Source organism: Myxococcus sp. CA056 (assembly GCF_013336715.1).
GTDB lineage: Bacteria > Myxococcota > Myxococcia > Myxococcales > Myxococcaceae > Myxococcus > Myxococcus llanfairpwllgwyngyllgogerychwyrndrobwllllantysiliogogogochensis.
Genome location: NZ_JABUMT010000008.1, coordinates 1 through 57,671, shown reverse-complemented (window position 1 = coordinate 57,671; position 57,671 = coordinate 1). Strand labels below are relative to the sequence as shown.

Below are 57,671 nucleotides of genomic sequence, written 5' to 3'. Positions count from 1 at the left end.
AGCCTGTCCGAAGCACCGGTCATCGCCCTGGCTCCCGAGTATGACGGACGCTATGCGCTCACCTCGGAGGCGTTGAAGCAGGTGCGCCTGGAGGGCTCGCCGGTGGTGCTGCTGGGCGCGTGCAGCGCGGCGCGGCTGCCGCCCTTCCTTCACCAGACGTCCTCGCTGCCCCAGGCATTCGTGGGCGCGGGGGCTCGCGCGGTGTTCGCGGCGACGGTGGACATTCCGGACTCAGCGGGCCGGTTCTTCCAGGGCGTGCGCGAGCGCATCCACGCGGGTGCGACGCCCGCGGTGGCGCTGCGCGCGGAGAGGCTGCGCTGGTTGCGCGACGTGAAGGGCGCGCCGTGGGTGACGCGCGTGTTGTTGTATGAATAGGCCCACCGGAGGCCCGTGGGGGCGTCTCCGGAAGGCGTGAAGCAGTGACCGTGCCCCTCCGGCACGGACAAGGGGGGGGTGGACATGCACGACGCGGAACCGCTGGCCATCTACAGCCTGCACTTCGACCGGGGAGACGCGGAGTGCGGCGCGGTTGCATTGTGGAGTCCCGTCACGGACACCCGCCTGGGCGAACAGCCCGAGTGGATTCGAGGCCACCGCGCGGAGCCCGTGGCCTACGTCCGAGGGACACGTCCCTCCGTCCGAATCGCGCTGCTGGCGAACCACTTCGTCCCCGCCTCGTTCGAACTGAGCGCCTTCGGCCCTTCGCTGTCCTCTGCGAATGGTCTGGAAACGCCCGTCCGCTGGCTCGGGCCACATCCGGTGAGCCTGGAGCGCACGGCGGGCTGGAGCACGCTCGCGGAGCCCGTGTCCTTCAATCGGTCGCTGCCCAATCACATCGGCACGCACGCGCTGGAGCTCCAGTGGGTCGCCGAGTGGACGGACGCGGACGGAAGTACGCGCAAGCTCTTCCTCGGCAACAGCAGACATGAGTTCTTCACCACGGGCGCGCCCATGCGCCACGGCGAGCAGGGCGCGCCCCCGTCCGGAGCCTACGTGCCCCTGGTGCGCTGGTCCTCGCGCTGGTGTGCGGGGCTGGAGTCGCGCAAGGACATCTGCGACGCGCTGCTGCGGGGACTGCCGGAGACGGGCCTGCGCTACGGCGTGCCCGCCTGGACGGTGCGCCACATGCTGGCCGTCGGCGGCGGCATGTGTGGCGGCTGGTATCAACTCTTCCAACAGCTCGCCAACTGTCAGGGCGTGACGCTGGAAGGGCGCACGCTGCACCTGGTGCCCAAGGACGACCCACGCACGGACGAGACACGCTGGGAGGCAATGGTGGCGGTGGCGCCGGGCATCAACCAGCTCGAGCCCAGTCGCATGACGCGTCTGTATGGACGCTTCCTCGACTGCGCGCGCTATCCCTTCGCGCCGGACGAGCCGGTGGAGCTGCTGGGCCACGTCGCGTCCCGGTATGTCTTCATGGCCGGCTGGGATGACGGCCACTGCCTCAACTTCCTGGAGGACTCGGGGCGGCTGTATCTCTACGACGCCTGCTTCCGGACAGAGGCGGTGGAGCTGGACATGCCGCTGCCCCCGGCCGATGGCCGGCCCGTCAGACTGGGCCAGGAGTCGTCGTTCCGGCGTCGATACCTGCACCCGACGCTGCCCTTCCTCATGGGGACGCTGCGCGCGAACGGAAGACTCTGGGAGGTGGACCTGGGGCGCAATGAGCTCGGCATCACCGTCGGGACGGCGCAAGTCCCGGAGATAGACATCATGTGGACACGCTAGGAGTTGTCATGCCGACGACACGCGAACAGCTCAGGCGGATGGTGGCGGAGCGAAAACCCCCGCACCGCGGCTTCGCCTGGAGCGAACTGATGGACGCCCTGGAGCAGATGGAAGCCGCCACCAGGGACTCGGCCGTCAGCACGCTGGAGGATGAGGACGTGGGTGTGCTGGTGGACCTGCTTGCGCAGCGAGGCCGTGTCCCCTTGCGAGGACAACCTCCCGTCCCCCACTCCATGCCTCCCGAGGAGCTGGTGCAGTTGCGAGCGCTGAAGATCCTCGCGCAGGCAGGACGACTCGCCACCATCCGTGACTCGCTGGAGCGATTGGACCGCGAGCCCTCGGCTCCCGCGCTGCGAGATTTCGCCCGACAGCTCCTCAGTCGACTCGAGAGCGAGGAGGAGGCGTAGGCTCGCGGGACTCCGGCCGGGGCGTCCACGACACGTTGGGCTCGGGCGCGGCGAAGGACTCGAAGACGATGGCGGCGCCGCCCTCCGGTGAGCGATGCGCGAACCACCACCCCACGGGCAACAGCAGCAGCTCCCCGGGCGACAGCTCCACTTCCATTCGCGGTACACCCTCGGGCACCGAGGCCGAGCCCAGGACGCGATGCAGCGCGTACGCGGGCACCAGTTGGAGCAGCCTGCGCCCGTGCACCTGCCCCAGCAGCATGTTGCGGCGCGAGGGAGCCAAGGGAACGTCCGCGCCCGGCTCCTCCCACCACAGGCCCACGGGCGCACTCTCCAGCACCAGCCCCTGGGGCGCACGCACCGGCAGGCTCGACGTCACGTTCGCGCTCGCGGGCACGACGAAGGCGCCGGGCGACACGCTCGTGGCCTCGGCGACGCGCGCCAGTGCGCCCAGCTGCCCCAGCGTGTCCTTCGAGCCCGCGTCCGCGAGCACCGTGGCGCGCGCCACCACAGGGAGGTTCTGGAAGTAGTAGCGCTCGAAGAAGTCCTCGGGCGTCAGGGCGTCGTGCCGGGGGACATGAGTGTGGCCCGGCGACTGGCGATGGAGGTCGCCGTAGAGGTCGAGCAGTCCCTCCAGCTTGCGCTGCATGGCCACGGCTCGCGCCGCGCCCTGGTAGCAGGGGTCTTCCGCCTCGGCATGCACCGCCGCGCGCGCGAGCGCCGAGTCAACTCCCGAGCGCTCCAGCACGGACACCAGGTCGTCGACCTCCGCGCCGCGCAGCAGGTTCTCCACCACCCAGCGCCGCCACTCCTGCGCCAGCGTGTTCGTCCCGCGCGCCGCGGGAACGTGCTTGTCCGCATCCGTCATCGCTGGACCTTCTCTGGCCTGGGGCCAATCCAATAGTCGCGCCACTCCACGTTGCGCTCCGGCCTGTCGAAGCTGACGAACGTCACCGACACGCTCAAGTCGAGCGCCTGCACCGCGTGCCACCACCCCACCGGAATCAGGAGCGCGTCACCGGGCCCCACCACGCACGAGTGCAGTGTGGCCCGCGCGAAGTCCGGGAAGCGGCTCACGTCCGGCGCCAGGATGTCCACCGCGCTGTAGAGGCCCCGGTCGTTGTAGAGCCGAGGCGTCTCGCAGGACGGAGACAGCCAGAAGCGCTTGCGCCCCAGCACCTGGCAGAAGAGGACGTTGAGGTGGTCGTGGTGCAGTTTCGACAAGGTCCCCGCGGGGCCGAACCACAGGTGCACGCTGTCCGGAGCGCTCAGGTCTGGATGGATGTAGCCCCGGGGCGGACGCAGGTCGTCGAGCAACGGGCGGAACGCGGCGCGCAGCAGCAGGCTGTTGCGGGCCACGAGGTACACATCGTCCGAGGCACGGGTGTCACGAAAGCGCGCCACCAGCTCGCGCAGCGGTAGCGTCCGGCGCAGGCGCTCCGCATGGAAGTCCGGGTCCGGCTCCGCGTCGCGGCCCGCCATGACCTCCACCTCCTCGTCGCCGAAGCGCTCGGCCATCCACTCCGGAGACCAGCGTGTCAGCGCCGGCCAGTCGTCCAGCAGTCCCTCGATGACGACGGGGCGGTTGGGAATGTAGTAGCGCTCGAAGAACGCATCGGGGGCCAGGTGGCGCAGTCGTTCCACGGCCACGGGCGACGGGCCCGGGTGACACTGGGCATGGAGCGCGGCCCGGACTTCGAGCAGCGACTCCAGCTCCCGGCGCCGGGAGACGGCCTGCTGACCGTGACGCACCGCGGGGTGGGCCGAGACGACGTCCACCGCCTCCCGGGCCCGCGCTTCGGACAGACCCTGGGCCTGGAGGGCCTGGACGAGCCGGGACGGGTCCACGCCCGAGGTCAAGTTCTCAGCGAGCCAGGAACGCACCGGGGGCGGCAGGCTCTCGCGCTCGTCAGGAGTCATGGTTCGCGGGGTGCGATATACCACCCGGGTAGGCAACCACGTTGCATTGGGGACCGCATGACCACGTCAAAGGATCCTGCTCCAACCATCGTCCCGAACCCGCCGCCCAACCCGGCCACGCGCCAGGCGCCGCGAATCGTCCCCAATCCGGGAGGTCATTCCGCGCCTCCGCAGGAGCGCACGCGCCCCACCGAGCCCCCCACCACACCGCCACTGGAGAAGTAGCGGCACGGCGGAAGCGGTTCATCCCAGCTTCCACCACGTATTGCCGTCCGGGACGTCGAACTCCTGGAAGGTGACGGACACGCTGACGTCCAGCGCGTGTACCCAGTGCCACCACCCCGCGGGAATCAGCAGCATGTCGCCGGGCTCGACGACGACTTCGAGGACGTCGGCCTCGCGATATGAGGGGAAGCGCGTGAGGTCGGGGCGGTCCGCGTCGACCTGACTCCACACCTCGAGGTGGCTGTAGACGTGGTGCGTGTGGAACGAGGGAATGAGGCGGAAGCGCTTGCGGCCGAAGACCTGGCCGAAGAGGACGGTGCCCAGGTCGTGGTGCAGCTCCGTCCGAGTGCCCGAGGGCCCCACCCAGAGCTTCACCGCACCGGCCCGCGCTGACTCGCGCAGCAGGCCCGGCGGATAGCGCACGTCGTCGAGCAACCCGCGCAGCTCCTCTCGCTCCAGGGCGAAGTTGCGAGCCGTGAGGTAGAGGTCGTTGCTGGGGCCGCCCTCCTCCAGCCTGCGGAGGAACTCGCCCAGGCGCATCACCGCGCGACAGGCATCCGGCTCCACGTCGTGGTCCGCGCGCGCCTCACGGCCGGCCATGACCTCCACCTCCACATGGCCATGGCGCCGGGAGAGCGCCTCCGGCCGCCAGTTCGCCATCAGGGGCCAGTCGCGCATGAAGCCCGCGAGGAGCACGGGTTCGTGCGCCAGGTAGTAGCGCGCCATCAGTTCGTGCACCGACACGTCCGTGCGCCGCTCCAGGCGTTGGTGCCGTCCGGAGTGACGGTGCAACGCGACGCGGGTGTCGAGCAGGCAGAGCACGTCCTCGTGAGGGGCCATGCGTCGCAGACCCGCCGCCACGGCCGGATGCGCACGCGTGGCTTCGATTTCCGCGCAAGCCCTCGCGAGCGGCACGCCCGCCGACACCAGCGTGTCGACGAGTCGCTCCGAGGCCACGCCTCGCACCACGTTCTCCGCCAGCCACGCCCGCCACTCCGAGCCCAGGCTGGATGCCACGTCGGCCATGCCGCCTCCGCTGACAATCGCGGTGGGCACTGTACAAGGCGCTCGGTCCTCCAGGGCAAGCCCACCAGGCAGGCGTCCCCGCCTCGGGCCCGGGCTTTCTTCCCCGAGTCCTGGGGGCGCGGGGGCCCGGGTGGCGCCCCATCGCTCGCCCCGTCGGGGGCCAGCCTCATGCCTCGCCTGCTCATCCCTCGCGGAGTGCTCCCTAGATTCTCGGCACGAGGCCCGCGATGAAATCAGACAGCCCCAGGTTCCGGTCCTTTCTGCGGCACACCAGCTCGGGAGGGTTGGGCGTGGTGCTCCTGCTCGTGGCCCCGGCAAGTGGGCTCGCGCAAGATGATGACGACGATGGGGAGGCGGTCGCTCCTCAGGTCTCCTGCTACACGGCCGCGAGCCAGGGCGGGCTCACCGATGACTACGCGGCCACGCAGCTCTGTCGCGGCGCGCGCTCCAACGCTCCCGCGAAATGCTTCCTGCGTGTCCAGGACGAGGGCTCGCTGACGCAGGCGCAGGCCCTCCAGCTCTGCCAGTTCGCCACAAGCGATGATGACCCGGCCTCCTGCTATCTCCAGGCGCGCGGCAAGAGCTTCGGTGCCGACTCCCGCATCCTCCAGCTCTGCCAGCCTCCGGTGACGGAGTTCCTGCGCTACTGCCCCGTCTACGTGCAGTGAGCCGCGGCCCCACCTCTCGTCCGGAAGCGGGCTAGGGTGCGGCCATGACGGAGCAGCCGCCCCCCGAGGAAGACCTCCCCACGGCGCGTGAGCTGGAGCTGGGCGAGGCCGGTGCTTCCCCCGCGCCGCGCCTGTTGGTGCCACCGGGTAACGAGCCCCTGGCGATGCTGGCGCGCCGTGGATTCCAGGCCACCGTCGCACCACTGGACCTGCCCTTCCCCGCCGACGTGAGCGGCGCGCGGGCGGAGCGACTCGTGGAGCGCCTGGGCCACTACGCCTTCCGACTGTTCCTGCGCGGCGCCATTCTGCGGCACGGGAGCTTCACGCCGATGGAGGCCACGCGCTACCTGGAGGAAGCCGGCGCCACGGCCTTCGCCGAGGACCTGGTGGCACTGGACCTGGCCACGCGCGAGGCCGACGGGCGTTACCTGCTGCGCCACCCCACCGCCAGCTTCGGAGGCACGCTGGAGTGGTACGTCGCGCACGAGCTGCGAGGCCGCTTCGGCTTCGACGTGGCCGCGGGCGTGAAGTTCCATGCGCCCGACGTCGGCGGAGACCTGGACGTCGTGGGCGCGGCGGAAGGACGACTCGTCTATCTGGAGATGAAGTCCTCGCCGCCCAAGCACCTGGCAGCGGACGAGGTGGGCGCCTTCTTCCGGCGCGTGCGCGCGCTGCGTCCGCACGTGTCCGTCTTCGTCATGGACACCGCGCTGCGGCTGTCCGACAAGGTGCTGCCCCTGCTCCAGGCGGAGCTGAGCACCCAGCCCGCCCCGCCTCCCCGTCGCATCGTCCGCGAGGTCTGGGCGCTCACGCCCCACCTCTACGTGGTCAACGCGCGGCAGGACTTGATGGGCAACATCGGTCTCGCGCTCGCGGAGGGTTTCCGGGCGCTCGCCCCACCCGCTCCGTGAGCCCGCGACGCGCCCCTACAATCACCTGCGCGTCGGCGGCTCCAGCAGGTAGAAAGCACGGACATGACACAGACCACTCGACTCGGCTGCGCGTGCGGACAGGTCCATCTCGAGGTGGAGGGCGCGCCCATCGTCAGCACCGAATGCTGCTGCAATAGCTGCCGTGCCGCCGGCGCCCGGATACAGACCCTTCCCTCGGCCCCGCGCATCCTGGGACCAATCGGCGCGACGCGCTTCGTTCTCTACCGCAAGGACCGCGTCCGCTTCCTCGCGGGCACCGACCACTTCGAGGAGTTCCGCCTCACGCCCGAGGCGAAGACCCGGCGGGTCGTCGCCACCTGTTGCAACACGCCCGTCTTCCTCGAGTTCCAGGGCGGCCACTGGCTCAGCCTCTATGGCTGTCTTTGGCCCGCGGGAACGCTGCCCCCGCTCCAGCTGCGAACGATGACCGAGGACCTTCCGCCCGGCACGACGCTTCCCGACGATATCCCGAACGGGAAGCGGCAATCGGTCTCATTCTTCGCCAAGCTCCTGGGCGCATGGATCGCGATGGGGTTCCGCAGCCCGAAGATCACCTGCGTCAACGGCAAGCTGCAGCTCTGACACCCTCCCTGGCCTGACGGTGCGTGAAGCGCTCCGCGGGCTCGCGGTGGGGATGCGCGGTCCATTCCACGCCGCGCATCCCTGACTCCACCGTGACCTCAGTATGAGTAGCACTGCCTCGTGACGCCCACGGGGAACGAGGGCGAGGGCAGCGACGTCGGGTCGGCGCAGTAGTTCGCCGAGTACGCGACGTTGCACGCCGTGCCACCCACGACATCGCTTCCCGAGAACACGTTGGGGTAGCTGGCCCAGTTGGGGCAGCCCGGCGCATCACAGACCACGTGGTTGCCGTTGTAGCAGGAGCCCAGCGTCGACTGATGGCCCGGCGACCCGCGGAACTCGAGGCTGGTGCTGAAGTCTCGGATGGTGTTTCCGTAAACCCAGCTGTTGAGCGTGTTGTCGACGAGGACGCCGACCTGCCCCTTCACGCCGGTGAGCTGGGAGTCGATGGTGTTGAAGCCGACGAAGCCCCAGTTGACCCGGTAGAAGGTGAGGCCAATCGGGTTCTTGTAGAAGCGGTTGTCGCGCACATACACATGGTCGATGAAGCCGCGCATCGGTTCGGTCAACGCGTAGTACTTCTGCGCGTCATCGAGCAGGTGCTGCTGCAGCTCGAGCACGTGGTTGTAGTCGCCGAAGTCCCCGACATCAAAGCCGGTCAACTGGCGAAACGCGCACGGGGGCGCGACGGTGTACTGGCTGCCATCGGTGAGGAAGCCCAGCGAGAAACCCGAGACGAAGTTTTCGGTGTGGGTCGTCGAGCTGGTGTACGGCATGTGCCCGTCGGTGCTCAGGCCGAAGTTGCTGGTGAGGGGCACGTTGTGGGGCGCCCGCAGGACGACGTTCTTGGAGACGTCGACGTTACCGCCCACGATGTTGATGCCCACATTCACATCACAGATGGAGTTGTGGTGGACCTGGGAGCGGGCATTGGCGTTGCCTCGGAACTCGAAGGGCTGGTTCGTGCAATACCGCCGCGTTCCGAACTCCGTGGTGGGGTCGACTCGCATGCAGTACATCGTGTTCGGCACGGTCTCACCCTCGCCAAGCGGGGGCAGCGCCGGGCACTGTCCAGAGGGGATGCTGCCGTCCGCGTTGCAGGATGTGGGGCGGCACTCGGCGGTGCCGGGCCGGCGGCTCAGCGCCTTGAGATCCCACCCGCTGGGGCAGGTATAGGTCACGGGGTTGGTGGGCCCGTTCCACGTCGCGCTGGCGGGCTGGATGGAGATCTTGATTCCGGGCGTGGTCTCGCACGTGGGGTTCTCCTTCACGTGGGCCGTGTTCCAGCCATACGCGATACCCGCCCCGAGGTGGACGATGCGCAGGTGGTGGACGTTCACCGCCGGGCCGTTCATGGCCTCGGCGTGGTTGACCTGGACTCCGACGGTCCACCGGCGCGGCATCGTCCCCGTGTTGAAGACCGTGGCGTCGGGTGAGGGCGGCTCGTGGCCATCCAGCTCCAGGATGGAGTTGAGTGAGTGGGCGCGCGCCGGGCACTCCTGTCCCTGGCTGTAGCCAACGTTCGTGGTGCCCACCAGGGTCAGGTTGGAGACGCTGGCGTCGTTGAGCAGGCCCTCCTCGGTGCCCGTGCCCGCGACGATGATCAACCCGTTGAGCTTCGTGGTGTCGTGGTCGACGTTGATGATGGTGGGCGGGGACAGCGACGTGCCCTCCAGGTGGATTCCCGTCGGGACGTGGAGGCCAAAGCCATTGCCCCAGGGCCAGCTCCACGCGAGCTTCGTGGCTTCGGAGATGGTGATGGTGCCTGGATCCAACACCACCCTCGAGTGACCGTTGGCCTTCGCCCAGTCGATGGCGGCCTGATACCAGCGCGGATGGAGGGTGCTGCCATCATCGGTGCAGGTCCGGGTGACGTCGCCGACGCAGGTGGCGCCGACATTGCCGGCCGCGCAGAAAGCGCGCTGGAAGCCAGCGGTCCCATGGACGCGGGCGCACATGGTTGGAAGCAGGGACGCCAGGCTCGAGGGACTTGAGCGGGACACGGCCTGAGAACTGGCGGCGTGCGCCAGCCCCCCACCCAGGACCACGAGCAGGGACAGGGCACGAATCCAGGGACTTGTACGGAGCTTCACCGCCGGAGAGCGGAACAAGGGGGCTGCTTGCATGGATATACGTCCCATCAAGGGATGAATCGATGATCCATCCCGTGGCTGCGGCCCCTGCGGCTGGAACAGTTACCCTGGATTCGCGGATTCGCCAAGCCTGTTGTTCGCGGCCGCGTATCCACTCCCTTTCCGCCCATGGACTGACATGTGTGCGGCTTTGGACCCCTGGCACTGACGGGTCCGCGCTGCCTCTTTCGTCAATGTCTGACATTCCTGACGGAATGCCTCTCCCGACCGGGAGGAATCATTGACGGCTCGCTTGAAGCGGGCGTCTGTCCGTATGGCGTTGAGTCCGTGAATCGTGGAGAGCCGACAACGGGCGCGCGGCTTCCGTTCCACGCTTCGCGAGGCACTGACAGGGGAACACGCCCCTGTCAGCGGCCCCAATGCTCAGTGCCGGGCTGCGCGGGCGTCGCGGCCCCGGGCGCGCGCGGCCTTGGAGAGCGCGTTGGCGCCCTGCTCGTCGCCGCGCATCCACTCCTTCATCGCCGGCACCACCTGCTTGCTCCAGGTCTTCCCCACGCGAATCTTGAGGAAGTCCCCCACCAGCGCGTCGATCATCGCGGACAGTTGCTCGGTGAGGAACAACCGCTCGTTGAGCTGGTCATCCTCTTCCTCGCTCATCAGCGCGGGCAGCTTCGCGGCGCGAACGTCGAGGAACTCCGAGTCGAGCGTGGCCTCATACTCCTTCTCGCCATGCGTGAAGCGGATGCGCGCCTGGGCCACCAGCAGGCCCTTGTCCAGCGCGTGCTTCACCTGCTCCGAGTACGGCGCCAGCGTGCCCTTCGCGCTCAGCTCCGTGACGTCGCCCGCCACGCCGCGCAGGGTGATGCGGCCCATGAAGAGCACGTTGACGCCCGTGCCCTCCAGCTCCACCAGCGCGTCCCCCGTCTCCGAGCGCCACAGCATCCACGTCAGCAGCTCGCGGCCCAGGTAGGCCCGGCCCCGCAGGAGCTGCTCTCGCGCCTGACCACGCTCCACCTCGGCGACGTCCTTCGTCTCCTCGGTGGCGGCGCCGTCGACGCCAACATCTCCTCGCGCGAAGGCGGCTTCCGCCCGCGCCTGCTCACGCTTCGCCATGTGCCACCTCCGCCGACGTCGCCGGCAGGTCCATGCCAATCAGCTCCGCCGTGGGCCCGAGCGCGTTCTCGTCGATTCCCGACGTCTGGGCGATGGCGGCCGGCGTCAGCCCCACGAGCTTCAGGCCCAGCGCGTTCTCCAGCGCGATGATGATCTCCTCCACCACCTTGCGGGACGCGGCCCAGATCTGCAGCTGCTGCGTCTTCTGGTTCCAGCTCACGTCCAGCACGTTGGTGCGCGGCGTGGCGCGGGTGCGGAGCATCTGCTTGACCTGCGCCTTCGCCTGCGTCTTCTCGCCACGGCTGGGCGGACGGTCATTCTCCGCCTCGAAGTTGGCGGACCACTTCGCCATCTCCTCCTTCATCGCGGACGCGGGGACCTTCAACGAGTCGATGCGGAAGGAGAAGAGGACGTACTCTCCGTAAAAGACGCGGCCGACGGAGAACTCGACGGCGTCCGCGTTCTCCAGTTCGACGAAGCCGGCCGCGCGGTCATCCTCGGAGCGACGGTCGATGGGCTCGAACGCGTGCGCCTTGAGACCGCGGGTCAGCCAGCGCTTGATGTCGGAAGGCGCTTCCTTGGCGGGTTCGACCCGGAAGCGCGAGAAGGTGACGGCACCACGAAGGACAGGCATGGGGCGCGGCAGGATGGGGGGCGCGAGCTACGACGTCAAGGCACTCTTGGTGCTGTCCCTGGCTCGAGGCGATGGAAATCACAGGGCCCAGGGCCCCTGTTGCCTCCGGGGATAATTTCGCAGGAGCCCACTCGCCACCACCTCCTGGGAATCCTTCGGGAAGCCGAGCAAGCGTTCACCGCCGCACTCCAACCGGAGCGAGTCTATCAGGGGCATCGGTCGTCCCCCCACGTACTCCTGCTCGAGGCGGACCACCTCCGCGCGGCCCCAGTGCCTGCTGGCGGTGGCGGCCAGCACGCGGGCCAGGGCTGAATCGAACTCCACCTCTGGCAGCCACCGCAGGAGATCCATCAGTCGGTCGACATCGAATGCGGGAAGGGACACCGCTCCGCCGGTTATCGCCCCCAGCGCCTGGGGCCCCTGACCAGCGGAGATGAAGGACAGTTGCTCGAAGCCGAGGACACAGTGTCCCGGCACACCCTCGAGCCTCGCGGGAAAGAGGGCTCTTGCCTCCAGTCTCCTGCCAGAACGGAGCGCGTCGCGCAGGCGAGGCCAGCGCACCAGCTCCACCAGCGCCGCCAGGCTCACGGAGTCGACGCTCCGCCGGGCGATGACTCCCCAATCCCCGCCCGCACGAGCCTCCCGAGTGTTCGCGTCGAGTCGGAGCCCCTCCTCGGGAAGCGCATCCAACCGCACGCTTCGAGGTTCATCGAACGCGGAGCGCCAGATCAACCGCTCATTGGAGAGCCGCAGCTGTCCCGAGCCCGGCACCCACCCGCGCCAGGATGCGTGCGGCCCGAACAGGGTCGCCATGCGGCCCGAGTCCTTCCGCGTGACGCCCAGGTCGCGACTCCAGCGTGCGTCCGTCTCGAATACGAGCACCTCTCGCGAATCCAGCTCCCAGCTCGCGGACTGACGCGCCAGCATCTCCAGTCTCGTCAACGTCGCTTCGAGAGACCCATCACCCGGCGACACACCCAGCGCCTCCAGCCTGCGCCGCGCGAGGGCCAGAAGCCGCTCGCGCCGCGCCGACAACTCCCGCGCCATTCGCAGCGCGGGAATCGTCGCGGGCCATGCGTCCAGTTCCGCTCGGCGATGGACCCGCTCCAGCGCCTCCGTCAGCGCAGCCGCCCCTTCCACGAGCGCAGGCACCGACTCAGGGCTTCGTGTCAGCGCGCGCCGCCATCCCCAGCCCGACAGCAGCTTCTCCAGCGCCGCGTGGGAACGCCGGGCGGCTGCGAGAACCTCTGCGCGGCCCTCCAACTGGCGCTCGGCATCGGACGCCTGGAGGGCATTGGCCGTAACATGGGTGCGCGCGGGCTCGGACATCTCCGTGGGAAGAATAAGCCAGGGCTCGCGATTCACGCGCGGGTTGGAGCGCAATCGTTCCTACTGCGTCAAGGCACTCTTGGTGCTGTCCTCTCCCGAGTGGGACACCGGTGCGCTGGTGCCTACCCCTCTGATTGAGGAAGGTACCGTCCATGAAGCTCGCCGCCGTGTCGCCCCTGCTCGCCGTGCTCCTGTTGGGTGCCGTCCTCCCCCGGGAAGTCCTCGCGCAACAGGAGGACGTTCAGGCGCCCACGACTCAGGGTGAGTCGGTCCAGGCCCCGCCGTTGATCGCCGCGCCCGATAACGTGGAGCCCGCGCCCTTCGTCCCTCCGAGAAGCCCCGGGGCCGAAGCTCCTCTGCCCCCAGTGAAGGCGGGGATGCCCGCTGTGCCACGCGTCATCATCGAAGCGACGGCGGGCGGGCTGGGCATGGTGGCAGGCGGGTTGCTGGCATTCTCCGGGGGAGCCCTCACAGGCAACTGTTCGCTCCTCGAGGATGACTGCGTCCTCCCTATCATCGCGGGCTTCACGGGCATGGCCCTGGGCGCGGCGATGGGCACCTATGCGGCGGGAAGCGTGATGAAGGGCCGGGGCTCGCTCGTGGCGACCCTGGTGGGCGGACTGGCGGGCACGGGCGCGGGCGTGCTGGGGTTCTTCGCCCGGGATGGGGCCGACCTCTTCGGAATCATCACGATCTTCGCCCTTCCTCCCATCGGCGCCATGCTGGGTTATGAGCTCTCCCGCTCAGAGCCGCCCGCGGTGTCTCGCTTTTCCCAGACACGCAACCAGGGTGCGCCGCTGCCCGCGTTCACCTTCCGGGTGACGCCTCACGGCGGGCTGATGGGTGGAGTCGCTGGCAGGTTCTAGCGAGGCTGAGACCACCGGTCACTTGCGTCGGCCAGCTGGCGTTCGGCTATCGTGGCCTCGCCAGTCATGCGCGGACTCGGGCCACTCGCGCATGTTATTCCTGGCCATTCCCACACCCCACCCTGAAGTGAAGTGCCCGGCCGGGCGCACGAGCTTTGGGTGTCTGCCATGACCGCGCGTCTCCCAACGCTGTTCGTCGTCGCGTTGCTGTCCTTCACGTCCTTCGCCCAGGAAGGCCTAGTCCCCCTCCCCTCACCTCGGCGAATGAAGACAACCCGAGCGGCGTGCGAGGCGCCTCCACGCCCATGGACACCCGCGTCCGACTCGCGGGGACGCTTCTGGGCGGCGCCGCGGGTGGAACCATTGGCGGGCTCTTCTCCATGGGCAGGCTCACGAGCTGCGGCTCCTTCCCCGCCACCATCCACTGCGGACAAAGCCTGGTTCCCATCTTCATCGGCATGGCTGGCGGCTCGGGCATCGGGGTCTTCGCCACGGGCCGGGCCCTCGGGAGCAACGGCGACTTCGCGCTCAGCGTGCTGGGCGGCGGGCTCGGCACGGTGGTCGTGGCCCTGATGACGGGGGACAACGCGCCGGGCGAACCGCTTGTGACGGAGGGAGGCACGCACATCGTGCTCAGCCTGCTGATTCCCACCGTGGGCGCGCTCCTGCTCAACGAGCTGTCGCACCGATTCAGCGGGGGTGGGCTCTCCGCGCGAAGTCCGCGGCGAGACGAGGGGCTCCTGGTCGCCCCCACCGTGGGCGCGTCGAGGGATGGCGGCTTCGCGGGGCTCGTCGGCCGGTTCTGATTCGACCCATACCCCCCGGAGAAAGCGTGGCATCGCGGCGTGAGCGCGCACCGTCAGTCGGTGCACGCTCCGGCGTCCATGAGCGCGCCCTCGGAAGGCTGGATTCAGCACGGGGGCAGCATCCATCAACCGTCAATCCGAGGGGGATTGTCTTGTCATTGATTCCAACTCCAGTTCCACGAAGCCTGGCTTTCGTCGTCATGCTGGCACTGCTGGCCACGGGCACCCGGGCAGCCGCCGCGAGGACACCACCACCGCCCCTGATTCTCGGGAGCAGCCAGTCCCAGTCCGTCGTGCCCTCGCGCGGCACCGCGCGGTTGGTGGTGAGGGCACGTGATCCCCAGGGCGGTCGAATCAACTTCACCTGGACCGCCACCATGGGAGAGCTGAGCACCCAGCTGAACGGCGAGGACAGCAGCGAAATCACCTGGACCGCCCCGGACTGCATCATCCCCGGCAGCGCCCCCGTGAAGGTCACCGTCACCAACGCACAGGGCCTCTCCTCCGAAGTGGACTTCTCCTTCCATGTGGGCCCCACCCTCAACGACGACCACCAGCCCCCTTTCGCGGAAGGCCAGTTCCAGTCTCTCGACAACGTGTCCCTCCTATCGAACTCGGCGCTGAATTATCCGGAGCCGCTCCTCTCCGTCTTCGGCGGCGAAAGAATGATGTTCGCCTCGGACGTCGAGCTGTCCCTGTCCTTCCTGAGCACCGACGCCGTGGCATCCCATTCACTGGGCTGGATGTACTACGACGACCTCATCGCGCGCGGCTATGTCGACACCCACTGGACCCCCGATGACTCCTCCGACGACTTCCTGAGCGACGCCAACAACAACGGCATCACCGACCTCCACGAGGACATCTACAACCTCGCGCCTCCGTCCGGCTTCCAGGCATGGCGGCCCTACATCGGCACGACTCGCCGCTGCTCCCGGCCCTTCCTCTCGGTCAATGGCTTCCTCAGCCAGCCGGAACTGGCGATGGACAGAACCTGCAACCCGGTCTTCTCGCCCGATGTCCTGCTCGCGGACGCCCGACCGGGACAGACAAACAACCTCATCCCCGTGGATGTCGTCGGCGCACTCGCTGTCGCGCAGACTCCAGCCACCGGTTTCTCGGACGGAGGCCTCTTTGCGCGCATCCCCAATCTGCTCGAGCCCGCGGCACCCGCGAATGGCAACATGGGACTCGGGCATCTGGCCTTCCTGTTGACTGACGACGACCCCAACAGGACCACCTTCAAGCAACTGGGCCCGGTCCAAGACCGGAGCGAGTCCTTCGAGGACGGCCTTCCCGACTACGACACCTCCGCGTACACGCCGGACGGAGTGCTTCGGACCATCAACCCGGACCCTGGCATCACTCCGGCCGACCGCACCGTGAAGCTGGGGCGCATCCAGGCGGGACGGGAGATCGTCTTCTTCCTCGTCACCTATTACGACGCCACCCACGACCCGAACGGTGACGGCACGGTGTATCCCTGCCTGATGAAGGCGATAGATGGCCGGTGCAGCCTGCACCTGAAGACCTCCACGTCCGTCTTCTTCTCGAAGCCGGGTTGGAACCTGGATCAGGATGCCCGCGGAACCTCTCCGGTGGCCCAGTACAACCTGGGTTGTGCGCGTGACCCGCGCTGCAATCCCATCAGGCCCATGGACTACACCTGCCCCGATGCCTCCACCAGCCAGCCGCTCTGTGGTTGGCTCCAGTATACCTCCCACGACCTGCTCGGGACGCCCGCCTATGGAAACATCGTCCTGCCGAAGGCGCGAAGCTGGGTGCCCAGGGTCAGCAACGGCAACATGCCGCACTTCCAGGTGCAAGCGGTGACCACGAGCCCGGGCAGCTGGATCCTCGGCATCGAGGACCTCAACGGAGGAGGCGAGCGGGACTTCACGAACGTGGTGCTCCTCCTTCAGGCCACCCGCGTGCCGGGCAACGTCCGCTCCAACGTCATCAGCCCCGTCCTGGATGGCCAGTGCGCCATCTCCCGCCTGCGCGTTCGCAAGACCGACTGGGCTCCCATAGACTGCCAGCAATCAGCGAGCACCTTCGGCATCACGTACGCCGTCGCCTCGGACTGCAACGTGTGCGCGAATGGGAGCTGCCAGACGAATCCCGCGCCCACCTGGTTGAACGTACCCTTCGAGCCCGGACAGAACGAAGCCGTGATGAGCCTTCCGCCGTCCGGAGGTTCTCAGCTCTGCTGGAAGGCCCGGCTCACCCACCCGAATTTCTGGTGTCCGTTGGTTATCTCCAACGTGGACATCGGCTACGAGCTGGGCTTCACGCCCCTGAGTCCAGTCCCCGCGACGCACTGACGCTCGGCGACGAGTCCCTTCTTGACAGGGACTCGTCGTCCGTCAGGGCTTCGACTCCGCGACGGAGGAGCCCGCCGGCGTCAGTTCTGAGTAGACGCCGTCCTTGAGCTGGTAGCGCGTCTGGGCCTTCGTCGTCAGCACATTGCCGGACTCATCCTCCTGCTCATCGGTCCTCACCATCGTGAGTTCCTTCTTCCGCGCCTGGAAGGAGACCTCGTATCGGGAGACACCGGGAGCCTCCGACACGCCCTCCAGCGACAGCGCCAGCTTCGCCGTGCCCAGGACACCCTTCTTGTTCCCTGGCACGGTGTAGCTCACGTACGTGGTGCTGTAGTCGCCACACTCCTCGGGGGTGGAGTCCACCCGCAGCAGGACGACTCCCGCGGTCTTCGAGGGAACGAGTGTCACCGCCGCCGGTCCGCCACTGACCTGGCGCCAGTTCTCCCCCGCGGGTTTGGCGTCCACGCTGCTGACTCGGAAGGGAGGCTTCAGCTTCGGCTCCAGGACCCGGACGCGAATCTTGAAGTCCCCACTCATCACCACCGTGGCGACCTCCTTCTCTCCGTCCCCGTCGAAGTCCTCCTCGAACCGGAAGGGCGTCAGCGTGTTGCCGAAGAGCCAGCCCCGCAAGACCGCGTCGTCCGCCTTCTCCGCGGTGCCCTTCGTGTCCACATGCTCCACCGAGTACCAGTGGTTGACGTACTCCCCCACCTTCAGACGCGCCGTGCCACGCTCCTGCACTCGCACGGCCGCGCCCAGGGGCAACACGGCGACCACCGCCGCCTCCGTCGAGGGCTCCTTCCGGAGGTTCGCCTCATCCACCCCCACGAACAATGTCTCCAGTTCGCAGGACGGCTCCCAGGTCGTGAAGGCGAATTGCTCCGGCGTGCGCTGCTGCCCCTCCTTCACCTTTTCGGCGCTGAAGTGGAGCGAGGGCGCGGACGTCTGCGTCAGGAGCAACGACAGCCACAAGCCGGGAAACATGCGGAACCATCCCTGGTGGGAACAACCCGCGCCCTTTCTCCAACACCCCCTCCCCCCGAAGCAAGGCCCCGCACCCAATTCCTCTCATGCGGCCCCGGTGACACGATGAGCCGAGTCACACGAAGGGAGGACAGCCGGGTCGCATACCGGACGGCCGGGTTGGTACGGCTCACCCTCCCCCGCACCTCGCCGCATGACACCCACTGCCGTCAGGGTTAGCGTGGCGCGCGTGATGAGCCAAGCCCTGCCCCTCTCCCTGCTGCTGGCCACCTCGATGCTCGCCGGCTGCCACCATGCGCGGCGCCCCGAAGCTCGCACCGTGGGCTCGGTGGCGAGCAGCCTCTTCGCCACCCTGGAGGACGAGGGCGCGCTCGCGAGCGCCTTCGTGCTGGACGCGCGAACCGGCGAGCCACTGTTCGCGCACCGGGAGCACGTCCGGTTGCTGCCCGCGTCCACGATGAAGGTCGTCTCCACCGCGTCGGTGCTCTCCGCGCTCGGGCCGGACTTCCGCTTCCACACGCCGGTGACGCTGGAGGGCACGCTGACGAACGGGCTGTACCTTGGCGACCTCGTGGTGGACCCATCGGGGGACCCGTCGCTGGGCTCGTGGCGTTTTCCGGAGACGGCGCTCGCCTGCGAGCAGGTCGCGGACGCGCTCCAGGCGCGCGGCGTCCAGCAGTGGCGCGGACAGGTGCGCGTGCGAGGCACCGACGACGTGGAGGCCGCCTTCGGCCCGGGCTGGGCCTGGGATGACGCCGCCTATGCCTATAGCGCCGCCCCCACGCCCTTCGTCTTCCGGGAGAACGTCGTGGACCTCGCGCTGTCCCGCGCGGACGGCGCCGACTGCGCGCTGCCTCCCACCGTGCAGCTCACCCCGGCCTTCGCCACGCTCTCCGCCATCGTCCGCGTGGACCCGAACGCGGAGCGCGCGAACCTCTCCTGCACGCGCCAGCGCGGTGCCCCGGGCGTGCGCTGCGTGTGGCGCTCCCCCGTCAACCAGTGCCCCCGCTCCGCCGCGGTGAAGCTCTCCGTGGACGAGCCCCAGGTCCTCTTCTCCGCCTGCGTGGAGGAAGCCCTGCTCAAGCGCGGCGTGCCCCGCCTGCCCGCCACCCTGGAGGCTCCCGGCCCCCTGCGCCCGCCCGTGCCGGAGCCGCTCGTCACCCTGGTCAGCCCGCCCCTGTCGGAGCTGGTGAAGGCCACCAACAAGGAGTCCCTCAACCTCTACGCGGAGCGACTGGGCCTGCGCTTCGCGCGCGAGCGCAGCGGCACGGAGGGCTACGCCACGCTGCGCACCGCGTTGGCCGAGGAGCTCACCCGTCGCGGCATCCCCGCCCGAGACCTGCGCCCCGTCGATGGCAGCGGCCTGTCCCGCTACAACCTGGCCACCGCGCGAGGCCTGGCGCGCGTGCTCTTCACCAGCCTGCGAGAGCCCTACGGCGCCGCGCTGGTGGACAGCCTGCCCGTGGCCGGCGTGGACGGCACGCTGGCCACCCGCCCCGTCACCGCCATCACCGCGGGCCGCATCCGCGCCAAGACGGGCACGCTCTCCGGACAGAAGTGCTTCGCGGGCGTGGTGGACCGGCCCGGTGACGCCGAGCACCCCCGCGTCGTCTTCGCGCTGATGCTCGGCAACATGGACGAAACCACCGCCCTCCCCGCCAACGAGGCCTTCGACCGCTTCGCCGCCGCCCTGGTCGAGCTTCCCCTGCGCGCCCCGTGACGACGGGCGTCCTCGAATTCCCCAGCGGCTTTGACGCAGCGCACGCCTGGAAGCAACCCGAGGGAACACGGGCCCCGCGGCGACATTCCCCTGTCGGGAACCGACGCCCCAGAGGATAGGACGTGGCAGGCTGCGTCCGCCTTTCCCTATCCCCGAGGTGAACATGAAGCTGACAACCGCACTGGCCGCGGCGGCACTGCTGCTGCCACTCACGTCCCCGGCCGCAGGCAAGGGCGCGTCCAAGCCGCCCGTCACGGAGAAGAAGGAGGTCGTCGACACCTACCACGGCACGGAGGTGAAGGACGCCTACCAGTGGCTGGAGGCCACCGATGACGCGAAGGTGAAGCAGTGGAACGACGCCCAGAACGCCCACACGCGGGCCATCCTGGACAGGCTGCCCGGCCGCGAGGGCATCCGTCAGCGCGTCGCCGAGCTGCTGTCCTGGAAGTCCCCGGGCTACGCGGGTTTGACGGAGGCCAATGGCACCCTCATCGGCATCAAGTATCAGCCGCCCCGGCAACAGCCGTACGTGGTGGTGATTGGCTCCGCTGACGACACGTCGAAGGAGCGCTCGCTGCTGGACCCCATGGTCATCGACCCGTCGGGCCACACCACCATCGACTTCATCGAGCCCACGCTGGACGGCAAGAAGCTGGCGGTGTCGCTGTCGAAGAACGGCACGGAGAGCGGCGACGTCTCCGTCTATGACGTGGCCACGGGCAAGCCGCTGCCGAACGAGGTCGTCCCTCGCGTGAACGGCGGCACGGCGGGCGGTGGCCTCGCGTGGAACGCGGACGGAACGGGCTACTTCTACACGCGTTATCCGCGCGGCGAGGAGCGCCCGGCGGAGGACCGGGACTTCTTCCAGCAGGTGTACTTCCACAAGCTGGGCACGCCCACGGAGAAGGACACGTACGCGCTGGGCAAGGACTTCCCACGCATCGCCATGACGGAGCTGGAGACGTCGCCCGACGGCAAGTACATCAAGGCGATGGTCGCCAACGGCGACGGCGGCGAGTTCATGCTGTACCTCCACGGCCCCGACGGGAAGTGGACGCAGGTGACGAAGTTCGCGGACAAGGTCATCCGCGCCCGCTTTGGCCATGACGGCGCCCTCTACCTGCTCAGCCGGCAGGACGCGCCGCGCGGCAAGGTGCTGCGCCTGGCCCTGGCCACCCCGACGCTGGACAAGGCCACGGTGCTGCTGCCCGAGGGCGAGGCCAGCGTCCAGGGCTTCTTCCCGACGAAGTCGCGCCTGTACGTGAGCGAGCAGCTCGGCGGCCCGTCGCAGCTGCGCATGGTGGACCTGAAGGGCAAGGACCTGGGCCTGGTCCCCACCCCGCCGGTATCGTCGGTGGGCGGACTGGTGAGCGCGGGCGGCGAGGACATCTACTTCAGCAACTCCAGCTTCGTGCAGCCGCAGGCCTGGTACCGCTTCACGCCCGCGGACGGCAAGGTGACCAAGACGGCCCTGGCCAAGACCTCGCCGATGGACGTGAGCGACGTGGAGGTGGTGCGCACCGAGGCCACGTCGAAGGACGGCACCAAGGTTCCGCTCACCATCCTCAAGAAGAAGGGCACGAAGCTCAACGGCACCAACCCGACGCTGCTCACCGGCTACGGCGGCTTCAACATCTCCATCAGCCCGGGCTTCAGCCCGCTGGCGGGCCTGTGGCTGGAGCAGGGCGGCGTCTACGCCATCGCCAACCTGCGCGGCGGCTCGGAGTTCGGCGAGAAGTGGCACGCCGAGGGCTCGCTGACGAAGAAGCAGAACGTCTTCGACGACTTCTATGCCTGCGCGAAGCTGCTGGTGGACCAGAAGTACACGCAGCCCAAGAAGCTGGCCATCCAGGGCGGCAGCAACGGCGGCCTGCTGATGGGCGCCGTCGTCACCCAGCACCCGGAGGCGTACGGCGCCGTGGTGGCCCGCGTGGGCCTCTACGACATGCTGCGCTCGGAGCGCACGTCCAACGGCCAGTTCAACGTCACCGAGTACGGCACGGTGAAGGACCCCGAGCAGTTCAAGGCGCTGCTGGCCTACTCGCCCGTCCACAACGTGAAGGACGGCACGAAGTACCCGCCCGTGCTGTTCACCTCCGGCGCCAATGACCCGCGCGTGGACCCGTTCCACTCGCGGAAGATGGTGGCCCGGATGCAGACGGCCACGGCGGCCAAGAGCCCCATCCTGCTGCGCGCCGACGCCGAGACGGGCCACGGCTCCGGCACCCCGCTCAACGCCCGCATCGAGGAGGAGGTGGACGCGTACTCGTTCATCTTCAGCCAGCTCGGCGTGAAGTACCTGCCTCCGGCGAAGAAGGTCGCGGCCCCCAAGCCGCAGTAACACGCTGACGTTGGCGAGGCCCGCCCTGGCCCCGGAGGAACCGCTCCGGGCCCGAGGTGGGCCTCGTCGTGTCAGGTGAAGGGCACGCGCTGGCCACGGACACCTGGAGCGCCAGCGCGCGCGGTGCCAGATTGCGCCGCATGGACCTGCTCCCGCTCGAAGCGCTCACGACTCCCGCCGCCCTCGTGGACCTGGACCGCGTGGAAGCCAACCTCGCGCGCGTGGCCGCGTACACGCGGGAGCACCGCCTGCACTGGCGCCCCCACACGAAGACGCACAAGACCGCGGAGCTCACCGCGCTCCAGCTCGCCGCCGGGGCCATGGGCGCCACCGTCGCCACGCCGCGCGAGGCCGCGGTCATGGCCACCGTCTGCGACGACGTGCTGCTGGCCTACCCACCCGTGGGCCCAAGCCGACTCGCGCAGCTGATGGCCCTGCCCCGGCGCACGCGGCTCACGGTGGCGCTCGACTCGGTGGAGGCGCTGGAGGGACTGGGCCACGCGGCCCGGGACGCGGGGCGCACCGTGGGGGTGCTGGTGGAGCTGGACCTGGGCATGCGCCGCGTGGGCGTGCAGACCCCGGCCGATGCCATGGCCCTGGCCCGCGCGGTCGCCGCCACGTCCGGCGTGACGTACCGAGGCATCATCTTCTATCCAGGCCACGTGCGCGTGCCGGTGGAGCAGCAGGAGGCCGCGTTGAAGAACCAGGGAGCGCGCGTGCGCGAATTCGTGGACGCGCTCGCCTCCGAGGGACTCCGCCCCGACGTCGTCAGCGGAGGCTCCACGCCCATGCTGTGGCGCTCGCACGAAGTGGAAGGCCTGACGGAGATCCGCCCCGGCATCAACGTGCTGAATGACCGCAACACCGCCGCGCTCAACGCCTGTGCCTGGAACGAGTGCGCGTTCTCCGTCCTGACCACCGTGGTGAGCACCGCCGTCCCCGGCCAGGTGGTGGTCGACGCGGGCTCCAAGGCCCTGGCCAAGGAGGAAGGGCTCGCCCCGACGGGTGGCTATGGCGCGCTGCTGGACAGGCCCGAGCTCGTCGTCCGGAGCGTCTCCGAGGAACACGGCCTGCTCGACGTCTCGGGCACGTCCTGGCGCCCCCGCGTGGGGGACCGCCTGCGCGTCGTCCCCAACCACGTCTGCGCCGCCGTCAACCTGCACGAGCGGCTCCACGTGCTGCGCGGCGACACCGTGACGGCCACGTGGGCCGTCGCAGCGCGCGGCTGGTAGCTCCCGCTCACACCAGCTTGTCGAGCCGCTCCAGCTCGCGCGAGAGCACCGACTCCAGCTCGCGGATGTTGCGATAGACGATGCACCGGTAGGACGCGACGTCGAAGCGCAGCTCCTTCACGTCGCGGACCAGGAGCAGCGTGGGCCGCCCCTTGCCCCACGCGTAGCCGACCTCCAGGTACACGTTGGGGTTGGCCAGCGACAGGTCGGCGATGACGACCTTCGCCGTGTCGATGCGCTCCTTGATTCGCTGGATGATGGGCCCGTCGAACACGGCCTGGTCCACGCGCTCGCACAGCAGACCCGCCGCCTTCACGGGCCCCTGGATGCCGTAGTGGTACGTGTCCTCCAACTCGGGCGTGAAGGGCATCGCCACGAAGGCGTGAGGCTTTCCCATGGACACCGTGCCCGCGCTGGCCATGGACGGCGCCTGCACGAACGCGCTGCTGCGCCGCACCCGGAAACCTCCCCCTGGCAGCGTCTCCACGCCCGGCGTTCCACCCAGGCCCCGCTCCAGCGCCTTGCGCAGCCGCAGGGCACGGCGCATGTCCAGCTCCACCACCGTGAAGCGCTCCAACCCCTTGGGGCCCGTGCCGCGCTGGAAGGCCTCGATGAGTCCGCCCACGAAGGCCAGCACCGCCTCATCCTCGTCGAGCCCGTAGTTGGGGCCGTGCACCGTGCCCGCCACGTGTTTCACCGAGGCGTGCGCCTCCAGCGCCTTCAGCGCGCGCAACGCGAACTGGCGAATCTCGTGGTAGCCGAACTCGCCCAGCCGCACCGTGCCCATGAAGAGCGCCAGCGGCGCGGCCAGCGCGCCCAGCGTCTCCACGAAGCGGAATTCGCCCGGCTGCACCGCGACCTGCACCGGCGGCACGCCCACGGCCTCCAGCCGCCGTGACGCCTCGCCAGCCGCGCCGTACAGCTTTTGTGCATATTTGAACAAGGCGACATCCGCCGTCATCTCGGTGACGTCGCCCACTTCCAGCACCACGTCGAGGGCCGCGCTCATCCCTCGACTGTAGGGCCGCTGACTGTCTGGCCCCAACCTGGAACCCAACGGTCCACTCGCGAACGGGTGCCCGGGGACCCCCATGTTCCTGAGACTCGGGGTATGACCAGTCTAAAGAACTCCATTCACATTGTGATATGGAGCCCTGCGCACCCCGGAACACCCGGGGAACCCCACATCCCCTGAGGGGCCGTCCCGACGCAAAGTCTTTCAAGTCGGGAAAAGTGAAGGAGAGACAGATGGCGAGCATCGGTATCGTCGGCGCCGGCACTGCCGGACTGCACCTGGGTCTGAAGCTTCTCTCGCAGGGCATTCCCGTCACGCTCTACGCGGAGCAGGAGCCAGACGCCCTTCGCGCAGGCCGACTTCTGAACACGGTGACTCACCATGCGCCCACTCGCGCACGGGAGCGGGAGCTGTGGGTGGACTTCTGGGGCGCGCCGGAGCTGGCGATGAACCGCTGCGCCATCCACGTCCACGGGCCGCATCCGTTCAGCGTGAAGGGGCGCGTCCTCGAGCCGAGCCTCTGCGTGGACTATCGCCTCTATCAGCCCCGGCTCGCGGAGGCCTTCGTGGAGCGCGGAGGGCGGCTGGAGGTCGCGCCGGTGGACAACGTCGCGCTGGAGGGCCTGACGCGGCGCCATGCGCTGGTGGTGGTGGCCTCCGGGCGCAATGGGCTCAACGCGCTGTTTCCGCGCGTGCCGGAGCTGTCGCCGCATACCCGGCCTCCTCGCGTGCTGTTCGCGGCGATCCTCAAGGGCCTGCGGATGCCGGAGCCCTTCGGCATGCACGTCAACCTGGTGCCGGGCCAGGGCGAGGTCTTCGAATCGCAGATGATCACCCGCCACGGCCGCGTCCCCAGCACGCTCATCGAGGCGGTGCCCGGAAGCGAGCTGGCGTCGATGATTTCCCTCAAGCGCGACGACGACCCGGCCGCCTTCGACGCGATGCTGCTGGACCTCATGCGCCGCCACGCGCCCGCCACCTACGAGCGCATCGACCCGACGGAGTTCGGCGTCCGAGGTCCGCTGGACTTCCTCCAGGGAGGCTTCACGCCCGTGGTGCGCCGCGCCTGGGCCCAGGTGGGCGAGGGCCGCTTCGTCATGGCGGTGGGCGACACCCACGTGACGAACGACCCCGTCGCGGGCCAGGGCGCCAACGCCGCGTCGGCCTCCGCCTTCACGCTGGCCATCGCCATCCAGGACGCGCTCCTGTCCGAGCGCCCCTTCGACGAGACGTTCTGCCGCGACACGGAGGCGCGGATGTGGACCGCCGTCGCCCCGGCGACCGACTGGACGAACGCGCTGCTCCAACCGCCTCCGCCGCACGTCGTCGACCTGCTGGTCGCCGGCAGCCGGGACAACCGGGTGGCCGACGCCATCGTCAGCGCCTTCATGATTCCCGAGCGCATCCTCTCCGCCTGTGCCTCGCCCGACGCCTCCGCGGAGTTCATCGCCCACGCGGGAACGCCGAGCGCGGACGTGCTGGCCGCGTCCGGGGCCCTGGGCTGGGACACCGGAGCCAGAATCCGGCCTCTCGCCGGCTGAGACTCGAAGTCCGGGCGAGGCGCCGTCGAAACGCTCCTGCGGGAGCGGCGGCGCTTCGCTATCCTCGCGAGCCATGCGATTTGGCATCGTCGGTTCGGGTGGAGTGGGCGGCTATTACGGCGCGAGGTTGGTGCGCGCGGGGCACGACGTGGGCTTCCTCGCCCGAGGCTCGCACCTGCGCGCCATGCGGGAGCGGGGCCTCACCATCCTCAGTCAGGAGGGGGACTTCACCGTCCCCGTCCGCGCCGAAGAGGACGCCGCGCGGCTGGGGCCGGTGGACGTGGTGGTGCTCGCGGTGAAGAACTACGACGTCGCCAGCGTGCTCGCCCAGGTGAAGACGCTGCTCGCCTCGAAGGAGCAGCCCTCGCACGGCGCTCCCGGCACGGTGGTCGTCACGCTCCAGAACGGCGTGGACAGCCCCTCGGAGGTGGCCGCCGCAGTGGGCGAGGCCGCGGTCATCGGAGGGACGACGTACATCTCCACCGCCATCACCGAGCCGGGCGTCATCCGTCAGGCGGGCACGCTGCACCGGGTGGTGCTGGGCGAGGCCTTCGGTGACATCTCACGCGTCTCCCCGCGCGTCCAGGCGCTTCGGGACGTGCTCGCCCAGGCGGGCCTCAACGCGGAGGCGGTGGCCGACATCCGCGCGCCCCTCTGGGAGAAGCTCGCCTTCCTCGCCGCCATGTCCGGCTTCTGTACCGCCGCGCGCTCCTCGATTGGCCCCTTGAGAGAGGTCCCCTTCTTCCGGGAGATGTTCCGCGAGGCCGCCGCCGAGGTGCTCCGCGTCGCCGCCGCGGAGGGCGTCTCCACCACCACGCGTCCCGACGACGTGATGCGCTTCATGGAGGCGATGGCCCCGGAGATCCGCCCGTCGATGATGGTGGACTTCGACGCGGGCAAGCCGCTGGAGGTCGAATACCTCCAGGGCACGGTGGCCCGGCGCGGCCATGCGCTCGGCGTCCCCACGCCCGTCATGAGCACCCTGTACTCCGTGCTGATGCCCCACGTGCGCGGCGCGCGTCAGGGCTGAGCCTGTCCGTCCACCCACCGAGCGGGCCGACGGCCTGACGCAATCGTCCGCCGGATTTCGCATAGAGATGAGTGATGAGCGAGCCGAGCCCCCGCCCCACGCCGAGCCCTCCGTCGTCTCCGCCCCTGGGGCGCGTGGCGCTGCATGCCGTCGCCTCCGGGCTGACGCCCCTCATCCCCGTCCCCTTCCTGGATGACTACGCCCTCTTCCAGGTGCGCGAGCAGTTGGTCCGCTCGCTGTTGGAGGAGCGCGGGCTGCGCGCGCCGAACCAGGCCGTGGAGGCGCTCGCGGGCTCCAGTCTGGGCCGCACGCTGGGCGGGCGGTTGGCCAGCTACCTCAAGGGGATGATGCTGCTTCCGGTGAAGAAGCTCTTCCGGAAGGTCTTCTTCGTCCTGTGGGTGAAGGACTGCGTGGACGTGGCCTCCGTGTCCCTGCACCACGGCTACCTGCTCCACCACGCGCTGGAGCGCGGAGACCTGGATGCGCTGAGCCTGCAGGGCGACAAGCCTCAAGCCATCCACGCGGCCATCGTCGCGGCCTGCGCGGAGGTGGATGCAAGGCCCGTCAATCAGGCCCTGCGGCGCCTCTTCGCGAGCAGCCGGCTGCTGGTGGCGGAGGCCACGCGGGTGTTCCTCAATCCCAGGAACGTGGGCCCCCGCGCGCCCGAGCCGGGCGAGAGCGCGGAGGTGAAGTCGCTGGCGGACCGGCTGCTCGCCCTGCTGTGGGAGGAGCGCGGCTACTTCTCCACGCTGGAGGCGCACTACGTCCGCCACCTGGAGGCCGGGCCGGCCCCCGTCTTGAAAGCGGCGTCAGGGAGCTGAGTCGGCCGCGCGCGCTTGCGTCTCACGGATGCGCCGCGAGAAGTCCGGCTGGTTCGCCGCCGCCAGCGCGCGCGGGTTGATGAGGTGCCGCGCGCGCACCACTTCCAGCGGCGCGTCCGTCTCGATGAGCCCCAGCTCGTACGCCAGCGCGTCGGAGAAGGCCGGCAGCAGCGTGCGGTGATCATAGGGCACCTTCACCGCGCTCACCTTCTCGAAGTGGTGCACCAGGTTGGTGGTGCAGTTGTTGGAGAGCGAGTTGTAGAACTCCGGCTTCGCGTGCAGCGCGTTCATCCGGGCCACCATGTCGAGGAAGAAGTCGGAGATGCGCTCCTTCGACGCGTTCACCGGGTAGAGGTACACGTCGTCATGTCGGTGGTTGGAGCGCAGTTGCACCAGGTCCCGCTCGTCGCCCACGACGTAGACGAGCTCGAACTGGCGGAACAGCCCTCCCACGGCGGAGAACGTCTCCCCCTTCTCGCGACGAATCTCCACGGAGAAGACGAGGTAGCGCCCATCCGAGAAGCCGAAGCTCACCATGGTGTGCGCGGCGCCGAAGAAGCCGGAGAACGGCTCCACGATGAACCACGCCCCCGTCAGCTCGCGCGCGTCATACGTGGCCGAGTACCAGGACGCATCCCAGTCCGTCGTGCTCCGGTAGCGGAAGTCGCGCACGTCGTGAATCGTCACCCGCGAGCCCTCTACGTCCGCGCGAGCCATCCGTGCCAGGTCCGGCGCCCAGTCGCGCTCGGTCGACGGCGCCTGGGACCAGGCCCAGACGTGAAGCCCCCCACACGCCGCGAGCACCACCGCCACCGCGCCCGACCGCGAGCCGAACCGCCGCCACACGACGAGGGCCAGGCCCGCCACGACCAGGGCACCCAATGCCCTGAGGAGGTGCGCCCCTTCGGGCCCCGCCCCTGTCAAGGCGAGCGCGAGCCCGACCCAGGCGGTCCCCCCGAAAAGCACCAGGGCGGTCAGGACGTTGGGGACGAGGGCGGGCAGTCGCATATCCGCCCAGTATTCCGCGCCCCCGGGCCGCTCGCCAAGGGCGGCGCAACCCCGTCCCGCCTGGCACCATGATAACCCGATAAGCAGCCTGTCCCCGGGTATCACTTCGCGCGGCAATGACGTATGAGAGCGGCGAGGGCCCGATTCTCAGGTCCCTCCGGGTCTCCGGGAGCCGTCGTGTCATTGCTCGCCCTGCTCTTCCAGAAGTCCAAACTCCCCATCATTCTCGCGGCGCTCCTGGGCATCCTCACGGGTGCATGCAGCGCGGCGCTCGTCGCGGTGATGAACCAGGCGCTGACGTCCCGGACGGTGGCGGACGCGCTGACGCTGATGCCCGCGTTCCTCGGCTTCGCGGTGGCGGTGCTGGTGCTGCGCATCGTGTCTCAGATGCAGCTCAGCTCCATGCAGCAGGTGGCCCTGCTGGACCTCCGGCTGTCGCTGTGTCGGCGCATGCTGGAGGCCCCGCTGAGCAAGCTGGAGAGCGCCGGGCCGCACAAGCTGTTGGCCGCGCTGACGGAGGATATCGCCGTCATCAACAGCACCATCTCCGTCATCCCCGGCGTCATCATCTGCCTGGCGACGCTCGCGGGCTGCCTCGTCTACCTGGCGTGGCTGTCCGGGCCGCTCCTGATGATGATCCTCGCGGTCATCGCCGTGGTGATGGCGAGCGTGGCCATCCCCAACCGCTACGCGTATTCGCAGTTCTACAAGCGGCGCGAGAGCCAGGACGCCCTGTACTCCAACTTCAGGACGCTCATCGACGGCGCCAAGGAGCTGCAGCTCCACCACGCGCGCAGCGAGGACTTCTTCAACAAGGAGCTCAAGCCGACGGCCGAGGAGGTCTCACGTGTCTCGCTGACGACCAACAACCTCTTCATCATCACCGGGAGCTGGGGCGGCTTCATGGTGATGGCCGTCATCGCCGTCATCCTCTTCGGCGTGCCCCGGTTCCAGACGGTGGAGATGTCCACGCTGGCCGCGTACGCGCTGGTGGTGCTGTACCTGCAACAGCCGCTCGACGGCCTGATGAACCAGTGGCCCGCCCTGTCTCGCAGCCACGTGGCGATGAAGAAGTTGGAGAAACTGGGCCTGTCGCTGGCGGACCCGGAGCCTCCCGCCGACGGCGCCGTGCCGACGAAGTTCGAGCGAGTCGAACTCGTGGACATCACCCACACCTACTACCGCGAGCAGGACGGCGCGACCTTCACCCTGGGCCCCATCAACACGATGATGCGCCGGGGCGAGCTGGTCTTCCTCGTGGGCGGCAACGGCAGCGGCAAGACGACGCTGGCCAAGCTGCTCACCGGACTGTACTCGCCGGAGAAGGGGGAGCTGCGGGTGGACGGCGTGCCCATCACCGCCGCCAACCGCCGCTCCTACCGCCAGCTCTTCTCCTCCGTGTTCTTCGACTTCCACCTCTTCGAGCGCATGCTCGGCCTGGACCAACCCGGGCTCGAGGAGAAGGCGAAAGGTTTCCTGTCCCGGCTCCAGTTGCAGCACAAGGTGCGCGTGGAGGACGGCAAGCTGTCCACGGTGTCGCTCTCCCAGGGACAGCGCAAGCGCCTGGCCCTGCTCACGTCGTTCCTGGAGGACCGCCCCATCTACGTCTTCGACGAGTGGGCCGCGGACCAGGACCCCCTCTTCCGCGAGCTGTTCTACCGGGAGATGCTCCCCGCGCTGAAGAACCAGGGGAAGCTCGTCTTCGTCATCAGCCACGACGACCGTTACTTCCACCTGGCCGACCGTCTGCTCAAGCTCGAGTCAGGACAGCTCGTCTCCATGCCAGACACCGCCCCCACCGCCGTCTCGGCGTGAGCCGCGGGTGATACATCGCCCCACGTGATGTCTCGGCGTGAGCACCGGGTGATACAGCGTCCGACACCTTTCGCGGATGACATGCTGAGAGGTTTACGGCGGCAATCCGTGATAAGACTTATTGCAACGCAATCACCGTCTCGCGCTCCCATCGGGCTGGCCTGGAATGGTCTCGCCCACTTGAATCGAGGTTCTCCGAGTGGAGCTCACGCGGGTGGAGCATGCCGAGCTGTTCGTGGGCGACGCGGCGCTCTCCGCCTATTACTTCTGCCACGCGCTCGGCTTCCGGATGGTGGCCAGCGGTGGACCGGAGACGGGGCTGCCCGGCCGTCGCTCCTTCGTGCTCGAGCAGGGAGCCGCGCGGCTCGTCGTCACGTCCGCGCTGGGCGCCGAGGGTGAAGTCGCCGCGTACGTGCGGGCCCATGGCGACGGCGTGCGAGACATCGCGCTGGGGACACCGGACGCGCACACGGCCTTTCGCGAGGCGGTGAGCCGGGGCGCCCGGGCGGTGGCCGAGCCCTTCACCTACGAAGCCGATGGCCAGCGCGTGGTGAAGGCCACCATCGCGGGGCCAGGCAACTGGGTGCATTCGTTCATCCAGCGCGACACGCCGTCGGGTGCGTACCTCCCGGGCGCATACCTGCCGGTGGACGCGGGGCCCTCGGGCGGCGCGACGCTGTTCTCCGGGGTGGACCACTTCGCCTTCGCCCTGGAGCGGGGCCGGCTGCTGGACACGGTGGGGTTCTACGTGGACGTGCTCGGCTTCGCGCAGACGCACCAGGAAGACGTGCGCACCGAGTACAGCGGGATGAGCTCGCGGGTGGTGCAGGCCGCGGGGGGACAGGTGTGCTTCCCGCTGCAGGAGCCCGTCTCCGGTGCGCGAAGGGGACAGCTCGAGGACTTCGTCGACGCCCATGGTGGCTCGGGCGTTCAGCACCTGGCGTTCCTCGCGGACGACATCACCCGCGCGGTGGATGCGCTGACCCAGCGGGGCGTGGGCCTGCTCGACGCGCCCCGGGGGTACTACGAGGACCTGGAGGCGAGGCTCGGCACCCTGGGCCCGTTCCGCCGGGAGCTGCTCCAGGCGCGCAACATCCTGATGGACCGGGACGCCTGGGGCGTGCTGCTGCAGGTCTTCACCCGCTCCCAGCACGCGCGGCGCACCCTCTTCTTCGAGGTCATCCAGCGGCAGCAGGCCCGAGGCTTCGGTGGCGCCAACATCCAGGCGCTCTACGCGGCCAAGGAGCAGGAGGCCACGCGCGCCGCGGGCTGAGACGAGCCCGCGGCCACGCACGTCACATCACTTCCGGGGCTCCAGCGTCAGCGGCAGTCCGCCCCGGGGGAGCAGCGAGATGCCCGGATAGATGTCCACCTTCCGCCCGGGAATGGCGCGCAGGCGGAAGCGCTGGGAGACCATCGCCAGCACCAGCGCGCCGAACATCAGCGACAGGTTGTTGCCGATGCAGATGTGCTGGCCCGCGCCGAACGGAATGTAGGCGAACTTGTGGCGCGCCCCGCGCGACTCGGGGGCGAAGCGGTCCGGATCGAAGGTCTCCGGTGACGACCAGAACTCCGGGTGCCGGTGCAGCACGTAGGTGATGGCGACGACAACCGTGCCCGGCTCCACGCGGTAGCCACCCACGGTGTCCGCCTCCTTGGCCACGCGCACCAGCTTCCAGGCCGTGGGATAGAGCCGGAGCGTCTCCTCGAACACCTGCATGGCGTAGCGCAGGCGCGGCAGGGACTCCAGGGTCGGCGCCCCGCCACCGAGCACCGCCGCGCTCTCGGCGGCCAGCCGGTCGGCGATTTCCGGGTGGGTCGACAACAGATGCCAGGCCCAGGCCAGCGCGGCCCCCGCGCCTTCGTTCGCGGAGAAGAGGTTCATGAACTCGTCGCGCAGCTCCTTGTCCGTCATGCCCTCGCCGGTGTCGCGGTCCTTCGCCGCCAGCAGCATGGCCATGATGTCGTCCTCGGGACCGCCTTGCTTGCGCTGGACGATGACCTCCTTGGCCTTGCCATTGAGCAGCCGCAACGTGGCGAAGAAGTCCGCCCACTTCTTCTTGTAGATGGGCAGCCGCTCCAACTTCAGGAGCCGGTACAGGAACGAGCCGCGGTCGTTCAGCATCCACATCATCCGGCGCATGGCCTCCGCCGTCGGCTCGTCGGGCTCATCCGAGTACAGCGCCCGCGTCGTCATCCGCAGCGAGAGCACCCCCATCTCCTCCGCGATGTCGAACCGCCGCCCCGGCTCCCGCACGGCCTCCCACTGCGCCAGCTTGCGCTGGATGAGGTCCACCATGCCCGTCAGCAGGCCGGCCAGCCGCTCCCGGTGGAAGGCGGGCTGGACCAGCCGCCGCTGCCGCCGCCAGTAGTTCCCCTCGCTCACGAAGAGCCCGTTGCCCAGGAACGGGTCGTCCACCAGCTCCGGCTTCGCGTAGTTGGGGGCGTTCTCGGTGAGGAAGTACCGGACGTGGTCCGGATGACTCAACATGTAGGTGGGCTTGGCGTCCAACTTGAAGCGGACCACGTCACCATGCGCTCGGAAACTCTCGACGAAGAGACCCAACGGGTCTTTCTCGTGGCTCAGGAGGTTGCCCCAGATGGGGAGACCCCGGGGACCCGGGGGGTAAGGCGAAGCTGGAGTCGAAGCCATGCGGTCTCGGGAGCGAATCCCACCAGTTTATCAGAAGTGCCTGACCCCCTGACAAACCAAGGAGTTAGCGCGGTTCGAGGCTGACTAGACATTCCAGATAAAACAAGGGATGAAGGCAGAGGGCATGCTTCACCTCCGACCTAATTTTCCTCGTTCACGGCTCCCAGCAACGGTGCCGTGCCACCGCGCGGTAGCGGGCCTCTCGCGGCAGATCGGGGGGAGCTCCATGGCCGTACCTCCCGCGAGGCGGATTGTCGAATCCGCCCGCTGTTGAGGGGCGAGGTCTTCACCAGCAGCCAACTGGACTGAAGCGGTCCCAGGAGCGGCCTACTCCTCGGGCCCGCGGAACCAACTTCGCGAGCCGTCCGCCTGGGAGCAGGGATGAAACAGCGCAACGAGCCGTCACCGGGTGACTTTCTCCACCTCGTGGATCTGCTGTGCCATCGCGCGCAGACACAGGGTGATTCGCTGCTGTATCGCTTTCTCGAATCGGGAGACGTCGACGGCCCTATCGAGGAGTGGAGCTACGCACGGCTGGACACGCGGGCGCGCGCGCTGGGCGCGCTCTTGCGGGCTTCCGGGGCGCAGGGACAGCGTGCGCTGCTGCTGTATCCGCCCGGCATGGAGTTCGTCGCGGGCTTCATGGGCTGTCTCTACGGCGGCGTGGTGGCGGTGCCTTGTTATCCGCCGGACCCGACACGGCTGGAGCGCACCCTGCCCCGCCTGCGCGCCATCGCCCAGGACAGCGGCGCGCGCTACGTGCTCACCACGAGCTTCATCCTGGAGATGTCGGAGCTGTTCAAGCCGCAGGCGCCGGAGCTGGCGGAGCTGCCGTGGCTGGCCAGCGACGCGGTGCCGGAGTCTCAAGCGGCCGAATGGCGGCGCCCGGAATTGGAGGGCGGCACGCTGGCGTTCCTCCAGTACACGTCCGGCTCCACGGGCAATCCCAAGGGGGTGATGGTGAGCCATGCCAACATCCTCCACAACGAAGCGCTCATCTCCCGAGGGTTCGGGCTGGATGCGTCGCGCTCGTCGGGGATGGGCTGGCTGCCCATGTTCCACGACATGGGGCTCATCGGAAAAGTGCTTCAGCCGATGTATCTCGGCTTCCCCTGCACGCTGATGTCGCCCATCTCCTTCCTGCAGCGCCCGCTGCGGTGGCTGGAGGCCATCTCCCACTTCCAGGCGACATGCAGCGGCGGCCCCAACTTCGCCTACGACTTGTGCGTGCGGAAGGCGACGGAGGAGGACCGGGCCAAGCTGAAGCTGGGCAGCTGGGACCTGGCGTTCAACGGCGCGGAGCCGGTGCGGCGCGAGACGCTGGAGCGCTTCGCGGACACCTTCGCGCCCTGTGGTTTCCGCAGCACGTCCTTCTACCCCTGTTACGGCCTGGCCGAAGCGACGCTCATCGTCACGGGTGGCACGCAGGGCGAAGCCTTCGTCCACGGACGCTTCACCGCGGAGTCGCTGGAGCAGGGTCGCGCGGAGGCGCCGGCTTCGGATGTGGAGGGCGCGCGCGTGCGCACGCTGGTGGGCGCGGGAATCAGCGCGCCGGATCAGCGGGTTCTCATCGTCCATCCGGAGACGCGTGAGCCGCTCGCGGCGAACGCCGTGGGCGAGGTCTGGGTGTCGGGTCCGAGCGTGGCGCAAGGCTACTGGGCAAGGCCCGAGGAGACGGCGCACGCCTTCGAGGCGCGGCTGGCCTCGGGCGAGGGCCCGTTCCTGCGCACCGGAGACCTGGCGTTCCTGTCGCCCGAAGGGCAGCTCTTCGTCACCGGACGGCTCAAGGACCTGCTCATCATCCGGGGCCGCAACCTGTATCCCCAGGATTTGGAGCTGGAGGCGGAGCGCGCCCACCGCGCCATCCGCGCCGGTTGCTGCGCGGCCTTCAGCGTGGACGTGGAGGGCGAGGAGCGGCTGGTTCTCGCGGCGGAGGTGGACGTGCGCGACGGCTTCGATGCCTCGGCCGTCGTGGCCTCGGTGCGCCGCGTGCTCGCGGAGCAGCACTCCGTCCACGCGCATGGCGTGGTGCTGCTCCAGGCGCGCAGCATCCCGAAGACGTCGAGCGGGAAGATCCAGCGGCGCGCGACGAAGGCCGCATACCTCGCGGGTGAGCTGGAGATCGTCGAGGCCTCCGTGACGGAGCCCGAGGTCATCGAAGCACCCGCGACGCCGTCCCTGCCCCTCAAGGAGCTGCTGGCCTCCGCGTCCGAGGCCGAGCGCCCCGCGCATGTCGCGGACTTCCTGCGGTACGCCGTGGCGCGCACGCTGCGCCTGGACGCCGCGAAGCTCCAGGGCCACACGGAGCTGGCGAGCCTGGGCCTGGACTCGCTGATGGTGCTGGAGCTGCACGGCCTGCTGGAGTCCGAGCTGGGCGTGGCCCTGCCCGCGGCCTTCCTCTGGACCAGCCCGACGTTGGAATCGGCCGCCGCGCGGCTGTTGGAGGCGTGGCAGGGCATCCGGCCCGTGGCCTCGCTCGTCGCGCCGCCGCTGACCTCGGGGCCTCGCGAGGGTGAGCTGCCCATGTCGTCGGGCCAGCTGCGGCTGTGGTTCCTGGACCGGCTGGTCCCGGACAGCGCGCTCTACAACCTCCACTTCCAGTTGCGGCTCACGGGCCCCCTGGACGCGGAGGCCCTGCGCCGAAGCCTGGACGCGCTGCTGGCGCGGCACCCCATGCTGAGCGCGGCCTTCCCCGAGGTGGAGGGACAGCCGCGCCTGGTGACTCGAGCCCCCGCCCCGCTGGCGCTCCCCCGGTTCGACCTGCGCACGCTGGAGCCCGAGGTGCGCGAAGGAGAGCTGCGACGGCTGTCGCTGGAGCAGTCGCGAGAGCCCTTCCGGCTGGCCGAGGGTCCCTCCGTGCGCGCGTCGCTGGTGGCCCTCGGTGAGCACGAGCACGTGCTGCTGATGACGCAGCACCACATCGCCACGGATGGCTGGTCCATCGGCGTGCTGGCGCGTGAGCTGGCGGCGCTGTACCGGGCCCAGGTCTCCGGAGCCACCGCCGAGCTGCCGCTGCCCGCCTTCCAGTACACGGACTTCTCGCGCTGGCAGCAGGGTCTGGGCGCGCTGCTGGACGGACAGCGCGCGTACTGGGCGAAGCAGCTCGCGGGCCTGTCACGACTGGAGCTGCCCACCGACTTCCCTCGCCCCCGAGAGCCGGGTTTCCAGGGCGCGCTGCACCGGCTCACGCTGGAGCGTCCGCTGGTGGAGTCGCTGCGGGCGCTGGGACGTCGCGAGGGCTGCACACTCTTCGTCACCCTGTCGGCGGCCTGGGCGGCGCTGCTGCACCGCTACAGCGGGCAGGAGGACTTCGCCGTGGGCACCGTGGTGGCCAACCGCGAGCGCCCCGAGCTGCGTGACGTGGTGGGCTTCTTCGCGCACACGCTCGTGCTGCGCGCGAACCTCGCGGGCCAGCCGAGCTTCCGCGAGCTGCTCTCCCGGACGCGGCAGACCTTCCACGAGGCGCTGTCCCACGCGGACCTTCCCTTCGAGGAAGTCGTCGGCGCGGCGCGAGCCCCTCGGGGTGGCGCGGACAACCCGCTGTTCCAGACGGCGCTCTTGCTGGAGGCGCTGCCTCCCACGGACCTGACGGTGCCGGGCATGCAGTGGCAGCCGGTGCTGCCCGTGCCGGATGGCGCGGTGGAGGGCACCTCGAAGTTCGACCTCCAGCTGTCGCTCGCGGAGACGCCGGACGGCCTGACGGGTGCGCTCGAGTACCGCACGGACCTCTTCTCGTCCGCCACCGTGGCGCGGCTGGCGAAGCACCTGGAGACGCTGCTGCGCGCGGCGGTGGACTCCTCCGAGACGCGGGTGGAGGACCTGCCCCTGCTCGACGCCGAGGAGACGCGGCGGCTGCTGGTGGACTGGAATGACCTGACGCCCTCGGAGTCGGAGGACGACAACGCGTGCATCCACGCGCAGTTCCGCACCCAGGCGGCGAAGACGCCCGACGCGGTGGCCGTGGTGGGTGACGACGCGACGCTCACGTACGCGGAGCTGGACGCGCGCTCCAACGCCCTGGCGTGGCACCTGCGGCTGATGGGTGTCGGGCCCGAGGTGCGCGTGGGCCTGTGCGTGGAGCGCTCGGCCGCGATGGTCGTCGCGATGATGGGGGTGCTCAAGGCGGGCGGCGCGTACGTGCCCCTGGACCCGGACTATCCCCGCGAGCGGCTGGCATACATGCTGGAGGACTCCGGCGCGGCCGTGCTGCTCACCGAGACGCACCTGGAAGGCACCGTGCCCCCGGGGAAGGCGCGCGTCGTGACGTTGGAGAGCGTGGCCCTGGCCAACGGTGAGCGGCGCGACAGCCCGCCTCCGTTCGGCATGAGCCCGGCCCACCTGGCGTACGTCATCTACACGTCGGGTTCCACGGGGCGGCCCAAGGGCGTGATGGTGCCCCACGGCGGCGTGGCCAACTTCTTCACCGCGATGGACGCGCGCATCGGCCACCAGCCCGTGGGCTCGTGGCTGGCCGTCACCAGCATCTCCTTCGACATCTCCGTGCTGGAGCTGCTGTGGACGCTCACGCGCGGCTTCAAGGTCGTGGTGCAGGGCGAGGGCGCGTCCATCAAGGCGCCCGCCCGGGCCTCGGCCGCGAAGCGCAAGTCGATGGAGCTGAGCCTCTTCTACTTCGCGGATGACGCGGAGGCGTCGTCGGGAGACCGCTATCGGCTGCTGCTGGAGGGCGCGAAGTTCGCGGACCGCCATGGCTTCGCGGCGGTGTGGACGCCGGAGCGCCATTTCCACGCCTTCGGAGGCCTGTACCCCAGTCCCTCCGTGGCGGGCGCCGCCATCGCCGCCGTGACGGAACGCGTGGCCATCCGCGCCGGCAGCGTCGTGCTGCCCCTGCACCACCCGGTCCGCGTCGCGGAAGAGTGGGCCCTCGTCGACAACCTGTCCCGGGGCCGCGTGGGCATCTCCGTCGCCTCCGGCTGGCACGCGAATGACTTCGTCTTCGCGCCCGAGCGCTACGAGAAGCGGCGCGAGCTGATGCTGGAGGGGCTGGACACGGTGCGCCGTCTCTGGCGCGGTGACACGCTGCGCATGACGGGCGGCGCGGGCGCGCAGGTGGACGTCACGCTGCGGCCCCGTCCGGTGCAGAAGGAGCTGCCGGTGTGGCTCACGGCGGCGGGCAACCCCGAAACGTTCCTCACGGCGGGACGACTGGGCTGCCATGTCCTCACCCACCTGCTGGGACAGACGTGGGAGGACCTGGAGAAGAAGCTGGTCCTCTACCGCGATGCCTGGCGCGCGGCGGGCCACGCGGGTGACGGCCACGTCACGCTGATGCTGCACACCTTCATCGGCGAGGACGCCGCCAAGGTGCGCTCGGTGGTGGAGAAGCCCTTCCGCGACTACCTGCGCAGCTCCGCGGACCTGATGCGAGGCCTGGGGCAGACGCTGGGCGTGGACCTGAACACGGCCACCGAGGCGGATCTGGATCGGCTGGCGGCGCAGGCGTTCGAGCGTTACTTCGAGACGAGCGGTCTGTTCGGCACACCGCGCTCCGTGCGCGAGCAGATGGAGCGGTTGCGGGCCCTGGGCGTGGACGAGGTGGGGTGCCTCATCGACTTCGGAATCCCGGCGGACACGGTGCTGGCCAGCCTCCCCCTGCTCCTCGAGGTGAAGCTCCAGGCGGACCGCGATGGCCGTCGCTCAGGCACCGCGCGCTCCATCCCACTCAACCTGCGCGAGCACGCCGTCACGCACCTGCAATGCACGCCGTCACTGGCGCGCGCACTGCTGGCCGAGCCCGAGTCCTCCGAAGCGGTGGGCGGGCTGCGCCGGCTGATGGTCGGCGGCGAGGCCCTCCCCTCCTCCCTGGGTGCGTCGCTGCGCCAGGTCCTGGGCGAGGGCTCCGGGCTGCTCAACATGTACGGCCCCACGGAGACGACCATCTGGTCGTCCACGCACGACGTGAAGAGCGAGGCCGGGCCGGTGGTCTCCATCGGCACGCCGTTCCTGCGCACGCAGTTCTACCTGCTCGACGCGCGGCTGCGCCCGGTGCCGGTGGGCGTTCCCGGAGAGCTCTTCATCGGCGGCGCGGGCGTGGTGCGCGGCTACCTGGCACGTCCGGAGCTGACGGCGGACCGCTTCCTGCCGGACCCGTTCGCTCGCGAGCCGGGCGCGCGGCTGTACCGCACCGGAGACCGGGCTCGCTGGCGCGAGGACGGCACGGTGGAGTTCCTGGGCCGCGTGGACCACCAGCTCAAGGTGCGCGGCTTCCGCATCGAGGCGGGTGAAATCGAGGCGGTCCTCAGCGCGCGCCCCGAGGTCCGCGAGGCGGTGGTGGTGGCCCGCGAGGACACCCCGGGCGACGTGCGACTGGTCGCCTACGTGGTGGCGCGTGACGGACACGCCGTCGACGCGGCGGCGCTGCGCGACGCAGTGGCGCAGCGGCTGCCCGAGCACATGGTGCCGTCGCTGGTGGTGGACCTGCCGGCGCTGCCCCTCACGCCCAACGGCAAGGTGGACCGCAAGGCCCTGCCCGCGCCCACCGCGGCGCGCTCCTCACGCGCGGCCTACGTGGCGCCGCAGAGCCAGCTCGAGCAGCAGATTTCCGAAATCTGGAAGGAAGTGCTCAAGGTCGAGCAGGTGGGCGTGAACGACAACTTCTTCGACCTGGGTGGGCACTCGCTGCTCATGGTTCAGGTGCACGCACGACTCAAGGCGGCGCTCGGGGGCGAGCTGCCGCTGCTCAAGCTGCTGGAGCACCCCACCGTCAGCGCGCTCGCGCGTTTCCTGCGGCAGGGGACTCCGGCGGGTGCCTCATCGGTGGAGACGGCGCAGGACCGGGCGAAGCGCCAGCTCGAAAGCCTGAAACGACAGCAGCAACGGGCCAGGAAACAGGGGTAGGACTTTCATGGGGCGTCACACGGAGTACCAGGGGGAGTTGGGGCTGGCGGTGGCCATCGTTGGCATGGCCGTGCGCGTGCCCGGCGCGGAGGACGTGGCCGCCTTCTGGCGCCTGTTGCGCGACGGAGTAGAGGGCATCACCTTCTTCTCCGACGACGCACTGAAATCCCTGGGTGTGGACCCGGCCTTCCTGGCCAACCCCCACTTCGTCCGCGCGGCGCCGGTGCTGGAGCGGCCGGGCCGCTTCGACGCGGGCTTCTTCGGCTACGCCCCGCGTGAGGCGGAGCTGCTGGACCCGCAGCACCGTATCTTCCTGGAGTGCGTCTGGACGGCGCTGGAGCACGCGGGCTACGCGCCGGGGCGCATCCCGGGGACGACGGGCATCTACGCGGGCTCCAGCCTGAGCAGCTACCTGCTCTTCAACCTGCTCTCGCGCGCGGAGTTCCAGCAGGCCGAGGACACCTTCCCGGCCATGGTGGCCAACGACAAGGACTTCCTCGCCACGCGCGTGGCCTATCACCTGGACCTCAAGGGTCCGGCCCTGACGGTACAGACGGGCTGCTCCACGTCGCTCGTCGCCACGCACCTCGCCTGCCAGTCGCTGCTGGGCTACCAGTGCGACGTGGCGCTCGCGGGCGGCGTGTCCGTGCACGTCCCTCAGCGCACCGGCTACCACTATCAGGAGGGCGGCATCACCTCTCCGGATGGCCACTGCCGCGCGTTCGACGCGAAGGGACAGGGCACGCTCTTCGGCAGCGGCGCGGGCGTGGTGGTGCTCAAGCGCCTGGAGGATGCACTCAACGACGGCGACACCATCCACGCCGTCATCCGCGCCTCGGCCATCAACAACGACGGCGCGATGAAGGTGGGCTTCACCGCGCCGGGCGTGGAGGGCCAGGTGGAGGTCATCGCCCGGGCCCAGGCCATCGCGGAGGTGACACCGGAGTCCATCAGCTACGTGGAGGCCCACGGCACCGCCACGCCGCTCGGAGACCCCATCGAGGTGCAGGCGCTCGACACCGTGTTCCGCGCCGGCACCGACAAGCGCGCCTTCTGCGGCCTGGGCTCGGTGAAGACGAACGTGGGCCACCTGGACGCCGCGGCGGGAGTCACCGGACTGGTGAAGACGGTGCTCTCCCTGGAGCACGCGGAGCTGCCCCCCAGCCTCAACTACGAGACGCCCAACCCGCGCATCGACTTCGCCAACGGCCCCTTCTACGTCAACACCGCGCTCACGCCCTGGCCCGAAGGCGCCACGCCGCGCCGCGCGGGGGTGAGCTCGTTCGGTATCGGCGGCACCAACGCGCACCTCATCCTGGAAGAGTCCCCGCTCGTCCGGCCGGGCGATGCGCCTCGCGACTGGCAGCTCCTGATGCTCTCCGCCCGGACGCAGACGGCGCTGGAGAAGCAGACCACCGCCCTGCTGGCGCACCTGAAGGCGCATCCCGAGCAGCAGCTCGCGGACGTGGCGTGGACGCTTCAATTGGGGCGCAAGGCGCTGGACCTCCGTCGCGTGCTGGTGTGCCGCGACAGGGACGATGCCGTGCGCGTGCTGGAGACGAGAGATCCGCAGCGACTCTTCACGCTCGCGCCCGGCTCCGCCACGCCCTCAGCCGTCTTCATGTTCCCGGGCGGCGGCGCGCAGTACCCGGACATGGGCCGGGGCCTCTACGCCGCCGAGCCCGCCTTCCGCGAAGCGGTGGACCAGTGCTGCGCGCTGCTGCGTCCCCGACTCGGCTTCGACCTGAAGCCCGTCATGTACCCGGACGCGGACTCCGCGGCGAGCGCGAGCCAGCGGCTCAAGCGGACCTCGCTGGCGCTGCCCGCGCTGTTCACCATCGAGTACGCCCTGGCCCGACTCTGGGAGTCCTGGGGCGTGAAGCCCGAGGCCGTCATCGGCCACAGCCTGGGCGAGTACACGGCGGCCTGTCTCGCGGGCGTCTTCTCGCTGGAGGACGCGCTGGCGCTGGTGGTGCTGCGCGGCAAGCTCTTCGAGGAACTGCCGGGTGGCGGAATGCTCAGTGTGCCGCTGCCCGAGTCGGAAGTGCGGCCCCTGCTGGGGGAGACGCTGTCCCTGGCGGCGGTGAACGGCCCCTCTCAGTGCGTGGTGGCCGGCACGGTGGAAGCCGTGGAGACCCTGGCGGCCGAGCTGACGCGACGTGAGGTAGAGTTCCGTCACATCCCCATCGACGTGGCGGCGCACTCGCATCTGGTGGGGCCGATTCTCGCGCGCTTCCAGGAGTTCATCGGGACGCTCCAGCGCAACGCGCCCACGCTGCCGCTGATGTCCAACGTCACCGGCACATGGATGACGCCCGAGGAGGCCACGGACCCGGTCTACTGGACGCGTCACCTGCGGCAGACCGTGCGCTTTGGCGATGGCATCCGCACGCTGGCGGAGCTGCCCCACCGCGTCTACCTGGAGGTCGGCCCCGGCCGCACGCTGAGCACGCTCGCGCGCCTCCAGCTCACGGGGCCCCAGGCGCCACCAGTCCTTCCCTCGCTGCGCCATCCGCAGGACCCGGTGCCCGACGAGGAACTGCTCACCGCCACGCTCGGCAAGCTCTGGGCGGCGGGAATCGGCGTCGACTGGAACGCGGTGCGCGGCGACAAGCGGCGCCTGCGCGTGCCCCTGCCCACCTATCCCTTCGAGGGACAGGACTACTGGCTCGCACCGGAGGCCCCGTCCGCTCAGCGGCGAGGCGCGGCGCGCAAGACGTCGGACGTCGGCGGCTGGTTCTACCTGCCCTCGTGGCGTCGCGCGCCGCTGCCCCTGCCTCGTGCGGGCGCCAGCACGGTGCGCGACTGGGTCGTGTTCGTGGATGCGGGTGGAGTGGGCGAGGCGCTGGCCGCGCGACTGGAGAGCGCGGGTCACCGCGTGGCGCGCGTGTCACGCGGTGCTCGACTCCAGGAACTGGGCGGGCACCACTTCAGCCTGGACCCCATGGACGCGGAGGAGCCCACGTTCCTGCTGCTGGCCCTGAGGGCGAAGGACTTCAAGGTGGAGCGCATCGTCCACCTGTGGAGCCTGGATGGACTCGACGGCGCGGAGCACGAGTCGGCCGAGGCCCGCTTCGACCAGCTTCAGGAGCGCGGGTTCCATCCCCTGCTGCGGCTGACGCGCGCGCTGGCGGAGGGGTCCCTTCCCGGCCCCGTGGAGCTGACGGTGGTGGGGCGCGGAGCGTTCGACGTGGAGAGCACGGACGCGGTCAATCCCGAGCACGCCACCCTGCCCGCGCTGTGCAAGGTGATTCCCCAGGAGCACGACACCCTGGCCTGCCGCTACGTGGACCTGGGCCCTGGCGGCGTGGCGATGGCCTCGAGCGCCCTTCTGCGCGAGCTCACCTCCGACACCCCGGAGCCCGTGGTCGCCTGGCGAGGGACACACCGTCTGGCGCAGACGCATGAGCCGCTGCGCCTCGAACAGGATGGCGTGGCGGCGCAGCCCTTCAAGGCCCGCGGCGTGTACCTCATCACCGGTGGCCTGGGTGGCGTGGGCCTGCTGCTCGCGCGGCACCTGGCGAGCGCCCATCAGGCCCGGCTCATCCTGGTGAGCCGCGCGGGGTTGGAAGTGGACCCGGGCGGGCACAAGCAGCGCGCGGTGAAGGACCTGGAGGCAGCGGGCGCGGAGGTGCTGGTGGTCCGCGCGGACGTGGCGGACGAGTCGCGGCTGCGCATGGCGCTCGCGGAGGCGGACGTTCGCTTCGGCGCGGTGGACGGAGTGATTCACGCGGCGGGACTCGCGGGTGAAGGCGCGGTGGCACTGCTCTCCGGACTGGACGCGGCGGCCTGCGCGCCCCACTTCCGGGCCAAGGTCCATGGCACCTACGCGCTGGAGCGCGCGCTGACGGGCCGGCCCCTGGACTTCGTGCTGCTCGTGTCCTCCAACGCCGCGGTGCTCGGAGGATTGGGGCTCGCGGCCTACGGCGCGGCGAACGCCTTCCTGGATGCCTTCGCCATCTCCCGCTCGCGCGAGGGGCTGACCCGGTGGCTGAGCACCAACTGGGACGGCTGGCCCGGCGTGGACGAGGTGACTCGCGAGGTCCGCACGAGCATCGACGTGTTCGCCATGTCGCCCACTGAAGCGGTGGAGGCCTTCCGCCGCGTGGTGGAGTCTCCCCTGAGTGGACAGGTGGTGGTGTCCACCGGCGACCTGGTCGCGCGCGTCGCGCGGTGGGTGCGGCGCGAGGGCACGGGGAAGCACGCGGACGCGGCGGGTGGCGCGACGCACGAGCGGCCCCAGCTCGGCACCGAGTACGTGGCGCCCACGGATGACGTGGAGCTGGCGCTGACGAAGGTGTGGCAGGAGCAGCTCGGACTGGCGCGGCTGGGCATCCACGACAACTTCTTCGACCTTGGTGGCAACTCGCTGCTGTGGCTCAAGATTGTCGGCCGCCTGAAGAGGGAGCTGGGGCGCGAAGTCCCCCTCACCTCCGTCTTCGAGGCTCCCACCGTGGCCGCGCTGGCGAAGCGACTGGGAGGACTGCCCGCCCCGGAGGAGTCCCCCAGCTTCGAGACGAGTCAGAACCGTGGAGCCCAGCGCAGGGAGCGGCGCAGTCGCCGTGAGTGAAGCAGTCAAGGAGTGGATGACGTGGACGTGAAGCAGCCAGCAGACATCGACGACGCGGACCTTGCCATCATCGGCATGTCCGGGCGCTTTCCTGGCGCCCGCGACACGGCGGAGTTCTGGGCGAACGTGCGCGGCGGCGTGGAGTCCATCCGCTTCTTCACGCCCGAGGAGTGTCTCGCGGCGGGAGTTGCTCCGGAGCTGGTGGAGGACCCCGACTTCGTGCGCGCGGCGGCGGTGCTGCCGGAGCCCGAGTCGTTCGATGCCGCCTTCTTCGACATGCCTCCGCGTGAGGCGGAGCTGACGGACCCACAGCACCGCGTCTTCCTGGAGGTCTGCTGGGAGGCGATGGAGCACGCAGGCTATTCGCCGCGCGACTACCCGGGCGCCATCTCCGTGTACGGCGGGGCCACGCTCAACACGTATCTGCTGATGAACCTGGCGCGGAATCCCCGCGTGCTGGAGTCCGTCGAGCCGGTGCAGGTCAACATCGGCAACGGCACCGACTTCCTGGCCACCCGCGTCTCGTACAAGCTGAACCTCCGGGGCGCGAGCCACGCGGTGCAGAGCGCGTGCTCGACGTCCCTGGTGGCCGTGCACCTGGCCTGCCAGAGCCTGCTCAATGGCGAGTGCGACATGGCGCTCGCGGGCGGAGCGTCCGTCAACGTCAGCTTCCTCCATGGCTACCGACACGCCGAGGGTGGGATGGCGTCGCCGGATGGCCGCTGCCGTCCCTTCGACGCGAAGGCCCGGGGCACGCTGTTCGGCAGCGGCGCGGGCGTCGTGCTGCTGAAGAAGCTGCGCAACGCCGTGCGAGATGGCGACACGGTGCACGCCGTCATCAAGGGCTCGGCCATCAACAACGATGGCGCGCTCAAGGCGGGCTACACCGCCCCGGGCATCGAAGGGCAGTCCCAGGTGGTGGCGGAGGCGCTCGCGGCCTCCGGACTGGATGCGGACTCCATCGGCTATGTGGAAGCCCACGGCACCGCGACGCCCCTGGGAGACCCCATCGAGGTGGAGGCCCTCACGCGCGCCTTCCGCTCCTCCACGCAGCGGCGGCGCTTCTGCGCGCTGGGTTCGGTGAAGGGCAACGTCGGCCACCTGGACGCCGCCGCCGGCATCACCGGACTCATCAAGACAGCCCTGGCCGTGAAGCACGGAGAGCTGCCGCCCAGCCTTCACTACGAGCGGCCCAACCCGGCCATCGACTTCGACGGCAGTCCCTTCTACGTCAATGCGACGCTCAAGCCCTGGCCCGCCGGCGCACTGCCCCGGCGCGGCGGCGTGAGTTCGTTCGGCGTGGGTGGCACCAACGCGCACGTGGTGCTGGAGCAGGCGCCTCGGTCGCTCGACAGCGCGGCCTCGCGTCGCGCGTGGCAGTTGCTGCCGCTGTCCGCGCGCACGCCCTCCGCGCTGGAGGCCAGCACGAAGCGACTGGCCGAGGCCCTGAAGTCCCAGCCCGACGCGAAGCTCGCGGACGTGGCCTGGACGCTCCAGGCGGGACGCCAGCGCTTCGCGCAGCGACGCTTCGTCCTCGCGCGAAGCGTGGGCGACGCGGTGGAGGTGCTCTCCACGACAGGGGATGCACGCGTCCACACGGAGGCGCAGGACGCGGTGGAGCGCCCGGTTGCGTTCCTCTTCCCGGGCCAGGGCTCGCAGCACGTGGGCATGGGGCGCGCGCTGTATGACGCGGAGCCCGTCTTCCGCGCCGAAGTGGACCGCTGCGCCGAGCTGCTCAAGGCGCAGCTGGCCGGGCGCGACCTGCGCGAGGTGATGTACCCGAAGTCGGGAGAGCCCGCGGAGCACGAGAAGACGCTGGCGCGCACGGAGTTCACACAGCCCGCGTTGTTCACCCTCGAGTACGCCACCGCGCGGCTCTGGATGTCCTGGGGCGTGAAGCCCGCGGCGATGCTCGGTCACAGCATTGGCGAGTACGTGGCCGCATGCCTCGCGGGTGTCTTCACCCTGGAGCACGCGCTTCAACTGGTCGCCGCACGCGGCCGGCTGATGCAGTCGCTGCCGTCCGGCTCCATGCTGGCGGTGCCGCTGAGCGAGGACGAGGTCCGTCCCTATCTCGGCACCGAGCTGAGCCTCGCCGCGGTGAACGCACCCATGCAGTGCGTCGCCTCCGGGCCGACGGAGGCCGTGGAGAAGTTGAAGCGCCAGTTGGATGAGGCGGGCGTACGCAGCCACGTGCTCGTCACGTCTCATGCCTTCCACTCGGCGATGATGGACCCCATCCTGGAGGCCTTCACCGCGCGCGCGGCGGCTGTGACGCTGCGGCCCCCCACCCTGCCCTTCGTCTCCAATGTCACCGGGACGTGGATCACCACGGAGCAGGCGACGAGCCCGAAGTATTGGGCCCAGCACCTGCGTGGCGCGGTGCGCTTCGCGGATGGACTGCACGCGCTCCTCTCCGACCCGAAGCGCGTCGTGCTGGAGGTGGGACCCGGACAGGTGCTCAGCCGGCTCACGCGGCGGTATCCCGACACCACCCCGGGACGCCCGGTGCTCGCCTCCATGCCCACGCCGCAGGACACCGTGGCCACGGACGCGCCGCCGCTCGCGTACACGACGCTGGGCGGACTCTGGCAGGCCGGCGTCACCGTGGATTGGCGAGGCTTCCACGGCGAGGAGCGTCGCCATCGCCTTCCGCTGCCGACCTACCCCTTCGAGCGACAGCGCTTCTGGGTGGAGCCCGACACGAAGCCGCACGCCGAGGCCGCGCCCGTCACGACCGAGACGCTCGGGGTCCCGCTCGCCCAGGCGCCAATGGAGCGCTGGTTCCATGCCCCTTCGTGGAAGCGCGCGCCGCTTGCTCCCGGGCGCACCGCGAAGGCGACACACCCGCGCGTCTGGCTGGTGCTCGAGGACGAGTCGTCTCCCACCGAGGCCCTGCTGACTCCGGAGCCCGGCGAGGAGCGGATGGTGCTCCGCGTGCGGCCAGGTGCGGGCTTCAGTCGCACGGGAGAGTGGGACTACACCGTGGCGCCGGGCTCGCTTCCGGACCTGCGCGCGCTCCTCGGTGCGCTGCGGGATGCGGGCAGGCTCCCCGACACCGTGTTGCATCTCTGGAGCCTGACTCCGGATGTCCCCGCGTCCTTCGCGCAGGTCCAGGCGAGCGGCTACTTCACGCTCGTCGCGCTCGCGCGGGCGCTCGTCGAGTTCGCGCCCGAGCGGCCCTGCACCGTCTGGGTGGTGTCCAACCACGTCCACGACGTGACAGGCGACGAGTCGCTCCGCGCCGACAAGGCCACGCTGCTCGGCCCCTGCCGGGTGATTCCGCAGGAGCATCCGAGCCTGCGGTTCCATCACGTGGACGTGGTGACGGGTCCGGCGGCGAACCTCTCTTCCACCGGACTCCGAGCCCTCCGCGCGGAGCTGCGTTCGGTGCCCGTGGAGACGGTGGTGGCGCTGCGGGGTCCGCATCGCTGGGTCCAGTCCCTGGAGCCGCTGCCGCTGCCCGATGCCCCCACGCCCCACCCGAGCGCGCGCCCCGGTGGCGTGTACCTGCTCGTCCATGGGCTGGGCGGTCTGGGCGCGATGAATGGGCGCGCGCTGGCCAGCCTGTCGCCAGGAGCGAAGCTCGTCTGCCTGGAGCCGCTGGGCTTTCCGCCGCGCGACACCTGGGACGCTCACGTCGCAAGTCACGGTGAGACCGAGGCCTGGACGCAGCGGATCCGCCGGGCACGGCAGCTGGAGTCCCTGGGCGCGGAGGTGGTGGTGCTTCCCACCGACCTGACGCGGCAGGAGTCGCTGCGCGAGGCCGTCGACACGGCCGCGGCCCGCTTCGGTGCGCTCCACGGCGTGGTGCATGCGGCGTGGCTCCCGAAAGACCAGGTGGCGCGACTCGTCTCCGAGACGGGGCCCGAGGAGAGCGCCTGGCATTTCGACCCGCGCGCGCGAGGGCTGGCCCTGTTCGACGCGGTGCTGGGTGAGCGTGCGCTGGACTTCCGCGTGGTGGCCTCGTCCATCTCCGCGGTGCTCGGCGGCATGGCCACGGTCGCGCACACGGCCGCGAGCGCATGGCAGGACGCTTTCGCCCAGGCCGCGTCACATGAAGGCCGGCGGTGGTTGAGCCTGGGTTGGGACGTGGTGAAGGTGGAGGACTACGGCGCGCACCCGGGCGCACGTGGCGAGGCGCTGGACCGCCTGGCGCTCTCTCCCGAGCAAGGCGCGGAGGCCCTGAGCCGCGCGCTCGCGCATGCCACGGGCCCCTGGCTGGTGGTGTCCACGCATGACGTGGCCGCGCGCCAGTCTTCGGGCTCCCGGGCCTCCGTGTCCGAGGAGCTCCGCGAAGAGCCCGCGGCGCGCCCTCAGCATCCTCGGCCGTCGAACCTGCGCAGCGCCTACGTGGCGCCCACGACGGACATGGAGCGGACGCTGGCGGACCTGTGGCAGCAGACGCTGGGTGTGGCGCCCATTGGCATCCAGGACAACTTCTTCGAGCTGGGCGGTGACTCCCTCATCGCCGTGCAGCTCAGCGACCGGCTCAAGCGGCGGCTCAACGTCAGCGTGCCCGCGTCCAGCCTCTACGAAGGCGTCACGGTGAAGGCCCTCGCGGCGTTGCTCCAGCCTCCCGAGGCGGGACCGGGCTCGGCGAACAGCGAGGCCGACGAGCGCGAGTCCACCGTCCAGCGCCGCAAACAGAACCTCCAGCGTCAGCGCTCTCGTCGACGCGCGGACGACGAAGAGCCGGAGGACGGCGACTGAGTCGTCGCGGCTCCGCCTCGACCTCCCCGCGCCCTCACCCCATGCGAGCCATCCTCACCAACTTCGGAACCCTCGGCGACATCCAGCCCTTCGTGGCGCTGGCCGTCGAGCTGAAGCGCCACGGCCATCAGCCCGTGCTCGCCGCCGCGCCCTCGTACCGCGCGCTCGCGCAGCTCCATGACCTCGACTTCATCCCGGTGGGTCCCGACCTGAGGGCGGCGCAGAGCGGCATCACCCAGGCGATGATGGGGAGCCCGGACGTCGTGCACTCCGCCGGAGGCATGCTCCAGCTCTTCCAGCCGCTCGTGGAGTCACTGCCCCGCATGTTCGAGGACCTGCGCGCCGCGTGTCGGGGCGCGGACGTGCTCATCAGCGGGCGCGTCCAGCCCGCAGCGCGCATGGTGCATGACCTGACGCACCTGCCCTTCGTCACGGTGCTGGTGGAGCACAGCGGCAGCGGTGGTGGCGGCCCGGCCTTCCAGGCGGCCGTGCGCGGACTGGTCAATCCCCTGCGCGAAGCACATGGCCTGCCACCGCTCGACAATCCGCTGGTGGATGGCCTGTCGAATCAGCTCGTGCTCACCGCGCTGAGCCGGCACGTGCGGCCTCCCGCCGCGGACCTGCCGCCGCACCACCACACCGTCGGGTACTGCTTCCTCGATGAGCCGGGCTTCACGCCGGACGCGGAGCTCGCCGCGTTCCTCGCGGAGGGCGAACCTCCCGTCTGCATCACCTTCGGCAGCATGACGCACGCGGACCCGGAGGCGCTGACGGAGGCGCTGGTACAGGCCACGGTGCGCTCGGGACGACGGGCCCTCATCCAGCACGGCTGGAGCGGACTGGGGCAGCGCGCCCTCCCGTCGACAGTGAGGGCCTTGGGACAGGTGCCGCACGCCTGGCTCTTCTCGCGGGTGTCGTGCGTGGTGCATCACGGTGGCGCGGGGACCACGGGCGCGGCCTTCCGGGCGGGCGTCCCGCAGGTCGTCGTGCCGCACACGTATGACCAGTTCACCTGGGGCGAGGTCGTCCAGGAGCTGGGTTGTGGAGCCGCGGCGCTTCCCATCGGGGAGCTGAACGCGGAGCGACTCGGGGACGCGCTGAGCACGGTGCACGCTCGCGCGGACCTCCAGGCGGCAGCGGCGCGGCTGGGCGAGCAGCTCCGCGCGGAGCACGGAACGATGAAGGCGCGTCACCTCCTCGAGGACCTGGTCCGTCGAGTAGGGCTCGCCTCGGACTCGGGCACCGAGAACGAGGCGGACGCGGATGACGAGGGGCGGCAACAGCGCCGGCGGATGGCGCTGAAGCAGCAGCGGGCGAGGAAGGTCGAAACTTGAGCGGGACTTTGGAGAGAGACATGGCCACGGATTCTTCCAACGCGGACACCACGGGACTGGAGATCGCCATCGTCGGCATGGCCGGGCGCTTCCCGGGAGCACGCGACCTGGAGGCCTTCTGGCGCAACCTGCGGGACGGCGTGGAGTCCATCAGCTTCCTGACGGACGCGGACCTGGAGGCGAGCGCGTTGGACACGGCCGCCATCCGCTCGGACCCGAACTACGTGAAGGCCGCCGCCGTCCTGGAGGACGCGGACCTCTTCGACGCGGGCTACTTCGGCGTCACCCCCAAGGAAGCGGAGGTGATGGACCCGCAGCAGCGTGTCTTCCTGGAATGCGCCGTGGAGGCCCTGGAGCACGCGGGCTACGACGCCGAGCGCTACAAGGGCCGCATCGGCGTGTACGCCGGCGCGCGCACGGACACGTACGTCTTCAACCTCTTCTCCAACCCCGCCGCGCTGGGTGGACTGGACCCGTTCGAGATTGGCCTGGGCAATGACCTGGCCTTCCTCACCACGCGCGTCGCTCACCGCCTCAACCTGCGCGGGCCCGCGTACTCCGTGCACACCGCGTGCTCCACCGCGCTGGTCGCGTTGCACCTGGCGGGACAGGCCCTGCTCGCGGACGAGTGCCGGATGGCCATCGCGGGCGGCGTCGCCATCAACGTCCCGCAGAAGGTGGGCTACCTGTATCAGTACGGCGGCATCGCCTCGCCGGACGGCCACTGCCGCGCCTTCGATGCGAAGGCGGCGGGCACCATCTTCGGCAGCGGCATCGGTCTGGTGGTGCTCAAGCGCCTGGAGGACGCGCTGGCCGACGGCGACACCATCCATGCGGTCATCAAGGGCTCCGCCATCAACAACGACGGCGCCGTGAAGGCCAGCTTCACCGCGCCCAGCGTGCAGGGCCAGGCCACCGTCATCAAGGACGCCCTCGCCGCGGCGGAAGTCTCCGCCGACACGATTTCCTACGTGGAGACGCACGGCACCGGCACCGCGCTGGGAGACCCCATCGAGCTGCGCGCCCTGACGAAGGTGTTCGGCGCGAAGGCGAAGGGCCGTCGCACGGTGCCCATCGGCTCGGTGAAGACGAACGTGGGCCACCTGGACGCGGCGGCCGGCAGCGCGAGCCTGCTCAAGGCCATCCTCGCGATGAAGCATCAGCAGCTTCCGCCCAGCCTCCACTTCGAGTCCCCCAACCCGCAGATCGACTTCGACAGCGGCCCCTTCTACGTGAACACCGCGCTGCAGCCCTGGCCGCGCGGCAGGACGCCCCGGCGCGCGGGCGTCAGCTCGTTCGGCATTGGCGGCACCAACGCGCACATCGTCCTGGAAGAAGCACCTCCCGCGCCGTCGGCTTCGACCGGACGCCCGTGGGAGTTGCTCGTGCTCTCCGCGCGCAGCCACACCGCGCTCGACTCGGCCACCGCTCGGCTCGCGCAGCACCTGGAGTCCCAGCCGCAACAGGCGCTGGCGGACGTGGCGTACACGCTCCAGGTGGGCCGCAAGGCCCATGCGCACCGTCGGGTAGTGGTGGCTCGCGACGGGCAGGATGCCGTGCGCGTGTTGCGCATGGCGGAGCCCCAGCGCGTCCTCTCGGGCACGCACGAGACGGGCAACCGCCCCGTGTCCTTCCTCTTCTCCGACGCCGGAGCGGAGGCTCCGCTGGAATCGCTGTACCGCTCGGAGCCCGCCTTCCGCGCGGAAGTGGACCGCTGCGCGGAGCTGCTCCAGTCGCGGCTCGGCGTGGACCTGCGCGCCGTGCTGTATCCGGAGGACGGGAGCCGTCCCAGCCGCTCCGGCCCGGTGAGCGCCGCCGCGCGCTTCGTCGAGCCGTATGCCCTGGCGCGCCTGTGGATGTCATGGGGCGTTCAGCCCGAGTCGATGCTCGGTGAGGGCACGGGCGCGTGGATCGCCGCGAGCCTCGCGGGCACGCTCCCGCTGGAGGAAGCCCTCTCGTTGGTGGTCGCCCGAGGCGAGGGCCGCGAGCTGTCACCGAGCGCCTCCACGCTGAAGGCGGCGGAAGTGCCGCTCTACTCTCTCTCCACGGGTGTCCTGCTCACCGCCGCCGAGGCGACTCGACCGGAGACGTGGAAGGACGCGGCGAGCCGCGCGCCGCGCCTGGACGACGCGCTTCGTGAGCTGGTGAAGGAGCCGTCTCGAGTCGTGCTCGCGATGGGGGCCACGGGGCCGCTCGTCGAGCGGGCGCGCGCGTTGGCGGGAAGCACCGGGACGCGCTCGGTGCGAGGCTGCCTGCCCGCGGCTGGAGACACCCAGCCCGCGCCGGTGGCGGTGCTCGGCACGCTGGGCCAGCTCTGGCTGGAGGGCGTGGAGGTGGACTGGGAAGCCGTGAGCGAGGGCCGTGTCCTGCGCCGCGTGCCGCTCCCCACGTACCCCTTCGAGCGCCAGCGCTACTGGGTGGCTCCGGGCACGCGCGTCGAGGCCACGCAGGCGCAGGTGCCGCAGGGCAAGCTGGTGGACATGGCGGACTGGTTCCACGTGCCCGCCTGGCATCGCACGGCGCCCGTGGCCCTGGACCGCAAGGCCCTGGCCGAGCGTCGTTGCTGGGTCGTCTTCGTGGATGGGCTGGGCGTCGGCGAGGCTTTGTGCCGTCGACTGGAGGAGTCAGGACAGGACGTGGTGAGCGTGCGCCAGGGGAGCGCGTTCATGCGAGACGCCGCGCGCCGCTACGCGCTCGACCCGCGTCTGCGCGGTGACTACGCCACGCTGTGGAAGGACCTGGCGGACCAGGAGCTGAGCCCGTCCGTGGTGGTCCACCTGTGGAGCCTCGCCTCGTCGGGCGAGGACCTCCCGGGGCCCGAGCTGTTCCGCAAGGTCCAGGACACGGGCTACTACAGCCTCCTACACTTGGGGCAGGCGCTCGCCCAGGGCGACACCTCCCGCCCCGTGCGGCTGGAGGTCGTGACGGACCGGCTGCATGACGTTGCGGGCGAGGGCACCGCCCTCCCGGAGAAGGCCACGCTGCTGGGGCCCTGCAAGGTGATTCCGCAGGAGCAGGAGCACGTCACCACGCGCTGCATCGACCTGATTGCCCCCGAGCCTCGGAGCGCGGGCGTGGAGAAGCTCGCGGAGCGCCTGCTGGCCGAGTTCAGTCAACGCACGCGTGACGCGGTCGTCGCGTGGCGCGCCAACCAGCGCTTCACGCAGACCCATTCGCCGCTCCGCCTGGAGCCCTCGGGAGAGGCGCACGCGCCGCTGCGCGAGCAGGGCGTCTATCTCATCACCGGAGGCCTTGGCGGCGTGGGCCTGATGCTCGCCAGGCACCTGGCGCAGACCCTCAAGGCACGGCTCGCGCTGCTGGGCCGGACCACCCTGCCGGCGCCGTCCGAATGGGATTCGTATCTGGCCACGCACCCGGAGACTGACGCGGTGGCCCAGCGCATCCTCCGCGTACGGGAGCTGGAGCAGAGCGGCGCGCAGGTGATGGTGGTGGGCGCGGACGTCGCGGACGCCCAACAACTGGAGGCGGCGGTGACGCAGGTGGAGGCCCGCTTCGGCGCGTTGCATGGCGTGCTCCACTGCGCGGGCGTCACCCACGGCCCGTCGCTCTACAACCCGCTGACGGAGATTGGTCGGGGCGAGTCCGAGACGCAGTTCGGCCCGAAGGTCTACGGCACGTATGCGCTGGAGAAGGTGCTGAGCCGTCGCTCGGTGGACTTCGCCCTGCTCTTCTCGTCCAACGCCGCGGTCCTCGGTGGTCTCGGCTACCTGACGTACGCGTCCTCCAACCTCTTCATGGACGCCTTCGCTCAAGCCCGCTCCGGAGGAACTGGGACTCGCTGGGTGAGCGCGTCGTGGGACCCGTGGCCGGAAGAGACGAAGCACACCCACGTGCGCACCAGCATGGACCAGTACGCCATGACGCCCCAGGAAGGCGCCGAGGCCGTCCGTCGCCTGGTGACGCTCGGCGTGGATGGACACGTCATCGTCGCCACCGGAGACTTGGCCCAGCGCTGGAGGCTTTGGATTCAGCGCGACACGTCCCAGCCCACGTCGGGTGCGCGGGCGGCCGGCAAGCCGCGTCGCGCGAAGACGCCCTTCGTGGCGCCCGCGAGCGAGCTGGAGAAACAGCTCGCGGCCATCTGGCAGGAAGTCCTCGGCGTGGACTCCGTGGGCCTCAACGACAACTTCTTCGACCTGGGAGGCCACTCGCTGCTGGCCACGCGCGTGGCCGGACGCCTGCGCACCCAGTTCGAGTTCGACATTCCCCTGGCGAAGCTCTTCGAGGCCGCCACCGTGGCCTCTCTCGCGAAGCTGGTGGCCGACCACCAGACCGCGCTCGAAGAGGCCGCCAGTCAAGCCGCGCTCGAGGAGCTGTCCAACCTCAGCGACGAAGAGATTGAAGCCGAGCTGGCGCGACGCTCGCGCTAGCCCGCACTGAATTTCAGCCGGGCCGAGCAGGACACGTCATCGGCCCCCCGCAACCTTCTCCTCCGCCCTGGTCCCCCCGGGTCGCGGAGGCACCGAAGTTGGAGTCCAGCAATGAGCGGTAGCTCCAAGAATCTCGACAAGCTCACTCCCAAGCAGCGCGCGCTGTACGAGTTGCTCCTCAAGGAGAAGAAGGGGCAGCTCCAGGCCACGACGACGCAGGCGCTCGAGCGGACCATTCCGCGTCGCGCCGGAACGGAGCCCGCACCGGCTTCCTTCCCGCAGCAGCGACTGTGGGTGGTGGACCAGCTCGAGGGCGGAGAGGCCTTCGCCTACAACGTTCACATCACCGTGCAGTTCACCGGCGTGCTGGACGTCCCGCTGCTGGAGCGGTGTGTGAATCAGGTGGTGCGACGCCACGAGTCGCTGCGCACCGTGTTCGCCGCGAGGGACGACGGGCTCCCCATCCAGGTCGTCGTGCCGGAGCTTTTGCTGACCATCCCAGTGGAGGACATCTCCCGGCTCGGCAAGGCGGAGCAGGACGAGGAGGTGGAGCGCCGCACGAGCGAGGAGTCCCAGCGCCTGTTCGACCTGGCGCGAGGCCCCCTCTTGCGCGGCAAGGTGCTGCGCCTGGGGCCCGACAACCACGTGGCCCTGGTCACCATGCATCACCTGGTGACGGACCGCTGGTCGCTGGGTGTCTTCGTCCGCGAGCTGATGGCCTTCTACGCGGCGGAGGTCACGGGACAGGCGCCCGCGATTCCCGAGCTCGTCATCCAGTACTCCGACTTCGCGGAGTGGCAGCGCGAGCGGATGCAGGGTGAGCGGCTGCGCGTCGAGCTGGACTTCTGGAAGCAGCACCTGAAGACGTTGCCAGCGCCGTTGGAGCTGCCCACGGACAGGCAGCGCCCGGCGCGCCAGACGTACCGGGGCTCCCGCCAGTTCGTCACGCTCCCCGTCGCGCTCACGCGTGCGCTGAAGGAGGTCAGCCAGCAGGAGGGGGCCACCCTCTTCATGACGCTCTTGGCCACGTTCCAGACGTTGATGCACCGGCACTCGCGACAGACGGACATCACCGTCGGCTCGCCCATCGCCGGCCGCAACGTGCCGGAGCTGGAGACGCTGATCGGCTTCTTCGTCAACACGCTGGTGCTGCGCAATGACCTGGGCGGCAACCCCACCTTCCGCGAGCTGCTGCGCCGCGCGAAGGAGGTGTGCATGGCCGCGTATGCGCACCAGGAGCTGCCCTTCGAGAAGCTGGTGGAGGAGCTGCAGCCCCCGCGTGACTTGAGCCGTCACCCGTTGTTCCAGGTGATGTTCAGCTTCCAGAACACCCCGCGCCAGGACCTGTCGATGCCGGGGTTGCAGTCCACCTATCTGCTGGTGGACCCGGGCTCGGCGAAGTTCGACCTGCTGCTGGAGCTGCGCGAGGACCGGCCGGACGAAATCTTCGGCTGGCTCGAATACAACACCGACCTGTTCGACGTCGCGACCATCCAGCGGATGCGCGGGCACTTCTACTCGCTGCTCGGCGCGGTGGCCGCCAACCCCGACGCCCGTCTGTCCGAGCTGCCCCTGCTCACCCAGGAGGAGCAGCTCCAACTGCTCTCCGACTTCCAGGGCCAGCAGGACGACTTCCCGCGCGACGTGTGCCTGCACTCACTCATCGAAGCCCAGGCTCGTCGCACTCCCGACGCGGAGGCCCTCCGCTTCGAGGACTCTGCTCTTTCCTACGCGCAGCTCGACTCACGCTCCAACCAGCTCGCGTGGCACCTGCGCTCCCTTGGCGCTCGCCCGGGCTCCCTCGTCGGCGTCTGCCTGGAGCGCTCCCTCGACCTCGTCGTCGCGCTGCTCGCCGTCCTCAAGTCCGGCGCCGCCTACGTTCCCCTGGACCCCGCGTATCCCCACGAGCGCCTCGCCGGCATGCTCGACGATGCCCAGGCCCCCGTGCTCCTCACTCACGAGCACCTGAAGTCCGCCCTCCCCCAGCACGACTCTCGCGTGCTCTGCCTCGATTCACAGTGGGACGACGTCGCAGTCCACTCCCGAGTCTCGCTGCCGCTCCTCGCCGGGCCCGACGCCCCCGCCTACGTCATCTTCACCTCCGGCTCCACGGGCCGCCCCAAGGGCGCCATCAACTCCCACTCGGGCATCGTCAACCGCCTGCTGTGGATGCAGCAGCAGTACGGCCTGTCCCCGGACGACACCGTCCTTCAGAAGACGCCCTTCTCCTTCGATGTCTCCGTCTGGGAGTTCTTCTGGCCCCTCATGACGGGCGCTCGCCTCGTCCTCGCGAAGCCCGGTGGGCACCAGGACCCCGCCTACCTCGTTCGCCTCATCTCCGAGCAGCGCGTCTCCACGCTCCACTTCGTCCCCTCCATGCTCCGTGCCTTCCTGGAGGAGCCGGGTGTCGAGAAGCTCTCCGGACTTCGTCGCGTCGTGTGCAGTGGTGAGGCCCTCCCCGCCGAGCTCGTCCGCCGCGCGCACGCCCTCCTTCCCGCCTCCGCCGAGGTCCACAACCTCTACGGCCCCACCGAGGCCGCCGTCGACGTCTCCTTCTGGCACTGCGCCCGGGGCGACTCCCGACACTTCGTCCCCATCGGTCGCCCCGTCTCCAACACGCAGCTCCACGTCCTCGACGCCACCGGACTCCCTACTCCCGTCGGCGTGCCGGGCGAGCTCTTCATCGGCGGCGTCCAGGTCGGCCTCGGCTACCTCAGCCGTCCCGCTCTCACCGCCGAGCGCTTCCTCCCCGACGCCTTCTCCGCCATCCCCGGCGCGCGCCTCTACCGCACCGGCGACGTCGCTCGCTGGCTGCCTGACGGCTCCCTCGAGTACCTCGGCCGCGCCGACTTCCAGGTCAAGCTGCGCGGCTTCCGCATCGAGCTGGGTGAAATCGAGGCCGCGCTCCTCGCCGCTCCCGGCGTCTCCGATGCCGTCGTCGTCCTTCGCGAGGATGCTTCCGCTCCCCGCCTCGTCGCCTATCTCGTCGCCT

Annotated in this window: 34 protein-coding genes (1 of these 34 running past the window's edge); 23 read left to right on the top strand and 11 right to left on the bottom strand. The window is 69.9% G+C overall.

Annotated features, from left to right (window positions below):
• The 3 genes from HUA76_RS28140 to HUA76_RS28130 all read left to right on the top strand — a co-directional run.
• Positions 1-375: the end of a CHAT domain-containing protein gene (locus HUA76_RS28140; RefSeq protein ID WP_174459211.1), read on the top strand. The gene continues 2,391 nt to the left of window position 1, outside the view; 375 of the gene's 2,766 nt are visible here — the last part of the coding sequence; its start codon lies beyond the left edge, outside the window; it ends in the stop codon at positions 373-375.
• An 84-nt stretch (positions 376-459) separates the two neighbouring features.
• Positions 460-1,731, top strand: coding sequence for a hypothetical protein (locus tag HUA76_RS28135; RefSeq protein ID WP_174462591.1), 1,272 nt, complete (start codon positions 460-462; stop codon positions 1,729-1,731).
• Positions 1,732-1,739: 8 nt separating this feature from the next.
• Complete coding sequence (locus HUA76_RS28130) at positions 1,740-2,138, top strand: hypothetical protein (RefSeq protein ID WP_141646845.1); 399 nt, start codon at positions 1,740-1,742, stop codon at positions 2,136-2,138.
• On the opposite strand, the gene HUA76_RS28125 is transcribed toward HUA76_RS28130, so the two are convergent.
• The 3 genes from HUA76_RS28125 to HUA76_RS28110 all read right to left on the bottom strand — a co-directional run bounded on the left by HUA76_RS28125 (position 2,107) and on the right by HUA76_RS28110 (position 5,309).
• The gene (locus HUA76_RS28125; protein WP_174462590.1) at positions 2,107-3,006 is read right to left on the bottom strand and encodes a hypothetical protein; all 900 of its coding nucleotides are present in this window, start codon (positions 3,004-3,006) and stop codon (positions 2,107-2,109) included. The genes HUA76_RS28130 and HUA76_RS28125 overlap by 32 nt on opposite strands.
• Entirely contained in the window at positions 3,003-4,058 is a 1,056-nt protein-coding gene (locus HUA76_RS28120) for a cupin-like domain-containing protein (protein ID WP_174462589.1), read from the bottom strand. Before HUA76_RS28120 ends, HUA76_RS28125 begins: the two co-directional genes overlap by 4 nt.
• A gap of 243 nt (positions 4,059-4,301) precedes the next feature.
• Positions 4,302-5,309: a cupin-like domain-containing protein gene (locus HUA76_RS28110; protein ID WP_174462587.1), complete on the bottom strand. Its 1,008-nt coding sequence runs from the start codon at positions 5,307-5,309 to the stop codon at positions 4,302-4,304.
• Positions 5,310-5,536: 227 nt separating this feature from the next.
• Between HUA76_RS28110 and HUA76_RS28105 the strand changes: the two genes are divergently transcribed.
• From HUA76_RS28105 to HUA76_RS28095, 3 genes are all read left to right on the top strand, one after another.
• Positions 5,537-5,977: a hypothetical protein gene (locus HUA76_RS28105; protein ID WP_141646849.1), complete on the top strand. Its 441-nt coding sequence runs from the start codon at positions 5,537-5,539 to the stop codon at positions 5,975-5,977.
• A gap of 44 nt (positions 5,978-6,021) precedes the next feature.
• Positions 6,022-6,888 carry a hypothetical protein gene (locus HUA76_RS28100; RefSeq protein WP_141646850.1) on the top strand — a complete coding sequence of 289 codons (867 nt, stop codon included), beginning with the start codon at positions 6,022-6,024 and terminating at the stop codon, positions 6,886-6,888.
• A 63-nt stretch (positions 6,889-6,951) separates the two neighbouring features.
• A complete protein-coding gene (locus HUA76_RS28095) occupies positions 6,952-7,491 on the top strand; it encodes a GFA family protein (protein WP_174462586.1) in 540 nt (179 codons plus the stop codon).
• Positions 7,492-7,589: 98 nt separating this feature from the next.
• Here the strand turns inward: HUA76_RS28095 and HUA76_RS28090 are convergent, their stop codons facing one another.
• The 4 genes from HUA76_RS28090 to HUA76_RS28075 all read right to left on the bottom strand — a co-directional run bounded on the left by HUA76_RS28090 (position 7,590) and on the right by HUA76_RS28075 (position 12,660).
• Positions 7,590-9,449, bottom strand: a complete 1,860-nt coding sequence (locus HUA76_RS28090; protein ID WP_174459219.1) for a hypothetical protein — start codon at positions 9,447-9,449, stop codon at positions 7,590-7,592.
• A 558-nt stretch (positions 9,450-10,007) separates the two neighbouring features.
• On the bottom strand, positions 10,008-10,697 hold the full coding sequence (locus HUA76_RS28085; RefSeq protein WP_141646853.1) for a hypothetical protein: 690 nt from the start codon (positions 10,695-10,697) through the stop codon (positions 10,008-10,010).
• Entirely contained in the window at positions 10,684-11,331 is a 648-nt protein-coding gene (gene rdgC / locus HUA76_RS28080) for a recombination-associated protein RdgC (RefSeq protein WP_174462585.1), read from the bottom strand. The genes HUA76_RS28085 and rdgC overlap by 14 nt, the downstream gene beginning before the upstream one ends.
• Positions 11,332-11,409: 78 nt before the next feature.
• A complete protein-coding gene (locus HUA76_RS28075) occupies positions 11,410-12,660 on the bottom strand; it encodes a hypothetical protein (protein WP_217440324.1) in 1,251 nt (416 codons plus the stop codon).
• 152 nt (positions 12,661-12,812) lie between these two features.
• Between HUA76_RS28075 and HUA76_RS28070 the strand changes: the two genes are divergently transcribed.
• From HUA76_RS28070 to HUA76_RS28060, 3 genes are all read left to right on the top strand, one after another.
• A complete protein-coding gene (locus HUA76_RS28070) occupies positions 12,813-13,526 on the top strand; it encodes a hypothetical protein (RefSeq protein WP_174462583.1) in 714 nt (237 codons plus the stop codon).
• Between the two features lie 305 nt (positions 13,527-13,831).
• The gene (locus HUA76_RS28065; protein WP_174462582.1) at positions 13,832-14,332 is read left to right on the top strand and encodes a hypothetical protein; all 501 of its coding nucleotides are present in this window, start codon (positions 13,832-13,834) and stop codon (positions 14,330-14,332) included.
• Positions 14,333-14,532: 200 nt separating this feature from the next.
• Positions 14,533-16,656: a hypothetical protein gene (locus tag HUA76_RS28060; RefSeq protein WP_174462581.1), complete on the top strand. Its 2,124-nt coding sequence runs from the start codon at positions 14,533-14,535 to the stop codon at positions 16,654-16,656.
• Positions 16,657-16,698: 42 nt separating this feature from the next.
• Here the strand turns inward: HUA76_RS28060 and HUA76_RS28055 are convergent, their stop codons facing one another.
• Complete coding sequence (locus tag HUA76_RS28055) at positions 16,699-17,640, bottom strand: SH3 domain-containing protein (protein WP_174462580.1); 942 nt, start codon at positions 17,638-17,640, stop codon at positions 16,699-16,701.
• Between the two features lie 232 nt (positions 17,641-17,872).
• Here HUA76_RS28055 and dacB point away from each other — a divergent pair, with 232 nt between their 5' ends.
• From dacB to HUA76_RS28040, 3 genes are all read left to right on the top strand, one after another.
• Positions 17,873-19,360 carry a D-alanyl-D-alanine carboxypeptidase/D-alanyl-D-alanine-endopeptidase gene (gene dacB, locus HUA76_RS28050; protein WP_174462579.1) on the top strand — a complete coding sequence of 496 codons (1,488 nt, stop codon included), beginning with the start codon at positions 17,873-17,875 and terminating at the stop codon, positions 19,358-19,360.
• Between the two features lie 163 nt (positions 19,361-19,523).
• Entirely contained in the window at positions 19,524-21,701 is a 2,178-nt protein-coding gene (locus tag HUA76_RS28045; protein WP_174462578.1) for a prolyl oligopeptidase family protein, read from the top strand.
• A gap of 140 nt (positions 21,702-21,841) precedes the next feature.
• A complete protein-coding gene (locus HUA76_RS28040; protein ID WP_174462692.1) occupies positions 21,842-22,933 on the top strand; it encodes an alanine racemase in 1,092 nt (363 codons plus the stop codon).
• Between the two features lie 7 nt (positions 22,934-22,940).
• Here the strand turns inward: HUA76_RS28040 and HUA76_RS28035 are convergent, their stop codons facing one another.
• Positions 22,941-23,942, bottom strand: coding sequence for a hypothetical protein (locus tag HUA76_RS28035; RefSeq protein WP_174459227.1), 1,002 nt, complete (start codon positions 23,940-23,942; stop codon positions 22,941-22,943).
• Positions 23,943-24,181: 239 nt separating this feature from the next.
• On the opposite strand from HUA76_RS28035, the gene HUA76_RS28030 reads away from it, so the two are divergent.
• From HUA76_RS28030 to HUA76_RS28020, 3 genes are all read left to right on the top strand, one after another.
• On the top strand, positions 24,182-25,489 hold the full coding sequence (locus HUA76_RS28030) for a styrene monooxygenase/indole monooxygenase family protein (protein WP_174462577.1): 1,308 nt from the start codon (positions 24,182-24,184) through the stop codon (positions 25,487-25,489).
• Between the two features lie 73 nt (positions 25,490-25,562).
• Positions 25,563-26,519 carry a ketopantoate reductase family protein gene (locus tag HUA76_RS28025; RefSeq protein ID WP_141644141.1) on the top strand — a complete coding sequence of 319 codons (957 nt, stop codon included), beginning with the start codon at positions 25,563-25,565 and terminating at the stop codon, positions 26,517-26,519.
• A gap of 74 nt (positions 26,520-26,593) precedes the next feature.
• Positions 26,594-27,340, top strand: a complete 747-nt coding sequence (locus tag HUA76_RS28020; protein WP_174462576.1) for a hypothetical protein — start codon at positions 26,594-26,596, stop codon at positions 27,338-27,340.
• Here HUA76_RS28020 and HUA76_RS28015 read toward each other — a convergent pair.
• Positions 27,329-28,348 carry a DUF4105 domain-containing protein gene (locus tag HUA76_RS28015; RefSeq protein ID WP_174459230.1) on the bottom strand — a complete coding sequence of 340 codons (1,020 nt, stop codon included), beginning with the start codon at positions 28,346-28,348 and terminating at the stop codon, positions 27,329-27,331. The genes HUA76_RS28020 and HUA76_RS28015 overlap by 12 nt on opposite strands.
• Positions 28,349-28,525: 177 nt before the next feature.
• Here HUA76_RS28015 and HUA76_RS28010 point away from each other — a divergent pair, with 177 nt between their 5' ends.
• Positions 28,526-30,163: a cyclic peptide export ABC transporter gene (locus HUA76_RS28010; RefSeq protein WP_141644144.1), complete on the top strand. Its 1,638-nt coding sequence runs from the start codon at positions 28,526-28,528 to the stop codon at positions 30,161-30,163.
• Between the two features lie 199 nt (positions 30,164-30,362).
• Complete coding sequence (hppD, locus tag HUA76_RS28005; RefSeq protein ID WP_174462575.1) at positions 30,363-31,436, top strand: 4-hydroxyphenylpyruvate dioxygenase; 1,074 nt, start codon at positions 30,363-30,365, stop codon at positions 31,434-31,436.
• Positions 31,437-31,463: 27 nt separating this feature from the next.
• Here the strand turns inward: hppD and HUA76_RS28000 are convergent, their stop codons facing one another.
• Positions 31,464-32,816 (bottom strand): cytochrome P450, encoded by a 1,353-nt coding sequence (locus HUA76_RS28000; RefSeq protein ID WP_174462574.1) that lies wholly within the window; start codon positions 32,814-32,816, stop codon positions 31,464-31,466.
• A gap of 381 nt (positions 32,817-33,197) precedes the next feature.
• Between HUA76_RS28000 and HUA76_RS27995 the strand changes: the two genes are divergently transcribed.
• The 6 genes from HUA76_RS27995 to HUA76_RS27960 all read left to right on the top strand — a co-directional run.
• A complete protein-coding gene (locus HUA76_RS27995; RefSeq protein WP_174462573.1) occupies positions 33,198-39,671 on the top strand; it encodes a MupA/Atu3671 family FMN-dependent luciferase-like monooxygenase in 6,474 nt (2,157 codons plus the stop codon).
• A gap of 7 nt (positions 39,672-39,678) precedes the next feature.
• Positions 39,679-44,241 (top strand): type I polyketide synthase, encoded by a 4,563-nt coding sequence (locus HUA76_RS27990; protein WP_174462572.1) that lies wholly within the window; start codon positions 39,679-39,681, stop codon positions 44,239-44,241.
• 27 nt (positions 44,242-44,268) lie between these two features.
• Positions 44,269-48,954 (top strand): beta-ketoacyl synthase N-terminal-like domain-containing protein, encoded by a 4,686-nt coding sequence (locus HUA76_RS46530; RefSeq protein ID WP_371823531.1) that lies wholly within the window; start codon positions 44,269-44,271, stop codon positions 48,952-48,954.
• Between the two features lie 41 nt (positions 48,955-48,995).
• Complete coding sequence (locus HUA76_RS27970; protein ID WP_174462571.1) at positions 48,996-50,288, top strand: glycosyltransferase; 1,293 nt, start codon at positions 48,996-48,998, stop codon at positions 50,286-50,288.
• 20 nt (positions 50,289-50,308) lie between these two features.
• Positions 50,309-54,679 (top strand): type I polyketide synthase, encoded by a 4,371-nt coding sequence (locus tag HUA76_RS27965; protein ID WP_254614538.1) that lies wholly within the window; start codon positions 50,309-50,311, stop codon positions 54,677-54,679.
• Positions 54,680-54,790: 111 nt separating this feature from the next.
• A partial coding sequence (locus HUA76_RS27960) for an amino acid adenylation domain-containing protein (RefSeq protein ID WP_174462569.1) occupies positions 54,791-57,671 on the top strand: 2,881 nt, incomplete at its 3' end.

Bases quoted from the DNA above. Each gene is read 5' to 3' on its own strand.
- HUA76_RS28135 (WP_174462591.1), top strand. From the start codon at position 460: ATGCACGACGCGGAACCGCTGGCCATCTACAGCCTGCACTTCGACCGG.
- HUA76_RS28130 (WP_141646845.1), top strand. From the start codon at position 1,740: ATGCCGACGACACGCGAACAGCTCAGGCGGATGGTGGCGGAGCGAAAA.
- HUA76_RS28125 (WP_174462590.1), bottom strand. From the start codon at position 3,006: ATGACGGATGCGGACAAGCACGTTCCCGCGGCGCGCGGGACGAACACG.
- HUA76_RS28120 (WP_174462589.1), bottom strand. From the start codon at position 4,058: ATGACTCCTGACGAGCGCGAGAGCCTGCCGCCCCCGGTGCGTTCCTGG.
- HUA76_RS28110 (WP_174462587.1), bottom strand. From the start codon at position 5,309: ATGGCCGACGTGGCATCCAGCCTGGGCTCGGAGTGGCGGGCGTGGCTG.
- HUA76_RS28105 (WP_141646849.1), top strand. From the start codon at position 5,537: ATGAAATCAGACAGCCCCAGGTTCCGGTCCTTTCTGCGGCACACCAGC.
- HUA76_RS28100 (WP_141646850.1), top strand. From the start codon at position 6,022: ATGACGGAGCAGCCGCCCCCCGAGGAAGACCTCCCCACGGCGCGTGAG.
- HUA76_RS28095 (WP_174462586.1), top strand. From the start codon at position 6,952: ATGACACAGACCACTCGACTCGGCTGCGCGTGCGGACAGGTCCATCTC.
- HUA76_RS28090 (WP_174459219.1), bottom strand. From the start codon at position 9,449: ATGTGCGCCCGCGTCCATGGGACCGCTGGCTTCCAGCGCGCTTTCTGC.
- HUA76_RS28085 (WP_141646853.1), bottom strand. From the start codon at position 10,697: ATGGCGAAGCGTGAGCAGGCGCGGGCGGAAGCCGCCTTCGCGCGAGGA.
- rdgC (WP_174462585.1), bottom strand. From the start codon at position 11,331: ATGCCTGTCCTTCGTGGTGCCGTCACCTTCTCGCGCTTCCGGGTCGAA.
- HUA76_RS28075 (WP_217440324.1), bottom strand. From the start codon at position 12,660: ATGTCCGAGCCCGCGCGCACCCATGTTACGGCCAATGCCCTCCAGGCG.
- HUA76_RS28070 (WP_174462583.1), top strand. From the start codon at position 12,813: ATGAAGCTCGCCGCCGTGTCGCCCCTGCTCGCCGTGCTCCTGTTGGGT.
- HUA76_RS28065 (WP_174462582.1), top strand. From the start codon at position 13,832: ATGGACACCCGCGTCCGACTCGCGGGGACGCTTCTGGGCGGCGCCGCG.
- HUA76_RS28060 (WP_174462581.1), top strand. From the start codon at position 14,533: ATGCTGGCACTGCTGGCCACGGGCACCCGGGCAGCCGCCGCGAGGACA.
- HUA76_RS28055 (WP_174462580.1), bottom strand. From the start codon at position 17,640: ATGTTTCCCGGCTTGTGGCTGTCGTTGCTCCTGACGCAGACGTCCGCG.
- dacB (WP_174462579.1), top strand. From the start codon at position 17,873: ATGAGCCAAGCCCTGCCCCTCTCCCTGCTGCTGGCCACCTCGATGCTC.
- HUA76_RS28045 (WP_174462578.1), top strand. From the start codon at position 19,524: ATGAAGCTGACAACCGCACTGGCCGCGGCGGCACTGCTGCTGCCACTC.
- HUA76_RS28040 (WP_174462692.1), top strand. From the start codon at position 21,842: ATGGACCTGCTCCCGCTCGAAGCGCTCACGACTCCCGCCGCCCTCGTG.
- HUA76_RS28035 (WP_174459227.1), bottom strand. From the start codon at position 23,942: ATGAGCGCGGCCCTCGACGTGGTGCTGGAAGTGGGCGACGTCACCGAG.
- HUA76_RS28030 (WP_174462577.1), top strand. From the start codon at position 24,182: ATGGCGAGCATCGGTATCGTCGGCGCCGGCACTGCCGGACTGCACCTG.
- HUA76_RS28025 (WP_141644141.1), top strand. From the start codon at position 25,563: ATGCGATTTGGCATCGTCGGTTCGGGTGGAGTGGGCGGCTATTACGGC.
- HUA76_RS28020 (WP_174462576.1), top strand. From the start codon at position 26,594: ATGAGCGAGCCGAGCCCCCGCCCCACGCCGAGCCCTCCGTCGTCTCCG.
- HUA76_RS28015 (WP_174459230.1), bottom strand. From the start codon at position 28,348: ATGCGACTGCCCGCCCTCGTCCCCAACGTCCTGACCGCCCTGGTGCTT.
- HUA76_RS28000 (WP_174462574.1), bottom strand. From the start codon at position 32,816: ATGGCTTCGACTCCAGCTTCGCCTTACCCCCCGGGTCCCCGGGGTCTC.
- HUA76_RS27995 (WP_174462573.1), top strand. From the start codon at position 33,198: ATGAAACAGCGCAACGAGCCGTCACCGGGTGACTTTCTCCACCTCGTG.
- HUA76_RS27990 (WP_174462572.1), top strand. From the start codon at position 39,679: ATGGGGCGTCACACGGAGTACCAGGGGGAGTTGGGGCTGGCGGTGGCC.
- HUA76_RS27970 (WP_174462571.1), top strand. From the start codon at position 48,996: ATGCGAGCCATCCTCACCAACTTCGGAACCCTCGGCGACATCCAGCCC.
- HUA76_RS27965 (WP_254614538.1), top strand. From the start codon at position 50,309: ATGGCCACGGATTCTTCCAACGCGGACACCACGGGACTGGAGATCGCC.